The organism is Ammoniphilus soli, assembly GCF_040813775.1.
The window spans coordinates 1-57671 of sequence record NZ_JBEGDL010000001.1 but is presented as its reverse complement, the minus strand read 5'-3'; the positions used below and the strand labels follow the sequence as shown (position 1 = coordinate 57671).

55 protein-coding genes, 1 other RNA gene, 2 pseudogenes and 1 other annotated feature (1 of these 59 running past the window's edge) are annotated in these 57671 nt (G+C 45.9%); of the genes and pseudogenes, 6 read left to right on the top strand and 52 right to left on the bottom strand.

Features of this window, described 5'->3' with window-relative positions; all coding sequences use genetic code 11:
- The 7 genes from ttdB to ABLT31_RS00260 all read right to left on the bottom strand — a co-directional run.
- Positions 1 to 136 carry the start of a L(+)-tartrate dehydratase subunit beta gene (ttdB, locus tag ABLT31_RS00290; RefSeq protein WP_367747368.1) on the bottom strand. It extends 476 nt beyond the left edge of the window, so the window shows 136 of its 612 coding nt (coding positions 1-136); its start codon is at positions 134 to 136; its stop codon lies off the left edge, out of view.
- The gene (locus ABLT31_RS00285) at positions 133 to 483 is read right to left on the bottom strand and encodes a fumarate hydratase (protein ID WP_367747365.1); all 351 of its coding nucleotides are present in this window, start codon (positions 481 to 483) and stop codon (positions 133 to 135) included. The genes ttdB and ABLT31_RS00285 overlap by 4 nt, the downstream gene beginning before the upstream one ends.
- Entirely contained in the window at positions 380 to 1219 is an 840-nt protein-coding gene (locus ABLT31_RS00280) for an AraC family transcriptional regulator (protein WP_367747363.1), read from the bottom strand. The genes ABLT31_RS00285 and ABLT31_RS00280 overlap by 104 nt, the downstream gene beginning before the upstream one ends.
- Entirely contained in the window at positions 1210 to 1518 is a 309-nt protein-coding gene (locus ABLT31_RS00275) for a maltose acetyltransferase domain-containing protein (RefSeq protein WP_367747360.1), read from the bottom strand. Before ABLT31_RS00275 ends, ABLT31_RS00280 begins: the two co-directional genes overlap by 10 nt.
- Before the next feature lie 264 nt (positions 1519 to 1782).
- Positions 1783 to 3471, bottom strand: coding sequence for a glycoside hydrolase family 13 protein (locus ABLT31_RS00270; protein ID WP_367747357.1), 1689 nt, complete (start codon positions 3469 to 3471; stop codon positions 1783 to 1785).
- Between the two features lie 138 nt (positions 3472 to 3609).
- Entirely contained in the window at positions 3610 to 5196 is a 1587-nt protein-coding gene (locus ABLT31_RS00265) for a response regulator (RefSeq protein WP_367747354.1), read from the bottom strand.
- A complete protein-coding gene (locus ABLT31_RS00260) occupies positions 5174 to 7012 on the bottom strand; it encodes a cache domain-containing sensor histidine kinase (protein WP_367747351.1) in 1839 nt (612 codons plus the stop codon). Before ABLT31_RS00260 ends, ABLT31_RS00265 begins: the two co-directional genes overlap by 23 nt.
- A gap of 239 nt (positions 7013 to 7251) precedes the next feature.
- Between ABLT31_RS00260 and ABLT31_RS00255 the strand changes: the two genes are divergently transcribed.
- The 3 genes from ABLT31_RS00255 (at position 7252) to ABLT31_RS00245 (ending at position 10425) form a co-directional block, all read left to right on the top strand.
- Positions 7252 to 8205, top strand: a complete 954-nt coding sequence (locus tag ABLT31_RS00255) for a carbohydrate ABC transporter permease (RefSeq protein ID WP_367747348.1) — start codon at positions 7252 to 7254, stop codon at positions 8203 to 8205.
- Positions 8205 to 9032 carry a carbohydrate ABC transporter permease gene (locus ABLT31_RS00250; protein ID WP_367747345.1) on the top strand — a complete coding sequence of 276 codons (828 nt, stop codon included), beginning with the start codon at positions 8205 to 8207 and terminating at the stop codon, positions 9030 to 9032. The genes ABLT31_RS00255 and ABLT31_RS00250 overlap by 1 nt, the downstream gene beginning before the upstream one ends.
- Positions 9033 to 9129: 97 nt before the next feature.
- Positions 9130 to 10425, top strand: a complete 1296-nt coding sequence (locus ABLT31_RS00245) for an ABC transporter substrate-binding protein (protein WP_367747342.1) — start codon at positions 9130 to 9132, stop codon at positions 10423 to 10425.
- Between the two features lie 143 nt (positions 10426 to 10568).
- On the opposite strand, the gene sigK is transcribed toward ABLT31_RS00245, so the two are convergent.
- The 26 genes from sigK to ABLT31_RS00115 all read right to left on the bottom strand — a co-directional run bounded on the left by sigK (position 10569) and on the right by ABLT31_RS00115 (position 35761).
- The gene (gene sigK / locus ABLT31_RS00240) at positions 10569 to 11279 is read right to left on the bottom strand and encodes an RNA polymerase sporulation sigma factor SigK (RefSeq protein ID WP_367747339.1); all 711 of its coding nucleotides are present in this window, start codon (positions 11277 to 11279) and stop codon (positions 10569 to 10571) included.
- 162 nt (positions 11280 to 11441) lie between these two features.
- The gene (locus tag ABLT31_RS00235; protein ID WP_367747336.1) at positions 11442 to 11771 is read right to left on the bottom strand and encodes an LSm family protein; all 330 of its coding nucleotides are present in this window, start codon (positions 11769 to 11771) and stop codon (positions 11442 to 11444) included.
- A gap of 242 nt (positions 11772 to 12013) precedes the next feature.
- Positions 12014 to 13810, bottom strand: coding sequence for a peptidoglycan D,D-transpeptidase FtsI family protein (locus ABLT31_RS00230; RefSeq protein ID WP_367747333.1), 1797 nt, complete (start codon positions 13808 to 13810; stop codon positions 12014 to 12016).
- Positions 13811 to 13869: 59 nt separating this feature from the next.
- The gene (locus tag ABLT31_RS00225; protein WP_367747330.1) at positions 13870 to 15135 is read right to left on the bottom strand and encodes a peptidase U32 family protein; all 1266 of its coding nucleotides are present in this window, start codon (positions 15133 to 15135) and stop codon (positions 13870 to 13872) included.
- A gap of 15 nt (positions 15136 to 15150) precedes the next feature.
- A complete protein-coding gene (locus ABLT31_RS00220) occupies positions 15151 to 16089 on the bottom strand; it encodes a peptidase U32 family protein (RefSeq protein WP_367747327.1) in 939 nt (312 codons plus the stop codon).
- A 3-nt stretch (positions 16090 to 16092) separates the two neighbouring features.
- Entirely contained in the window at positions 16093 to 16731 is a 639-nt protein-coding gene (locus tag ABLT31_RS00215) for an O-methyltransferase (protein ID WP_367747324.1), read from the bottom strand.
- Between the two features lie 66 nt (positions 16732 to 16797).
- Entirely contained in the window at positions 16798 to 17832 is a 1035-nt protein-coding gene (mltG, locus tag ABLT31_RS00210) for an endolytic transglycosylase MltG (protein ID WP_367747321.1), read from the bottom strand.
- A gap of 156 nt (positions 17833 to 17988) precedes the next feature.
- Positions 17989 to 18258 (bottom strand): DUF1292 domain-containing protein, encoded by a 270-nt coding sequence (locus ABLT31_RS00205; RefSeq protein WP_367747318.1) that lies wholly within the window; start codon positions 18256 to 18258, stop codon positions 17989 to 17991.
- Between the two features lie 22 nt (positions 18259 to 18280).
- Complete coding sequence (ruvX, locus tag ABLT31_RS00200; protein ID WP_367747316.1) at positions 18281 to 18691, bottom strand: Holliday junction resolvase RuvX; 411 nt, start codon at positions 18689 to 18691, stop codon at positions 18281 to 18283.
- Between the two features lie 20 nt (positions 18692 to 18711).
- Positions 18712 to 18975 (bottom strand): IreB family regulatory phosphoprotein, encoded by a 264-nt coding sequence (locus tag ABLT31_RS00195; RefSeq protein WP_129196420.1) that lies wholly within the window; start codon positions 18973 to 18975, stop codon positions 18712 to 18714.
- Between the two features lie 91 nt (positions 18976 to 19066).
- Positions 19067 to 21700: an alanine--tRNA ligase gene (gene alaS / locus ABLT31_RS00190; protein WP_367747312.1), complete on the bottom strand. Its 2634-nt coding sequence runs from the start codon at positions 21698 to 21700 to the stop codon at positions 19067 to 19069.
- 317 nt (positions 21701 to 22017) lie between these two features.
- Positions 22018 to 23076 carry an AI-2E family transporter gene (locus ABLT31_RS00185; protein ID WP_367747310.1) on the bottom strand — a complete coding sequence of 353 codons (1059 nt, stop codon included), beginning with the start codon at positions 23074 to 23076 and terminating at the stop codon, positions 22018 to 22020.
- Positions 23077 to 23194: 118 nt separating this feature from the next.
- Positions 23195 to 23395, bottom strand: a complete 201-nt coding sequence (locus ABLT31_RS00180; protein WP_367747308.1) for a hypothetical protein — start codon at positions 23393 to 23395, stop codon at positions 23195 to 23197.
- A 3-nt stretch (positions 23396 to 23398) separates the two neighbouring features.
- The gene (locus ABLT31_RS00175) at positions 23399 to 23917 is read right to left on the bottom strand and encodes a PRC-barrel domain-containing protein (protein ID WP_367747305.1); all 519 of its coding nucleotides are present in this window, start codon (positions 23915 to 23917) and stop codon (positions 23399 to 23401) included.
- A 55-nt stretch (positions 23918 to 23972) separates the two neighbouring features.
- Complete coding sequence (locus tag ABLT31_RS00170; protein WP_367747301.1) at positions 23973 to 24641, bottom strand: tetratricopeptide repeat protein; 669 nt, start codon at positions 24639 to 24641, stop codon at positions 23973 to 23975.
- Positions 24638 to 25747 (bottom strand): tRNA 2-thiouridine(34) synthase MnmA, encoded by a 1110-nt coding sequence (gene mnmA, locus ABLT31_RS00165; RefSeq protein ID WP_367747298.1) that lies wholly within the window; start codon positions 25745 to 25747, stop codon positions 24638 to 24640. The genes ABLT31_RS00170 and mnmA overlap by 4 nt, the downstream gene beginning before the upstream one ends.
- Positions 25748 to 25768: 21 nt before the next feature.
- A complete protein-coding gene (locus ABLT31_RS00160; protein WP_367747295.1) occupies positions 25769 to 26905 on the bottom strand; it encodes a cysteine desulfurase family protein in 1137 nt (378 codons plus the stop codon).
- 11 nt (positions 26906 to 26916) lie between these two features.
- A complete protein-coding gene (cymR, locus tag ABLT31_RS00155) occupies positions 26917 to 27336 on the bottom strand; it encodes a cysteine metabolism transcriptional regulator CymR (protein ID WP_367747292.1) in 420 nt (139 codons plus the stop codon).
- The gene (locus ABLT31_RS00150) at positions 27269 to 27883 is read right to left on the bottom strand and encodes a YczE/YyaS/YitT family protein (RefSeq protein ID WP_367747289.1); all 615 of its coding nucleotides are present in this window, start codon (positions 27881 to 27883) and stop codon (positions 27269 to 27271) included. Before ABLT31_RS00150 ends, cymR begins: the two co-directional genes overlap by 68 nt.
- Before the next feature lie 83 nt (positions 27884 to 27966).
- Positions 27967 to 29322 carry a replication-associated recombination protein A gene (locus ABLT31_RS00145; protein ID WP_367747286.1) on the bottom strand — a complete coding sequence of 452 codons (1356 nt, stop codon included), beginning with the start codon at positions 29320 to 29322 and terminating at the stop codon, positions 27967 to 27969.
- An 87-nt stretch (positions 29323 to 29409) separates the two neighbouring features.
- Positions 29410 to 30186: a tRNA threonylcarbamoyladenosine dehydratase gene (locus ABLT31_RS00140; RefSeq protein WP_367747283.1), complete on the bottom strand. Its 777-nt coding sequence runs from the start codon at positions 30184 to 30186 to the stop codon at positions 29410 to 29412.
- A 207-nt stretch (positions 30187 to 30393) separates the two neighbouring features.
- Positions 30394 to 30589, bottom strand: a non-coding RNA gene (ssrS, locus tag ABLT31_RS00135) — 6S RNA.
- 51 nt (positions 30590 to 30640) lie between these two features.
- Entirely contained in the window at positions 30641 to 32422 is a 1782-nt protein-coding gene (gene aspS, locus ABLT31_RS00130; RefSeq protein WP_462976452.1) for an aspartate--tRNA ligase, read from the bottom strand.
- A 32-nt stretch (positions 32423 to 32454) separates the two neighbouring features.
- Positions 32455 to 33711, bottom strand: a complete 1257-nt coding sequence (gene hisS / locus ABLT31_RS00125) for a histidine--tRNA ligase (RefSeq protein WP_367747280.1) — start codon at positions 33709 to 33711, stop codon at positions 32455 to 32457.
- A gap of 54 nt (positions 33712 to 33765) precedes the next feature.
- Positions 33766 to 33997: a binding site (T-box leader), on the bottom strand.
- A 19-nt stretch (positions 33998 to 34016) separates the two neighbouring features.
- Positions 34017 to 35552 (bottom strand): coproporphyrinogen III oxidase, encoded by a 1536-nt coding sequence (locus tag ABLT31_RS00120; protein WP_367747277.1) that lies wholly within the window; start codon positions 35550 to 35552, stop codon positions 34017 to 34019.
- Between the two features lie 44 nt (positions 35553 to 35596).
- The gene (locus ABLT31_RS00115; protein WP_367747276.1) at positions 35597 to 35761 is read right to left on the bottom strand and encodes a hypothetical protein; all 165 of its coding nucleotides are present in this window, start codon (positions 35759 to 35761) and stop codon (positions 35597 to 35599) included.
- A 147-nt stretch (positions 35762 to 35908) separates the two neighbouring features.
- Here ABLT31_RS00115 and ABLT31_RS00110 point away from each other — a divergent pair, with 147 nt between their 5' ends.
- The gene (locus ABLT31_RS00110; RefSeq protein ID WP_367747274.1) at positions 35909 to 37444 is read left to right on the top strand and encodes an SH3 domain-containing protein; all 1536 of its coding nucleotides are present in this window, start codon (positions 35909 to 35911) and stop codon (positions 37442 to 37444) included.
- A 396-nt stretch (positions 37445 to 37840) separates the two neighbouring features.
- Here the strand turns inward: ABLT31_RS00110 and dtd are convergent, their stop codons facing one another.
- The 7 genes and pseudogenes from dtd to ABLT31_RS00075 all read right to left on the bottom strand — a co-directional run bounded on the left by dtd (position 37841) and on the right by ABLT31_RS00075 (position 46728).
- Entirely contained in the window at positions 37841 to 38284 is a 444-nt protein-coding gene (gene dtd / locus ABLT31_RS00105) for a D-aminoacyl-tRNA deacylase (protein ID WP_367747271.1), read from the bottom strand.
- A gap of 15 nt (positions 38285 to 38299) precedes the next feature.
- Positions 38300 to 40480, bottom strand: coding sequence for a RelA/SpoT family protein (locus tag ABLT31_RS00100; protein ID WP_367747269.1), 2181 nt, complete (start codon positions 40478 to 40480; stop codon positions 38300 to 38302).
- Between the two features lie 195 nt (positions 40481 to 40675).
- Positions 40676 to 41188 (bottom strand): adenine phosphoribosyltransferase, encoded by a 513-nt coding sequence (locus ABLT31_RS00095; protein WP_367747267.1) that lies wholly within the window; start codon positions 41186 to 41188, stop codon positions 40676 to 40678.
- 18 nt (positions 41189 to 41206) lie between these two features.
- Positions 41207 to 43063 carry a single-stranded-DNA-specific exonuclease C-terminal domain-containing protein gene (locus tag ABLT31_RS00090; protein WP_367747264.1) on the bottom strand — a complete coding sequence of 619 codons (1857 nt, stop codon included), beginning with the start codon at positions 43061 to 43063 and terminating at the stop codon, positions 41207 to 41209.
- An 86-nt stretch (positions 43064 to 43149) separates the two neighbouring features.
- A complete protein-coding gene (locus tag ABLT31_RS00085) occupies positions 43150 to 44079 on the bottom strand; it encodes a cation diffusion facilitator family transporter (protein WP_367747262.1) in 930 nt (309 codons plus the stop codon).
- Positions 44080 to 44151: 72 nt separating this feature from the next.
- Positions 44152 to 46300 (bottom strand): annotated as a pseudogene (secD, locus tag ABLT31_RS00080) (protein translocase subunit SecD).
- A gap of 179 nt (positions 46301 to 46479) precedes the next feature.
- The gene (locus ABLT31_RS00075) at positions 46480 to 46728 is read right to left on the bottom strand and encodes a post-transcriptional regulator (RefSeq protein WP_367747260.1); all 249 of its coding nucleotides are present in this window, start codon (positions 46726 to 46728) and stop codon (positions 46480 to 46482) included.
- Positions 46729 to 46858: 130 nt separating this feature from the next.
- Between ABLT31_RS00075 and spoVB the strand changes: the two genes are divergently transcribed.
- Positions 46859 to 48436, top strand: a complete 1578-nt coding sequence (gene spoVB / locus ABLT31_RS00070; protein WP_367747256.1) for a stage V sporulation protein B — start codon at positions 46859 to 46861, stop codon at positions 48434 to 48436.
- Here spoVB and ABLT31_RS00065 read toward each other — a convergent pair.
- Positions 48433 to 48966: a YetF domain-containing protein gene (locus ABLT31_RS00065; RefSeq protein ID WP_367747254.1), complete on the bottom strand. Its 534-nt coding sequence runs from the start codon at positions 48964 to 48966 to the stop codon at positions 48433 to 48435. The genes spoVB and ABLT31_RS00065 overlap by 4 nt on opposite strands.
- Positions 48967 to 49123: 157 nt before the next feature.
- Between ABLT31_RS00065 and ABLT31_RS00060 the strand changes: the two genes are divergently transcribed.
- Positions 49124 to 49504 (top strand): TIGR04086 family membrane protein, encoded by a 381-nt coding sequence (locus ABLT31_RS00060; RefSeq protein ID WP_367747251.1) that lies wholly within the window; start codon positions 49124 to 49126, stop codon positions 49502 to 49504.
- Positions 49505 to 49661: 157 nt separating this feature from the next.
- On the opposite strand, the gene yajC is transcribed toward ABLT31_RS00060, so the two are convergent.
- The 11 genes and pseudogenes from yajC to ABLT31_RS00005 all read right to left on the bottom strand — a co-directional run.
- Positions 49662 to 49973, bottom strand: coding sequence for a preprotein translocase subunit YajC (gene yajC, locus ABLT31_RS00055; protein WP_367747249.1), 312 nt, complete (start codon positions 49971 to 49973; stop codon positions 49662 to 49664).
- Between the two features lie 14 nt (positions 49974 to 49987).
- Positions 49988 to 51118, bottom strand: a complete 1131-nt coding sequence (tgt, locus tag ABLT31_RS00050; RefSeq protein WP_367747247.1) for a tRNA guanosine(34) transglycosylase Tgt — start codon at positions 51116 to 51118, stop codon at positions 49988 to 49990.
- A gap of 72 nt (positions 51119 to 51190) precedes the next feature.
- Positions 51191 to 52219 carry a tRNA preQ1(34) S-adenosylmethionine ribosyltransferase-isomerase QueA gene (queA, locus tag ABLT31_RS00045; RefSeq protein WP_367749322.1) on the bottom strand — a complete coding sequence of 343 codons (1029 nt, stop codon included), beginning with the start codon at positions 52217 to 52219 and terminating at the stop codon, positions 51191 to 51193.
- 84 nt (positions 52220 to 52303) lie between these two features.
- Positions 52304 to 52522, bottom strand: coding sequence for a DUF2905 domain-containing protein (locus tag ABLT31_RS00040; protein ID WP_367747244.1), 219 nt, complete (start codon positions 52520 to 52522; stop codon positions 52304 to 52306).
- A 3-nt stretch (positions 52523 to 52525) separates the two neighbouring features.
- Positions 52526 to 53524 (bottom strand): Holliday junction branch migration DNA helicase RuvB, encoded by a 999-nt coding sequence (ruvB, locus tag ABLT31_RS00035; protein ID WP_367747241.1) that lies wholly within the window; start codon positions 53522 to 53524, stop codon positions 52526 to 52528.
- 17 nt (positions 53525 to 53541) lie between these two features.
- Positions 53542 to 54168, bottom strand: coding sequence for a Holliday junction branch migration protein RuvA (ruvA, locus tag ABLT31_RS00030; protein WP_367747238.1), 627 nt, complete (start codon positions 54166 to 54168; stop codon positions 53542 to 53544).
- Entirely contained in the window at positions 54168 to 54665 is a 498-nt protein-coding gene (gene ruvC / locus ABLT31_RS00025; RefSeq protein WP_367747235.1) for a crossover junction endodeoxyribonuclease RuvC, read from the bottom strand. Before ruvC ends, ruvA begins: the two co-directional genes overlap by 1 nt.
- 116 nt (positions 54666 to 54781) lie before the next feature.
- Positions 54782 to 55402, bottom strand: a complete 621-nt coding sequence (locus ABLT31_RS00020; RefSeq protein ID WP_367747234.1) for a BofC C-terminal domain-containing protein — start codon at positions 55400 to 55402, stop codon at positions 54782 to 54784.
- 76 nt (positions 55403 to 55478) lie between these two features.
- Positions 55479 to 56219, bottom strand: coding sequence for an NAD(+) synthase (gene nadE, locus ABLT31_RS00015; RefSeq protein ID WP_367749321.1), 741 nt, complete (start codon positions 56217 to 56219; stop codon positions 55479 to 55481).
- Positions 56220 to 56266: 47 nt separating this feature from the next.
- The gene (locus ABLT31_RS00010) at positions 56267 to 57292 is read right to left on the bottom strand and encodes a phosphotransferase (protein ID WP_367747231.1); all 1026 of its coding nucleotides are present in this window, start codon (positions 57290 to 57292) and stop codon (positions 56267 to 56269) included.
- 83 nt (positions 57293 to 57375) lie between these two features.
- Positions 57376 to 57671 (bottom strand): annotated as a pseudogene (locus tag ABLT31_RS00005) (hypothetical protein); the annotation flags it as partial.

Genomic DNA, 57671 nt, shown 5'->3' with positions numbered 1-57671 from the left:
TCTTTTCTTCAATGAGTCTTCGGTGGGCAACATCCCTGCAAGTAACCAATGTTCCGGTTAGGTAAATGATGTCTCCCACTCGTATATCCTTAAGATCTTCATCTTTTATAGGTGTTGTTAATACCTTTTTACTCATAGTGTTACCCCCTCGTGAGTGTTAATTTCGTAGTTTAGATTTCTATCAAACGTGATCTTTCCTCTTCTATGGGACCAGCACCCTGTATTCACGGCCACTCCGATGGTAGAAGGATGTCTTGCTGTATTGACAACATTTACACCCATAACGGATTTCGATCCCTTAAGCCCCTGAGGTCCAAGGCCAATCGCATTGATCCCATCCTCAAGAAGCCTTTCCATCTTCGCCGCATTTTCATTTTCATTATGACTTCCAACAGGTCTCATAAGAGCTAGTTTTGAGTTTAACGCTGCTGTTTCTACCGAAGTACCGATGCCAACACCTACGAGAAGGGGAGGACAATGCAATATCGGAGATTTTCTCTTCTAGGTCCGCAAGGGCATATGTTGCTTCTCTCAGTCTGACTCTTGTAAGGTATTCATAGTAGTTGATACCGAGCTGCTGCTTCACAATCTGTGAAATATAGCTTTTATGATACCCAGATACCTTTGAGAGCTCTTCAAGACTAATTTTATTTTTGTAGTGATGGTCAATATAGTGAATAATTTTATTCACAGCATCCGATTTCTTCTTATTGCTTGCCATTTCCATAGATGAAATCTCTTTTGGAGGGAAATGCTTTACCAAAGTTGCCATAAGCTGATGGAGAAGGCTCTCAAAGTAGATCCTTTCTGCTGTTGTGTTCCCTTCTATATTTTGAATCATTTCTATTGAAAGTTTCCTTATTTCTTTAAAGGGTTGATCATTTCTTGTCTTCATATTCGATATACAATTGAACTCAAGTAAATGGTAATCGCTGTAATAGCTGCTAAAGTATATAGGATTGAGATGAATAACCATGGCTATGGAATTTGACTTTCTGGCAAGGGTAGCATGTCCTACATTAGAATTGATGAGCATCATGTCATCCTCTTCTAGAATATAATTCCTGCCATTCATGCTGACTTCGATTTCTCCCTTTAGAACCATGATAAGCTCCAGGTCATCATGCCAGTTGTAATGATAAGAACTTATATAATATACATACTGTTTTACATCGATATCTCTATTGTTATTTTTCCAGGTATAACGCATTAGTCCCATTCGCAACACCATCTCGCTATATTTACTTCTGCCATATCTAAAATAGTGCAGTTATACCCTGCATAGAAATTCTTCCCTACATGGATGTTATAGCCTAAATCACAATGAAAATTATGTTCAATGCTAACATTTTCGCCAACACTTCCAAACAACTCTTTAATAATTGCTTCTTTCTTTTCAAATTCCTCAACGTCGCATCTGTTAAACTTTTGGACGAGTTTATGAGCACGAATGCTTTTCTGTTTTAATTCTTCTGTTCCTCTTTTATAAAAAATCTTTTCTTTATTGGCATCACTCATGGTTAATCTCCTTGTAATCCAGTTCATATCACACATCATAGTGTACCATATTATTCCGCAATGCCCGTTTGTTGGTTAAAAAAGAGACCGTCAAAGCCCCCCTTCAAATTCGCTCTCGATCCCCGTCAATAAGATTTTTTTCTGCAAAAAAGCTTCTTCATTGTAAACATATACACAACGAAGAAGCTTAATATTTTGTACTCAAAGTACATCTCTGATATTACTCAGTGATAACCCTTGCTATTGCATTCATTTTCCTTACGCTTACTTTAAATTATACACGCGGGCCTCATAGGGACGGAGGGTTATGTTTTGAATATCCTCCTCCCCATTCACATCGTAGTTGCTGATCAGCAGGTCTTTACTTGAATAGCTTATCGCTTCCGAAAGCTCAAAAACGGGTTTGTGCCCGGAGAAGTTGCAGACGACCAGCAATTTCTGACTGCCCATAGTTCGTGTAAAGGCATAGATTTGCTCATCCTCTTCCATCAGAATGTCATAGCTTCCGTAGACGATGATTTCATGCTCTTTGCGCAGCTGAATCAATTTCTTGTAGTAATGGAAGATCGAATTCGGCTCACTCACCACTCGTTCCGCATTAATTTCGGGATAATTCGGATTGACAGAGATCCAGGGGGTACCACTGCTGAAACCTCCATTTGGATCGGCGGACCACTGAACAGGGGTTCTGGCATTATCCCGGCTGCGCTGGTGGATGGCTTCCATCATTTCTTCCTTGCTGAGTTTCCCCTCTTCTGCCAGGTCGCGATAGGCATTAAGCGTTTCAATATCGCAATAATCGGAAATGCTGTCGAACCGGACATTGGTCATCCCGATTTCTTCTCCTTGATAGATGTAAGGGGTTCCCTGGTGCATATGAAGGCAAGTCGCCAGCATTTTTGCCGATACCTCGCGATAATCCCGCTGATCATTTCCAAAGCGGGATACGGCACGGGGCTGGTCATGGTTGCTCCAGTACAGGCTGTTCCACCCATCTTCCTTTAATCCGTACTGCCAGCGGCTGAAGATTTTTTTAAGCTCTGTCAGCTTCCATTCCCCGGGGCTCCACTTTCCAAACTTTCCGTCCCCTAAGGAAACATGTTCAAAATGGAATACCATGTTTAATTCATTCCGATTCATGCCGGTATATGACTTGGCTTGCTCCGCGTTGACACCCGGCATTTCGCCGACTGTTATGATATCAAACTTGGACAGTACCTCCCGATTCATCTCCTGCAAGTAATCGTGGATTTTGGGGCCATTGAGGTAATAAGGACTGCCATCCCCGAACGTATGCCCACCCTTATTCTCTCCATCCGGAAGTCCGTCCACTTTGGAAATGAAGTTGATGACATCCATCCGGAATCCGTCCACCCCTTTTTCCAGCCAGAAGGTCATCAGATCGTATACCTCCCGGCGAAGCCTTGGGTTTTCCCAGTTTAAATCCGGCTGCTTCCCGGAAAACAGGTGAAGGTAATATTCGTCGGTCGTTTCGTCATATTCCCAAACGGAGCCTCCAAAGCATGCGCCCCAATTATTGGGGAGACTTCCATCCTCCTTAGCCGGACGCCAAATGTAGTAGTCGCGGCAGGGATTGTCTTTGGACTTTCTGGCTTCCATAAACCAGGGGTGCTCATCGGAAGAATGGTTCACGACTAAATCCATCATGATTTTGATTCCGCGATTGTGCGCTTCTGCAAGCATCTCATCAAAATCCTGCATCGTGCCAAACTCATCCATTATGCCCCTATAATCGGAAATATCGTAACCGTTATCATCGTTTGGCGACTTGTATACGGGTGATAGCCAGATGACATCGATCCCGAGCTCTTTCAGATAATCCAGTTTTGAGGTAATCCCTCTGATATCGCCAATTCCATCCCCGTTGCTGTCCATAAAAGAACGGGGATAAATCTGATAAACCACTGCTTCTTTCCACCATGTCTTATTCAAATCGATCGGCCCCTTACTTCAAAATATGTTTCTTTACTATTTATTTTAGGGGATGAAAAAAGGATTGAAATGGCTTACATTGACACATAGGGTGTAAAATATTGAACACAAAAAAATGGCAGCAACGGGCGAGTCCCATCACTGACCATGAGTTTGAGTCCGATATTCATTCGGGGTAATCCCCACTACTTTTTTGAATACCTTGCGAAAATATTTGTCATCCTGATAGCCAATCATGCCGGCAATATCGTAGATCTTTAACTGGCTGTTTTTCAATAAGAATTTGGCTTTATCCATTCGGATCTTCAGGACATAATCGGATATGCTCACATTAAATTCCTGTTTGAATTTCCGGGAGATATATTCCCTGCTTATATAGAAATGATCGGATAGCTCTTGCAGCTTGACATCCCGGTCAATGTTGGCCTGCAGATACTTTTCGATGTCATAAATGATGCTGCTGTTTTTCCGAAGCGCTTTTCTTTTTACTTTTTTGAGAAAAAGAGCAATCTCGCGCCTTTTTCTCTCTTTGTATTCGTCCAGCTTGAAGGTGCCGTATTCATCGAAAAAGCAATCGACCCGGTTCTCGCTGTCTTCCTGTCCTTCAAAAGGAAGGTCATAATGCTTGAACCACCGATGGCTGATGACCTGATATTCATTTTCAAGATGGAGCAGCTGTTTCAATGAAAAATAATGGTTTTCCGTGAAGTCCTTTGCGATTTGTTGAATCAATTCTTCAAATGCGCCCCTTTCACCGGCCTGCATAGCCAGCTCGATAGCGGAAGAGTACGCCATCAGGCTCCTTAAAGCAGGATCAGGTGGAAATTCCTGCACATATACCCTGCTTTCCCGTTTATCCAATATATTGCTGTTTAATAGAATCTGTTTGGCATGATGATAAGAATCCATCAATTTGCAGCTTTGATGAACAAGGGTTCCTATCGCCATCGGACAAGAGATATCCATCGCCGTCTTTAGCGTCTGATAGATTCGGACCAAAAGCTGTTCGATTTGCTCTAACTGGTTCCAGAAGATGATCACTATTTCGCCCTTTTTGGATACATAGCGAAAAGCAATTCCACATTGATTTTCCGCCAATATTTCATTCATGACGTTCAGGACCGTAAAGTACGCTAAATCCCGGTTACCCTGAAAGGCATCGATCGTCTTTCCGTTCATCCGGACAAGGGCTGCCGCATAATTCTGGGACAAAGGAAATCCGAATTCTTCATAAACATGCTCCTTCATGTCACCGCCGTTCATCAGCTGGGTAAGCTTTCGGTCGCGATAAACAGGCTTCATCTCATTGATTAATTGATAGATGCTTCCTTCTTTCTTCCTCTCCGCTTCTTCTTTCTTCCATTCCTTTACGGCATGTACCAGCGTATGATTCAAGATTTCCGGATCAATAGGCTTTAACAGATAATCTATGCTGCCGAAATGAATCGCTTTTCGCATATAGTGATAATCATCGTATCCGGTCAAAACCACGGTCTTTGCGCTGGGCTGATTTTCTTTCAACCACTCCAGGAGCTGTGTGCCATCCATTTTCGGCATTTTCATATCGGTGAAAATAATTTCAGGCCTATGTGTTTGGATAAGCTGAATGGCTTCTTCCCCGTTTTCCGCCTCATAAATTTCCCCAATTCCATGCTGTTCCCATGTCCCAAGCAGCTTAATTCCTTCCCGAACGTGTTTTTCATCATCGACGATTAATACTCTCATGCATGCCCTCCCCTTTCGGCATCACCTTCGGAATCTCGATGGTCACTGCAAATCCGCTTCCTTCCCTGCCGGCCACAGACATTTGGGCCTGATTGCTGTAATAAATCTGCAAGCGGTCATAAATATTTTTTAAGCCAATCGCTTCTCTTTGTCTCTCCTCTTGAGCTATCCCTTGGAACAATTCCAGCCGGATATTCTGAAGCTTCTCTTCCGTTACTCCCGCTCCATTATCTGTCACACGAATGCAAACGATTTCCTCCTTTGGCAGATACGCCTCTATGCAAATCAATGCTTTATCTGCCTGCTGATCAAAACCATGCTTGAAACAATTTTCCACGATGGGCTGCAAAATCATTTTCGGCACGAGAATCTCTTCCGCATCTTTTTGGATATTCAGCCGAAATTCAAATCGCTCATCAAATCGCTGCTTTTGCAATAATAAGTAGGATCGGACATGCTTCAGCTCGTAGGTAAACGGCACAATATCATCCTTCATATTCAAACTGTATCTCATGATCGTAGATAAAGAGGTCAGCAAGGAATATACAGGAACCGCGTTGGATTTTAGCGCCAGCGTGCCAATGGACTGAAGGGCATTATATAAAAAATGAGGATTGATTTGAGACTGCAATACGCGAAGCTGGGATGCCTTATTTTCGATGTCCAATTTATATTGCCGCTCGATCAATTCATTGATTTTGGCAATCATCGATTTGAAGTGTCTGCCCAGCATGCCGATTTCATCGTTCCCCAAGGAATCAAACTCAACCTTTAATTCTCCTTTTTCTACTCTCTTCATATTGGCAATCAATACATGAATCGGAGCGGTTAATTTAAAGGAAACAGCCATCGTGGCAAACAAAACAATGACAAGCGAGATCATGCCAATCAAAATATTCATGAGGGCCGTTTCTCTTGCACTTTCATAGAGCACATCATAAGGGATTTTTTTTACCATATACCAGTCCTTAAACGGCTCGGAAAACGCTTCATAAACGATCACACCCGAGAAGTGCTTATCCCTCCATTCCAGGCTTTTATTCTCTGAAGACTTTTTCTTGACTTGTTGAAACCACTTTTCTTTATTTTCTGTTCCTATTTCTTTTTCATTGGAAGCGTAAATAATGATGCCATGTTCGTTTATAATGTAAAAGTCTTCTACATCTTTCATAAATAATCTGCCGGAAATCGCACTGATTTTGGAAAGATTAATATCGATAGATAAAAAGCCTAAAAACCGATCGGATGGAACATCTCTAATAATGTTATGAAAGCTTAATACCGCTTTCTTCTGGGACTCCGGAATGAGCGATTGATTGTTGTAACTATAGATTTTGTGGGGCGGTTCAACGATGGAATAACCGGCATGTGTCATTAATTGAGCATAATAGGGATGGGAAAGGACATTCTCATACCTCGCCCTGCCGCTTATGGCTGAGTGATAGTTGGTATAAGAATCTTTCCTTTTATCAATGTAAAGATGCATTTGTTCTATTTCCGGCCGTGAATTGAATAAATAAGCCAGTGCCATGCGCACCTGTTCCTGATTATTATTTATATCTGGGGATATCCCGCCTTCCATTACCTTCATAAAGGGAGTATACCGGTAAAGAACCGTTGACATTTGGGCAACATCCTGCAAATAAGTGGAAAGCTCTTCTTTCCCTTTCACAATCAGGTCATGATTTGTTGAAACAAAGCGATTGTTAAGAGACTTCGTCGTTTGTAAGTAAGTAATGGTGATGGCGGTTCCAAAAGGAAGAACCGTTGCTGCCATTAGGAAGATGATAAGCTTTTTGCGAATGCCCCATCCCATAACCTTTTGTTTAGTGAATATGGATAATGCTTATCCGGCCACTAAACGAACCCGCCCCCCTTTCTTATCATTTTTTCTCTCCATATTAACATAATTTTGATCGGACATTATATAGCAGATTTTTGATAAACCGATTACACTCCATTAGCGACTGTTCAATTTTTTCCACCCTACCGGTCAATGTAAGCCATTTCATAATTTTCATTATTCACTAAAATGAAGATATGGGAGGTGCAAGAATGAATAGTGAGATTTTAAAAGGTGAAGCATTAAATCAGCGGAAAAACACGAAAGTTTCCAAGTCAGTTTCTATTAATCAGAAGAAGCTGAAGAGTGCAGGGCTATTCGCCCTTTTTGTCGGGCCAGCCTTGTTAGCGTTTTCGGTTATTGTCCTGATCCCCTTCGTTATTGGTATTTATTATGCGTTTACAGACTGGAACGGGGTTACGGGAGATATCCATTGGGTTGGATTGGACAACTTTAAATACTTATTTACGGAAGACACGCAGTTTCACCAGTCTTTCTGGCTTACCGTCAAATATACAGCTGTCGCCATCATTCTAACGAATTTAGTCGGGTTTGGACTGGCGCTGCTCGTCACACAGATGCTAAAAACAAGAAATATTTTGCGTACTGTATTCTTCATGCCAAACTTAATCGGAGGTCTATTGCTGGGATTTGTTTGGCAATTCATTTTCATTAAAGGCTTTGCATCCATTGGGCAATTAACCGGTCTTTCTTTCTTTCAATTACCTTGGCTAGGGGATGCTCAAACGGGTTTCTGGGGGATCGTGATCGTCAGTGTATGGCAAGGGGCAGGCTACATTATGGTCATCTATACTGCCGCCTTACAGAACGTACCGCAAGAAGTACTGGAAGCGGCCAAGATTGACGGAGCGAACAAATGGCAGATTCTCCGCCACATTACGTTGCCGATGGTAGCTCCAGCGGTCACCATCTGCTTATTCCTGACGATCTCATCTTCATTCAAAATCTTTGATGTAAACTTGTCTCTAACCAACGGAGGTCCGTTTAAATCGACAGAAATGTTAGCCTTTAACATTTATACAGAAGCATTTGTTAACAATCGCTACGGTCTCGGTGAAGCAAAAGCCTTAATCTTCTTCCTGGTAGTAGCAGCCATCACGACCATTCAAGTGATGTACACGAAGAAGAAGGAGGTTGAGTCATAATGGAAAACAGGTATGCGGGGAAAACCTTTATTCTTGAAATCTTGGCGATCCTGCTTGGTCTTGTATTTTTAGTGCCATTCTATTATGTCATATCCAATTCTCTCAAGTCATTTGCCGAGATCTTGACCAATACCTCGGCTTTGCCGTCGACGCTGCAAATTCAAAACTATATACATGCATTCGAGAAAATGAATTACTTAAAGGGATTTGCCAACTCACTGATCATTACGGCAGCCAGTAACCTGGTGTTGGTCGTGTTCTGTTCCATGGCCGCCTACATGCTGGTCAGAACAAAAAAGAAAATCAGTAATATCATTTTCATGATTTTTGTAGCTGCCATGGTGATTCCGTTTCAATCGCTCATGATTCCCCTCATCAAAGTGGCGGGAAACCTCGGACTTTTAAACAGCATCTGGGGTCTTGTCATCATGTATCTCGGATTTGGGTCAGGAATGACGATCTTCTTGTATCACGGGTTTATCAAGGGGATTCCGCTTGAGCTGGAAGAGGCTGCGATTCTCGACGGATGCTCACGGTTCGGCGTATTCTGGAGAATTGTATTCCCGCTGTTAAAACCGATTACCGTGACCATCGTCATCTTAAACAGCTTATGGATTTGGAATGACTTCTTATTGCCATCCCTTGTGCTTCAAAATCCGGATTTGAGAACGATTCCGTTGGCAACGTTCTTCTTCTTTGGACAGTACACCAAGCAGTGGGATTTAGCACTGGCAGCATTAGTCCTTAGTATTATCCCATTATTAATCTTCTTCTTTGCCATGCAAAAACACATTATTAAAGGGATTACAGGAGGATCCATTAAATAATTGCATCAAGGAATCGTCTCTACACCAACAATCTAAAAAATGGATCTGGACGGTAGAGATATTTATAAGCAACATATAACCATAAGGGGGAAAAAGAATGTCTTTAAAAATCAAAAAAGCTCTATTCACGGCTAGTGCATTAACCGCTTCCTTAATTTTTGCGACTGCTTGTTCCAATGAAGATGCATCGGTTGGCAAAAATGGCGGCAGCGACAAAGGCGATACGGTAGTCATTGACTTGTTTCAGGGGAAAGTAGAAATTGCGGATCAGCTAAAAGCTTTGACAGATCAATATACGAAACAACATCCCAATGTTAAATTCAATATTGAAACCGTAGGCGGCGGCGCAGATGGGGCTGCAGCCCTAAAAGCGAAGTTCGCTTCTAACAATGCCCCGGATATCTTTATGAACGGCGGTTATCAAGAGGCTCAAACATGGAAAGACAAATTAGAAGATCTGTCAGATCAGCCATGGGTAAAAGATGCCTATGATTATGCATTGGAGCCCATGACAATGGAGGGGAAAATTTACGGACAGCCTGTTAATCTTGAAGGTTATGGTTTTACCTACAATAAGGATTTATTTAAGAAAGCCGGCATTACCGAGCTGCCAAAAACATTATCTCAGTTAGAGGAAGCGTGCCAAAAGCTTCAAGCCGCAGGTATTACGCCATTCTCCATAGGATATTCCGAATGGTGGATATTAGGAATCCATGCTCTCAATATTCCATTTGCCCATCAGAATGATCCGGATGAATTTATCAAGGCGTTAAATTCAGGTACTGCTAAAATAGAAGGAAATGAGAAATTTAACCAATTTATCAAGCTATTGGACTTGACCGTTAAATATGGCAACAAAAATCCATTAACAACAGACTACAATACTCAAGTTACACAATTTGCCAGCGGTCAAACGGCCATGATACAGCAAGGAAACTGGATACAGCCGATGCTGGATAAAATCACTCCAAACATGAATGTGGGGATTCTTCCCATGCCTCTTAGTGACGATGCAGTTGAAGCGGATAAGTTAGCAATTGGCGTTCCTACTAACTGGGTCATTCATAACAAAGCACCTGAAGCAGACAAAAAAGCGGCAAAGGATTTCCTTAACTGGATGGTTACATCCCAAGAAGGCAAAAAGGCCTTGGTTGAAGAGTTCAAATATATCCCGGCCTTTAAATCCATAGAAGCAAAAGGCATTGGACCATTAGGCGAGGAACTTGTTAACTATTCCAAAGAAGGAAAAACCCTTACCTGGGAATGGACAAAATTCCCGGATGGCGTTGTGCAAGAATTTGGCGCAACCCTCCAAGCTTACGTTGGCGGCCAAAAATCGAAAGAAGAAGCGATGAAAGCTCTTGATGCAACATGGGCTAAATTGAAAAAATAACATAATTTAAGCTAAAGGCTCTTTTCACTGTGAGAAGAGCCTTTAGCTTAGCTTTATTTATTAACAGCCCCAATGTGAATAATATTTCCGATGAAGGACAAAATAAAATTTCAAAAAAAGTCCGCATGACATGCGGACAGCTCTTATCTTGCTTTTGTTGTCGACTTTCGATAGAACTCATTGAACAGCTTCATCAACGCCCGTTTCTCAATACGCGACACATAAGATCTTGAAATGCCCAGCTCTTTGGCAATTTCCCGTTGGGTCTTCTCTTCTTGGGTTTCGAGTCCGAACCGTCCGATGATGACTTCCTTCTCCCGGTCATCCAGAACATGGATGTGCTTGTAGATCTTGCTCTTCTCGATCTGCAGCTGGACCTTATCCACCACTTCATTCATATCCGTTCCCAATACATCAATCAGCGATATTTCGTTCCCCTCTTTATCGGTCCCGATCGGATCGTGCAGCGAAACATCCTTCCTGGTTTTCTTCAGCGAGCGCAAATGCATCAAAATTTCATTTTCAATGCAACGGGCCGCATAGGTTGCGAGCTTCGTTCCTTTATTCGTCTGGTAGCTTTCAATTGCCTTGATTAACCCGATCGTTCCGATCGAAATCAAGTCCTCGCTATCCTCACCGGTGTTTTCGAATTTCTTCACGATATGGGCAACCAATCGCAAATTGTGTTCAATCAGCATATTGCGAGCATGCTCGCTGCCCTTCTCCATCATCTTCAGATATTTCAATTCTTCCTCTTCTGAAAGGGGCTGAGGGAAAGCGTTATTTTTAATGTATGAGATAAAAAGGACCATCTCTTTAATGAGCAAAGAGATGGCAGTAAACAAACCTGGCACAGGCTGTCACCTCCAGATGTAATTTGAGACTGTTATAAGCTTATGTAAAAGCGGAGTCGTCCGTGCCTGTACCAAATATTTTTCTTTTTGAACCGCATGACAAAGCGGAGTGAAGAACTGGCTCCACTCCTTGTGCTTGAATAATGAAAAATGTACAGCTAATTAATAATAAGGCAGAAGCGTTAATCCAGCCAATAGAGCCAGCGGCAACGCCAGCCTTCGGAAGCGGCCATATCCAAAGCCGTAACCCGGATACCCATAGCCATACCAGGGATACCCGAAACCGCCATAACCATACCAAGGAAAACCAAACCCAAATTGGCGTCCTTCATTGGAAATTCGTTGGGATCCTCCTCGAGGTACGGCGAGGTAGACGTTCTGGTCATCTACACTTTCTACGATTCCGTCGTAGGTCTTTCCATCCTTCATTTGTATCTCAACATAACGGTTTATGTGTTTCTTACAAATAGACTGAGCTTGCTGGATATCCATAACCCTTATAAGTCTCCTTTCGGTTAAGTACACGATATCCTATTCAACACTCAGCCTGCTTGCCTATGAAAATCGCGAATTGCGAAAGAATTGGGCGAAAGTCCTAGATATTGTTGAGCGAATAACAGGAGAAAATCCGCCCATTTCATTTTTTCCAGCCACTTCAAGTGAAATAGCCGGAGAAACTCCGCTTTTTTCACTCTTTTTTGCCGAAAATTCCGGAATAACCGGAAAAACTCCCTCTATTGCCGGCCCGGCTCTTCATCCTTCGCCAGCTCATTCATAATTTTCTTAAACACAGGCATTACTTTGTTTCTTCCTGACTTTGGCTCTTGTTCGGCAACCACAGCCACAACATATTTCGGCTGCTCCACCGGCCCATAGCCTATAAACCATTGGTTGTTATTTTCGTTGCTGGTTTGGGCTGTTCCTGTCTTTCCTGCTAGTTTCCAAGTTGCATCCTGGAGATATTTCCCAGTCCCATCATTGACAACGGATTCCATCATCTGGCGAAGCTGATAAGCCGTATATGGATCAATTTGTTCTCCCGGGATACTGTGGGAATCAAAGCTGTGAAACAGGGAGCCGGTCTTATAGCGAATTTCCTTTACCACACGCACCTCTTCTTTTTTTCCTCCATCAAGAATGCTTGCCACCATATTGGCTGCCTGCAGAGGGGTGATTTGGACATCCCGCTGCCCAATCGCCGTTTGAATAATTACACCTTCATCTTGTTTTGGGGTGTTGGCTGCAAAAACCTGTCCACGCTCCTCCCCATTGAACTGCCGGAAAGAGTTCATCTTGAAGAAAGGAGACTGCTTCCAGCCTACTTGCTCGGTCAACCCCAATTTTGCAGCATATTTTTCCAAATCCCCGGGACTTAAGCGGAGTGCTGCCTGCGCAAAGGCAATATTGCAGGATTGCGCATAAGCCTCAGCAAAAGTGATTTCCCCATGCCCTCCTTCCAGCCAGCAGGAAAATCCGTATTTCCCATAGTGGCCATCGCAAACAAACTTCTCATCGGGTTTTACAAGTTCCTCCTCCAAAACCGCCGATGCAACAACGGTTTTAAACACGGAACCCGGAAACGTCTGCTTAATGGCCCGGTTCACCCAATTCCCGCTATCCATCTGGATCTGATTAGGGCGAAATTCGGGTCGGCTGGCCATGGCCAGTACTTCTCTGGAATCGGCATCCAAAACAACGATCGATCCCCTTTCTATTCCTTCTTCGTTCATCCATGCTTCTATTTTTTCTTGCAAGGCTCTATCCAAGGTAGTTCTTAAGGAGAGCGGATAAAAATGGTTTTCCTGCTCTATGAGCCTGGCTTGCAAGCCGTTTAAAGGATTTCCATGCCCATCCACGAAATAAGAGACAGAGGTCGGACCGACCCCTTGCAGAAATCGCTCAAAGCTTCGCTCAAGTCCAGAGGCGCCAATCAGTGTTTTCCTTGTAATTTCGCCCTTGCGCAGCTCTTCGGCATATTCCTTTTGGATCAGTTCCGGATTTTGGCTGATATAGCCGATCAGCTGGGTTGCGACCGCATCCGGCTGATAACGCTCGGTTACCGGCAAGGCAAGGATCCCCGGCAGGTCGAGCTGGCCCACCTTTGCTTCTTCCTCTTCACTTAAAGAAATGATTTTTCCCTTGCTGTCCCGAATGAAGGCAGGGGCCTTCACATTTTCAATGAGATCCTGAAGCTCGTCCTTCCTCATATGGAGCAGCTGAGCCAGCTCCGACACCTTCCCCTCGTCCAGGCGGCCTCTGGCCAGGGGAAATACGGCAACTCCCGATATCTCGCTTCCGGTTAGGGGACGGCCTTCCCGATCCTGAATATCTCCCCTTCCCGTATGGAGAGTAACTCCCTGCTTGCGCTGAGAAACGGCCTCCGCGACAAGGTTCACATTGTGCTTGGAAAACTGGTGGACATCAATGGCCTGTATCCACAGCAGCCTGCCTATTAAAGTAAACCAGCAAATAACCAGAACGGAAGAAATGAAAAATATTCTTCTTTTGTTTCGGTTCATGTCCTGCGACATAAGAAAACACCCCCAGTCATCACCATTGTTGCCTGATCAGGGGGTGTTTCATTCTGCTCTTATTTATGTTTTCGCATAATATCCCAAGCGCTCACAGGCTGGTCCACCCTTAACCGGACAGTCATGAGCGGGTGAGGGGCCTTTTCGATTTCCTTTCCTTCCTCATCCCACATCTCTTTTACGGTCTGGCGGAAAAAACGCCCTCCCGGTCCGAAGAACTCAACCTCCTGACCTAGCCTGAAGTGGGTCCGCTGCTGGATCGTAGCAATCCGGTTATCGGCATCGTAGTCGAGGGCCAATCCGGCAAAATCATATTCCGCTAATGACTCGGCTTCCCCGTACAAATGATCTTCCACACCAGGGGTTTCGTAGAAAAATCCTGTGGTTGTGGATCGGTGGGCAGCCTTATGAATTTCTTCTACCCACTGCGGATCCAGTTTATAGTTATCTGGGTCCGCGCAATAAGCATCGATGGCCTGTCGGTAGGCGTTTACTACCGTAGCCACATAATGGACACTCTTCATTCTGCCCTCAATCTTCAAGGAATCAATTCCCGATTCAACGATCTCCGGGATGTGTTCAATCATACTTAAATCTTTCGCACTGAAGCTAAAAGCACTATCGTCTTCATTCGAAATCTGCATTTCCTGATTTGCTTCATCCGGGTGCTCAAACATATCGTAGCTCCAGCGGCAGGAGTGGCAGCAGCCCCCGCGGTTGGAATCCCTCGCTGTCATGTGATTGGAAAGGACACACCTTCCCGAATAGGCGGGACACATCGCTCCATGGATGAACTGTTCGATTTCCACATCCACATGCTCCTTGATCTCCCTGATTTCCTCAAAGGAGACCTCCCGGGCCAGGACAACCCGGGCTATTCCCTCGTCCTTCCAGTATTGCACGGACTGCCAGTTCGTTGTGGACGCCTGCGTGCTCAAGTGGATTTCCAGACCCGGCGCCCCTTTCTTGCAGGCTTCGATGAGCGCAGGGTCCGCTACAATCACCGCATCAATGCCCACCTCGTACAGCTTCGCGAAATATTCCTCGACCCCCTGCATGTCCTCATTGTGGGCGATGATGTTTGCGGCGACATAAATCTTGGCCCCGTGGGCATGTGCAAAGTCGGCTCCTTCTTTCATCTCCTCAAATGTGAAATTATCCGCATTCGCCCTTAAGCTGAATTGCTGCCCGCCGATGTAGATGGCATCTGCGCCATAATGGATCGCGATCTTAAGCTTTTCCAAATTACCCGCTGGGGCAAGCACTTCCGGCTTCTTCAGGATAGGGCCGCGCTTGGTTGGGGATTTTTCTAGTGTACCCGGCATAGTTCTTTCACCTCGCTAAAATACCAATTCTTTAAAGTAAAACCCTGTGGAAAGGGGCCGCTTAGGGTCTTGGACCGCTTCGATTTCCGCCTTCCACGCATCCAGCTGGCCAAAGAACGCATCCGGATCTTCCAGATATAGGTCAATGGCCTTTCGGTACGCTTTAACCACTGTGACATTATAATCAACAGGCTTCAGTAAAGTCTCTATCCGGAAGCTGTCAATTCCTTGGTCGATCATCTCATCCAAATTCTCAAGAATGCAGATATCCTCGGCGCTCATGATATGGGTGCCGTTCTCATCCTCATAGATGGGGTAAAAGATATCATCGCGCTTTTCTTCCCGAAGATACAGCCCTCTTTCCTTCCCCTTGCCTTCGATGACCGCATCTTTTCCCAAATGATGAAAATAGCTCGACACCAAAGGCCTCTTGGAATGAAAGATGCACGACATGCCATGAACCTGAGCTTCAATTTCCAGGTTCAGGTCCAGCTCCTCTTTCATCTCCAGGACTTCTTCCATGTTCAGCTCACGCGACAAAACAGCTCTCTTGATCCCCTTTGAGGCCCAATAGCGCAGCGTATTTATACTCGTTGCTATAATCTCGGCGTTCCAATGCAAGGGCATGTCCGGAATGGCCTTTTTTGCAGTCATCAAAACGGCCGGATCGGCATACTCCACGGCATCGACCCCGATCTCCTGCAATTGGCGCAAATAATCCTCCAGGCCTTTGAGTTTATCATTGTGCAGCAGTGCGTTCACCGCAGCATAGATCTTCCGATTCTTCGCGTGAGCTATGCTCACAGCTTCTTTCATTCCCTCTGCCTTTAGCGATCCGGGAAGACGCAAGCCATAATCGCTATTCCCGACACTGACTGCATCTGCTCCCGCCTCAAGATATTGCTGAACCTCACTTACGCTCCCTGCTGGTATGAGCAGCTCAGGTTTTTTCATTCTTCATTCACCTTTCTTTACCGAAAACGTTAATCCGTCTCCAATCGGAATCAGAGAAGTATCCAATTCAGGATGTGACATAATGTATGCATTGAAATCTCGGAGCTTCTTTACCATAGGCGCCAAGCGCTTATTCTCCACCGTTTCTTCAACCACTAGGGCCTTAAACAGCACATTATCGCAAATAACGATGCCTCCGGGCTCAAGCGTAGGCAAATATAAATCCAAATAATGCTTGTATTGTCCCTTCGCCGCATCAAGAAAAAGGCAGTCGAACCGGTAATGCTCCGGCAGCCCATCCCCCGCATCCCCTTCAATAATCTCCACCCGTTCCCGTATTTCGGCTTGTTCGAAATTAACAACCGCACGGGAAATCCTATCCCGATCAATCTCTAGCGTCGTGATGCGAGCCAATGGGGCAGCTCTGGCCAGCCAAATGGTAGAGTAGCCTATGGCGGTTCCCACTTCAAGTATTCTTTTCGGCTGATAAGCCAACAGCGCTGTCCGGATAAATTGAATGCTTGGCAGCTGAATGATAGGGATTCGCTCTTCCTTCGCTTCCTGTTCCAGGCGAGAGAGCAGCTCGTCCCTTGAAGGTATCAGTTCCTCTATATACTCGTTGACACGATCATTCGTAATCATCACTACAACTCCTATGCCTGCTTCTCACTTTAACTTGATTATATTACCATAAGTCGCTCCTCGTTGCTATTTTTGCGATCTTTTGCTTAGAGCGATGTTTTTGAGATGCTGATTATAGGTCTCAGAGAAAAAATGTTCGCCTGATCCATCCTTTTTGGTTACATAGAAAAGATACTTGTGACTTTCAGGCTCAACTACAGACTGAAGCGACTGCTTTCCGGGCGCAGCGATGGGACCCGGCGGCAAGCCTTTTACTTTATACGTATTGTAGGGATGGTCCAGCTCCAAGTCTTTGTAGGTCACGATGTCCTTTTGTTTTCCCATCGCATACTGCACTGTTGCATCCGCTTGAAGCAATATATCCTGGCCCAATCGATTATAATAGACGCCAGCCACTCTCGGGCGTTCAGCCTCCACTACGACCTCCCGCTCGACGATGGAGGCCAGTGTCACCGCTTCGTGTATGGTCATCCCTCGTTTCTTTAAAGCTTCATTCCAAGACGGATCCCACTCTTTTTGAAATTGGGCCAACATGCGATCAAGGATTTCATACTCTGTCGCCCCTTCCTTCATTTCATACGTTTTGGGGAACAGATACCCTTCCAACCGGTAGGTCATGCTTTTATCTTGCGGGATATCCCCTATGAATTCATATGGAAATTCGGCTTCATTTGCCTCAGCGAGGAATTTATCCTTATTGACCCATCCCTTCTCTGCCAAGTAAGAAGCAATCTGTGCAATGGTCCAGCCTTCCGGAATGGTGAATTGAAAAGTATTGGCATATACATCGCCTTCAACCATCCGGTTCAAGATGTCTTCTACCGTCTCACCGGGGGTAAACTCATACTGACCCGCTTTCAGCTGATTGCTTTTCCCGCTTTGCTTAACATAAAACGCGAAGGATTTGCTATTGCGGATGATTTGATTTTCCTCCAGGATATTTGCTATTTTCTGCGTTGAACTGCCCGGAGGAATTTCTACAACCACGGGCGCCCCAGCTTCCGGGGGCTTAAGCGTATCCTGATAATAGAAATAGCCTGCAGCAGATCCGCCTACTGCCAATATGAGAAAAAGCATAAAAAGCTTTATTATTTTACTCATTTTTTCTTCCTCCCCTCTTAGTCTACCCAGCAAGAATCGACACCAATAATTTGACAACATCCTTCATTATACTCGATTTCCATTCTTTTTGGGGGACTGGAAGAGGAAAGAAAAAAGCTACGCCGCGGCAACGGCATAGCTTTTTCTTAGTCCATCCTATTCATTAAACTCGGCTTCCAGCGTTTCGAAGGTCGCAATTACATTCTCTTGCTCTTCCTGCGATTCGATTGGATATAGCATGCCATCCGACTCATCATAGCGAAGGAAATGAACCTCCACCTCTGTCTCATTCTCCTGGTCCTCAGGTACAAGGCAAAGGTAGGTACGCTCCTCGATATCGAAGATGTACATGATTTGAAAATCCTGTTCCTCACCTGTTTCGTCATCTGACAAGGTAACGATTTCGCCTACTTCTAATTCTTCCAATGCACTCGCCTCCTTTTGGGAACTATTTTTTAAAATCAAGGTACCCTTGCAGGATCATCACTGCGGCCATCTTATCAATAACCTGTTTGCGCTTTTTGCGGCTGACATCCGCTGCCACGAGCATCTTTTCGGCAGCCATGGTCGTCAGGCGCTCATCCCACATCCGTACAGGCAGCTTTAGACGGTTTTCCACATCCTTGGCAAATGCCTGGCACAGCTCACCTCGCGGTCCGATCGTCCCATTCATGTTCTTGGGAAGCCCGACAACCACTTCTTCCACAGAATACTGGGAAGCTAATTCCGATAACCGCTTCATGTCTGACTCGAGGCTCGAGCGCTTGATGGTCTCAATTCCCTGGGCTGTCCAGCCCAACTCATCGCTGACCGCAACCCCTATGGTTTTATCCCCGAGGTCTAATCCCATGATTCTCATTCGTTTCACCCGGCTTTATCTTATGTGCGGTGTTGAGACAAATACGACCGTACCAATTCTTCAATCAATTCATCTCTTTCCAATTTGCGAATGATGCTTCGGGCATTGTTATGCCTTGGAATATAGGCCGGGTCACCAGAAAGGAGATATCCTACAATCTGATTGATGGGATTGTAGCCCTTTTCCTCCAACGCACTGTAAACAGTGAGAAAAGCATCTTTCACCTGAACATCTGTGTCATCCAGCTTTAGATTGAACTTCATGGTTCTGTCCAATGAACTCATCTTCAACACCTCTTTACCTTTTAAGAAGTTCTTTCTACATGTTTCGCTAAGAGGGTAGCATTTTCCTCTTTATTTCCTGAAATTTATGAATTTATTGCTGTTCTACCCAAGAATAGACAAAGTTCAAGGCCTCACCTAACTCAGCAGGATTCTTTCCTCCCGCTTGGGCCATGTCCGGACGTCCGCCGCCGCCGCCGCCGCAGCGGGCAGCCACTTCCTTAATAAGCTTGCCGGCATGGTATCCTTTTTCCACCAGGTCCTTGGTTACCCCTGCGGTTAAGTTTACCTTGTCCCCCTGTATGGAACCGACTACCACGATAGCAGAACCCAGCTTATTTTTGAGATCATCCACCATGTTCCGAAGGTTCTCCATATCCATGCCATCCACTTGTGCGGACAGAACCTGGATTCCATTTACTTGCTTTGCCCGATCCGTCAAGGAGGAGGCCTCAACATGACTCAGCTTGGCTTTCAAGGACTCGTTTTCTCTTTCCAGTTCACGAATCGTTGACTTTAACCCATCTACCCTCTTCGGCACATCAGCCAACGTTGACTTTAAGTCACCAGCCATCCTGCGCAGTGTATGGTACTGCTCATTGAGATACTCATAGGCAGCCCGCCCGGTTACCGCTTCAATTCGACGAGTTCCCGCTCCAATTCCGCCTTCGCTGATAATCTTAAACAAGCCGATTTCAGCGGTATTTCCCACGTGACATCCTCCACACAGCTCTAAGCTATAATCGCCTACTTGAACCACGCGCACGATGTCGCCATATTTCTCTCCGAATAAAGCCATGGCTCCCATAGCCTTCGCTTCTTGGATTCCCTTGTTCATGATGCTTACTTCAATCTGCTCCCAGATTTTCTGGTTCACGAGTCCTTCAATGGTTTCCAATTCAGAATCGCTTAAGGAGCTGATATGAGTAAAGTCAAATCTTAAGCGATCAACCGCCACAAGCGAGCCCGCTTGATTTACATGCTCCCCGAGGACATCTTTCAGTGCCCGGTGCAGCAAATGGGTTGCTGTATGGTTCTTGATAATATTTACCCTGGAGGAGCGATCAACAACCGCTTCTACGGTATCGCCAACTTTGAGCGTTCCTTGGTGTACAGTAGCTTGGTGAACATTCTGTCCATTTGGACCCTTGACAACATACTCGACGGACAACTGCGCAGGACCGCAAATGATTAATCCCACGTCTGCGATTTGCCCCCCGCTTTCTGCGTAGAAAGGAGTTCGATCTAGAATGACCTGACAGGAAGAGCCTTCCGTCACAAAGTCCACTGATTGGTTTTCAACGACCAGCGCCACGACTTGGGCACTTGTTACCAATTCATTATACCCAACAAATTCACTCTTAACCGTAACATCGCCCAAGATCCCCCCTTGGACTTTCATGCTGTCCACATCCTGGCGGGCTGCCCGTGCGCGTGCGCGCTGCTCGTCCATCGCCTGCTCGAAGCCGACGCGATCGATGGAAAAACCGTTTTCTAAGGCAAAGTCCTCGGTTAAATCAATCGGGAAGCCATAGGTGTCATATAACCTGAACGCTTCTTCTCCCGTGAGGGCTTGGCGGCCTGATGCCTTCGCTTGCTCGATCATCTGGGAAAGAATAGCTAGCCCGTCGTTGAGTGTTTCATGGAATCTTTCCTCTTCTCCACGAACGACCTTTTCAATAAATTCGCGCTTCTCCACAACTTCAGGATAGTAATCGCCCATTACGTTTCCGACAACTGCAACTAGCTGATAGAGGAATGGCTTTTCAATGCCCAAAACCTTTCCGTATCGTACCGCTCGGCGAAGCAGTCGACGGATGACATATCCCCGCCCTTCATTCGAAGGCAAAGCTCCATCTCCAATCGCAAAGGACATCGTTCGGGCATGGTCTGCGATGACCTTCAAGGCGATATCTGTTTCCAAAGAACTTTTATACTTGACCCCAGCAATCTCACTCGTCGCCTCGATAATCGGGAAAAGCAAATCGGTCTCATAATTGTTGTCTACATCTTGAATGACGGAAGCCATGCGTTCCAGCCCCATACCCGTATCAATATTCTTCTTAGGCAGCGGGGTATATGAACCGTCTGAGTTATGATTGTACTGTGAGAATACTAAGTTCCAGATCTCTAGGTAACGCTCGTTTTCACCGCCAGGATACAGCTCCGGATCATTCGGATCATTTCCGAAGCTCTCTCCGCGGTCATAGAAAATCTCGCTGTTAGGTCCGCAAGGGCCTTCTCCAATATCCCAGAAGTTCCCTTCCAAACGAATGATCCGTTCCTCTGGTATGCCCACTTTCTTGTTCCAAATCTCAAACGCTTCATCGTCTTCAGGATGGATCGTTACAGACAGCTTTTCAGGATCAAAGGCGATCCACTCCGGACCAGTCAGGAATTCCCAAGCCCACAAAATGGATTCTTCCTTAAAGTAGTCGCCAATCGAGAAATTCCCTAACATTTCAAAGAAGGTATGGTGTCTGGCTGTTTTCCCTACATTTTCAATATCATTTGTTCTAAGGGACTTTTGGGAGTTTGCAATCTTCGGATTGTCAGGGATAACCGTTCCGTCAAAATACTTCTTAAGGGGAGCCATCCCGCAGTTGATCCACAGCAAAGAAGGATCATCATGGGGAACGAGCGGAGAACTCGGTTCAATTCGATGACCTTTTGATGCAAAAAAATCTAAGTACTTTTGCCTGATTTCACTTGAGCTAAGCTTTTTCATCAATAGATACCTCCAATAACTAATCATTTTGAAAAATACAAAAAAACCCCCATCCCAATCAGGGACGAGAGCTGTTCTCACGCGGTACCACCCTGGTTGCTTTCTTCCTCGCGGACGGAAAGCCTCCTTCAAGGCCTTAACGGGGCCATCGGCAGGACTTTGACCCTGCTCTCCGGATTAGCTTTCAACCAGGTTCTTCTAGACGCCCTCACACCCTAGGAGCATCCTCTCTGAAAGAAGAGATATCATGGTTTACTTGATCCATCATCAATCAATATCATATTCTTTTGACATTATAATTTTTGCATTTGTCCATGTCAATGTTTCACCAAGTGAATAATGACATGATGAATAATCACGCGGAGAATAGCTACAATGGGTACGGCAAAAATCAGTCCAATGAGTCCCCCTACCTCGCCTCCGAGCAGCAGGGCAAAAATAATGAGCAGGGGATGCAAGTGAAGCCGTTTCCCCATGACGAAAGGGGAGATCAGGTTTCCTTCCAGTATTTGTACGGCGAGATTGACCAGCGCTACCAACAGCGTCATTTTCCATGAGATGGTTACAGCCACAAGTATCGACGGAGCCGCTCCAATAATGGGCCCTATGTAAGGAATAATGTTGGTCACCATAATGATTAATGCCAGAATCAAGGCATACGGCATGTCAATCAGCCAATAGCCAAGGTAGGCCAGCACCCCTACAACCAGACAGATGATAAGCTGTCCCGCAATATAATTCCCTAAGGCCACGTCAATGTCATGGAATAGCTTCGAAAACTCTTTCCTTCGAGCCCTGGGGACTAGCAGGAGAATTCCTCTCTGAAGCATCATCATATCTTTTAACAAATAAAAAACAAGGAAAGGGATGACAAAAAAATGGATCATCTTCTGAATCCATCCGCCTGCACCGTCCAGGAGTTTCGCGAAGAAAGCTGAAGCCTTCTTTTCCGAATTCATCAATGCTTGCTCAATGCCTATGCGAACACTCTCAGGAAGCTGGTATTTATGAGTGTGGTATTCCGAGAGCCAGGTTTCATAGGTTGTAACTAACTCGGGGATTTGCGCTGCCAGGTCTCCAGATTGCTTAATAAAGGCAGGAATTACATTCATCAGAAACACAGTCAGGAGAAGCAAAGAGACGAAATAAATGATAATGACGGCAATCCCTCGGGGAACATTGCGGTTGTGCAGCATGTTTACAATAGGATTCAGCAGATAGGCAAAAATCAAGGATATGACGAAGGGAGTGATGACAGCCTTCATTATGATCCATATCCAAGCGATATGTGGCCAAAGATGTACAAGCAGCACGGCAGAACCGCTTATCAAGGCAAAGATAGCTGCAAACATGAGGAGTCTTAATCTCTGTTCCATCCACATTGCCTCCTTTTTCATATTGTTGCGTTTGGCGGGCCTTCCTATGCGATGGCAAGCTAGAAAATTAGAATTGAAAAAAAGGAGGCCCCTGTATCGGAACCTCCCCAAGTACCTATCATCTAGCCATGCCTTTCATTACCCTCATCACGATTCGCGTAGCCGGAGCGATCATCCCCCCGATCATTTCCGTGGAATTGCGGGTCCATCTCATCATTCTTCTAGTTGGTGTATTTCGCCTTGGGATCACCCAGCCTGCTACAGCTATTGCCACGGCGCCAGCACCTAAAAGCCAAGTCATCATTTGGTTATTTCTCATGTATTATGCCTCCCCGTTATTTAAATGGATTTCTTCTTCCGTTAACGCTGTTACTGGGAGAATTACCGCATCTTCTCCGACTGTCGTCCGATCCATGTGCTTGATTGCCTTGCGTCCTTCCATCAAATCGGATAACAAGCCATCTGAAACCTCATAGCCAATAATCGTGCCGAACTCCGTCTGAAAGTAAATATCCTCAACTTGGCCCAGCCTGTGACCATTTGCGGTAATAATGGGTTTCCCAATCATTCGAATAGGACCTGCCCTAACGCCGTTCAGATGATCTGCTCCATGTATAGGAAGAAGTGCCTCTATATCAGAGATGGTTACATAATCATCCCCAATGGAGTGGATGGAATCAGCGCGAATAAAGCGGCCTCTTCGAAACATTGCTTTAACTTCAACTAATAAGCCTTGGAATGCCAAATCCTCGTCGAACAAAACGTCGCGAACAACCCCCCGCTCCTGCCCGGCTTGCAGGTCAAGAACAGGCAAGCCAATCACATCATTCGCTTTGTACACGGGAAGACCCTCCTTCCGCTTTCTTAGTGTGTGAAAGGGAAGGAGGGTCTATGTTCTACAAATTCTTCAACTGCTGTAAAGCATTTTGGGCCAATGTGTGGTTAGGATTAATTTCCAATGCACGCTGAAGCTGTTCCTTGGATGCTGAAGGATCGCCTAAGTAGACCAAGGCAATGCCAAGATTGAAATGCGCGTCTGCATGGTCAGGCTGCAGCTGAATGGTCTGCTCAAAGGCTTCTTTGGCTTGAGCAATCTGACCTAAGCGCGCAAAGGCCAGTCCTTTGGTAAATAACGCTTCGATATCCTTCGGTTCGATGGACAGGCAGCGATTAAAATAGTCTATGGATGCTTGCAATTGTTCCGTATGAAAACAGGACATAGCAAGCATAAAGTACAAATCATGATGATCCATGCCTAAGCTTTGTGCTTTTTTATAGGACCCGATTGCTTTTTCGAAATTTTCCAAGTTAAAAAAGACATTTCCTAATCCGTAATGAAACAGCTCGCCTAGGGGTTCGAGTTCAATCGCCTTTTCAAACCAAGGCCTTGCTTCTTCATTTCTGCCAGTGCTTGCAAGGATATTCCCGATATTGGCATATGGATCAGGAAGAGTAGGCTGCTGGTCAATCGCCTGCTGAAAAAATGCAACTGCCTTATCGAGTTCCCCTTTGGTTAATTCCTGTAATCCCAATTGGTTCAGCTCTTCCGCTGTCTGAATATTCATGGTCTCTCCGTTCCCTTAATCGCTTGATCAATGATTCCTCCGCCCAGACACTGTTCTCCACGGTAAAAGACCACAGCCTGTCCAGGAGTAATGGCTTTTTGCGGTTGATCAAATACGACATGACATCGCTGATCAGACATCATATGCACCGTTACGCCTTGGTCTGGCTGGCGATAGCGAAATTTTGCAGTACAGGTGAAGGAGCCCTCAGGAGCCGTGTCACTTACCCAATGCAAATCCGTAGCAAGCAAACTGTCGGAGTATAGGGCCGGATGGTTTGAGCCTTGCCCTACGTATAATATGTTGTTTTCCAGATCCTTGGAAACCACAAACCAGGGCTCACCCGTTCCAGCGCCGCCAATCCCCAACCCTTGCCTTTGACCTAGCGTGTAGTACATCAACCCATCATGCCGGCCCTTAACTTCACCTTCCATTGTACGGATGTCGCCTGGTCTGGCAGGAAGATAAGAACTAAGGAACTCTTTGAAGTTTCTTTCACCTATAAAGCAAATCCCCGTACTGTCCTTTTTATTGGCTGTCGCGAGTCCCGCTTCCTTGGCCAGTTCCCTCACGCGTGACTTCGGCATATGGCCGATTGGGAACATGGCTTTGGAGAGCTGCTCCTGCCCTAATGTATTCAGGAAGTACGTTTGATCCTTGCCCGGATCCGCCCCGCGAAGCAATTGGTATTCACCCTCATGGAATTTGACCTGAGCATAGTGGCCTGTTGCCAGATAGTCTGCACCGAGCTGGAGGGCACGTTCCAGGAAGGCCTTGAATTTAATTTCTTTGTTGCACATGACATCGGGGTTCGGCGTCCTCCCTTTTTTATATTCATCCAAGAAGTAAGTAAACACCTTATCCCAATATTCTTTTTCAAAGTTAACCGTGTAGTACGGGATGCCAATTTGGTCACATACACGCCGGACGTCCTCATAGTCTTCTTCTGCCGTGCAGTGGCCGAATTCATCGGTATCATCCCAATTCTTCATAAAGATGCCGATCACATCGTATCCTTGCCGCTTTAATTCCCATGCGGCGACGGAAGAATCCACTCCGCCGGACATCCCAATGACCACGCGCGTATCCTGGTTAGCTTTCGTCATGATATCCACCACTACCCTTATCTACGTTAATCTCTTTACAATTTCACAGACTTTTTCCGCAGCGTATCGGCCTTGCTGCTCCGTATTCTCCCATCCAAAGCTGAAACGGATCGCAGAACGCAAGCAGGGCTCGGAAAGGGCCATCGCCTTTAATACGTGGGAAACCTCAAGAGAGCCGGAGGCGCAGGCTGAACCGCTGGAACAGGATATGCCGGCCATATCCAAATTCATAAGCATCACTTCGGTATCGACTCCGGGAATACTCACATTCAGGATGTGGGGAAGGAAAGCCGTAGGGTGACCATTCACTTCATAACGGATTCCTTCTCGTTCCCAAACCGAAATCATAGCCTCCCGGATTCTAAGGTATTGATCGCGCCGGTCTGGCAGGGTGCGAAGAGCAATTTCGGCTGCCTTGGAGAATCCAACAATAGCCGGTACATTCTCTGTCCCTGCCCGGCGCTTTTTCTCTTGGGCTCCTCCAAATAGCAGAGGGGCTAATTTAACCTGCGGGGCCACATAAAGCGCCCCCACTCCCTTTGGACCGTTAATCTTATGGGCAGATATGGATAACAGATCCACTCCAGCTGTTTTGACATCCAATGGAACGATACCGAAGGCCTGGACGGCATCGGTATGGAAATACACTTTAGCTTCCTGTGCCATCCGGCCAATTTCTTCAATAGGCTGGATTGATCCGACTTCATTATTGCCATACATAATGCTGATTAGAACCGTTGTCTCTTTTATTGCCGAACGCACATCTTCTGTACGTACCTGGCCTTTATCATCCACAGGCAAATATGTAATCTCAAAGCCGAGTTTTTCCAATTGCTCGCATGTATGGAGAACCGCATGATGTTCTACACTCGAAGTGATGATATGATTCCCTTTCTCCCGATTGGCCATAGCTACGCCAAGTAAAGCCATGTTGTCCGCTTCCGTTCCGCCGCTGGTAAAAACCAATTGCCCCGGTTCAGCATTAAGGCAGGAGGCCAAACTGGACCTTGCGCGATCCAAAGCCGCTTTTACCTTTCTCCCGAACTGATGCGTACTTGATGGATTCCCGTAGGCCTGCTGGAAATAAGGCAACATAGCTTCTACCACTTCGGGGTGGACCGGGGTAGCTGCTGCATGATCCAAATAAATCGATTCCATTTAAACAACCCCTAAATATAAAACATATATGAGTTTCTCTGCCCATCATCCTGGTACGAAATCAGATCCTGCAACGTAGTAGAATCAAGTACTTCCGATATGGCATCGCGGATTTTCAACCAAAGGTTTCTCTTGGCCGGATCCTCCTCCTCTTCAAACTCAACCGGGCTGATCGGCCCTTCCAGTACGCGGATAACATCACCTGCCGTAATCTCTTCCGGCTTCTTTGTAATGATGTAGCCGCCGTAAGCCCCCCGTACACTTTTTACGAGTTCCGCATTGCGCAGCGGAGCCACCAGTTGCTCGAGATAATGCTCCGATAAATCATGCCTTTGGGCAATGCTCTTGAGCGAGATCGGTCCTTCACCGAAGTGTTGGGCCAATTCCATCATGATTGTTAATCCGTAACGTCCTTTGGTTGAAATCTTCATATTCTGCATCTCTCCCTGTCGCCTTGTCTAATATTCTCTTCCATAATCCGATAAAATATTGACAGATGGGGCCAATGGTAAGACAAAAGATGAGGGTACCAATGAATACGGGACCTCCAAGAACCCATCCAATTGCCAAAACTGCTGCTTCCGTGATTGTTCGAATCCTTCCGAATGGCCACTTCAAGCGGGTAACCAAAGCAAGCATAAAGCCATCTCGCGGACCGGCTCCCCATCCTACCGCGATGTACATTCCCGTTCCAAGTCCGCTTATGACCAGACCTATCCCAAATAGGAGTATAGACTCCCAGAGGGAAGATGTAGGGTCAATCCAGCCCCCTGCCATAATCAAATCAACAAAATAACCGATGAAAAACATATTTAGAAATGCACCGAATCCAGGTATCTTCTTCGTAAATAGAATGGTTAACAGTAAAAGCAAAATGCCTACCAGCTGGGACCATAAACCTACAGTCCCCCCCACAGTTTGAACTAGGCCAAGGCTTAACACATCCCAAGGCGCCACTCCAATGTGGGCCTGAATCATTCACACAATACCTAGAGACATGATGTACAAGCCACCCATGAACACTACACCCGAAGTAACATGCCTCCATTTATATCGCACAATTATACCTTCTCCCTATTTTCTCCGCGCTTCGATTCCAAGTAATCCTTTAAGCGCTTTTCCTCTCCATTTTTCGTGGGAAAATAGAATCTCTCCTGGACTTCGTCCGGAAGATAACGTTGTGCCACATAACCTCCAGGATAATTATGAGGATATAAGTAGCCGCTGCCATGACCGAGCTTTGAAGCTCCCTTATATGAGGCATCCCGCAAATGGGCAGGGACTTGGCCATGTCCTTTTTGTCTCACCCAGTCTAACGCTTTATTAATTCCATTGTACGATGCATTGCTTTTTGGGGCGGAAGCGCAATAAGTTACGGCTTGTGCCAGTGGAATTCTGGCTTCGGGCATTCCCAAAAATTGAACCGCCTGGAAGGCCGAGACCGCCAGCTGCAACGCCTGCGGGTCTGCATTGCCAACATCTTCTGAAGCTGCGATCACGATCCTTCGGGCAATAAACAAAGGCTCTTCCCCTGCATCCAGCATTTGCGCCAGCCAATAAAGCGCAGCATCCGGGTCAGATCCCCGAATCGATTTAATAAAAGCGGAAATCGTATCATAGTGGCGATCTCCTGTTTTATCGTAGCGAACAGCACGGCGCTGTATTGACTCAACTGCCGCTCCTAAGTCTATGTGCAAAATGTTCCGCTCATTGGGTATCGTAGTGGAAACCGCCAGCTCCAATGCATTTAACAGCCTCCGCGCATCTCCCTCGGCATACTGAATCAAGTGTTCCTGAGCTTCCGGCGTTAACTTGACGTTCAGTTCCCCATAACCGATCTGCTCATCTCCCAGGGCTCTTTGGAGGATCTGCTCCATATGCTCCGCTGTCAGTGGATACAGCTGAAAAATCTGAGAACGGGAAAGCAAGGCAGAATTCACTTCGAAAAACGGATTTTCTGTCGTAGCCCCTATAAGAATTATCGTTCCTTCTTCCACGTAAGGAAGCAGGGCATCTTGCTGCGCCTTATTGAAACGATGAATCTCATCTACAAATAGAGTCGTTCTTCTTCGATAGACAAGAGCACGTTCCTTAGCCTCTTCTACTACTTTCCGAATATCTGCAACCCCTGCGGTTACGGCATTTAATTCCGTAAATGCAGCTTTGGTTACTCCTGCAATCACTTTTGCTAGCGTCGTTTTCCCCGTGCCCGGCGGACCATAAAAGATAAGCGAAGATATCTGATCCGCTTCAATGGCGCGGCGCAATAGCTTGCCTTTGCCGACAATATGCTCCTGCCCGATAAACTCGTCTATGTTGCGAGGTCTCATTCTGGCTGCCAGCGGTTGACGTTCCTGCTGGGTATTTGAGGTAGTAGAGGTCTTCGATTCTTCAAACCCAAATGAAAAAAGATCCATATTTCCCCTCTTCACTAATGAAAGCAATTTTTAAGTCATTATACTGAATCATTCCCTTTAGTGTAAAGGGAATCGGGCTTTTCCCTGTTATTGACTGACGCGAAGAATCTCGACATTCGCTTGGGCTAACAAATCATTGATGACAACACTGGCCATTATGAGCCCTGCTACAGACGGGACAAAGGCATTGCTGGACGGTGGCTGCTTTGCCTTGCGGATGGGAGAATTCGGATTCTGCACCACCTGCTCCAGCACCTCTTCTCTTTGCTTTACCGGTATTTCTGTGGAATAAACCACTTTTACGCCCTTCTTTATCCCATCCTTGCGAAGCTCTCGCCTCATGACCTTAGCGATGGGATCATAGGAAGTCTGGAAAAGGTCGGCTACCTTGAATCGGGTAGGATCCGTTTTGTTGGCCGCTCCCATGCTGCAGATAATAGGGATATTTCTCTTTCGGCATTCTTTTACCAGGTGTATTTTGCTTGAGACCGTATCCATTGCATCAACCACGTAATCTATCTTTTCCACTTCAGAAAAAAACTGCTCATAGGTTTCTTCATTATAGAACATATTTAATACGCGCACGTCACATTGCGGGTTAATTCTCGCGACTCTCTCTTTCATCAGCTCGGTTTTTTCCTGACCGATGGTGTCCAATAAAGCATGGATCTGGCGATTTACATTTGTGATGTCCACGACATCCTTATCCAATAGGATCAATCGTCCGACCCCCGTCCGTGCCAATGCCTCCACGGTGAAGGAACCGACTCCCCCAACCCCGAGTACAGCCACTGCACTTCCTTTTAGGGCTTCTAAACCTTCCTTTCCGATTGCCAACTCTGTCCGCGAGAACTGATGAAGCATATGTAAAATACCCCTTTCGAAAATAAAGCATAGTTATTCTATATGTTTTCCATATTAACTAAAAAGTAAATATAGCATAGTTCAGGCCAAATAGAAAGGGAAGGCCGCTCCCCCTTGAATGGAGCCGACCTTCCCTATTACTTACCCTGTACTTCTATACTAAAAAGAGGTTCTCGTTAGCTGAGAACCTCTCTGCATTCCAATGGGAAGAGTCCCATACATGCCGTAAGCAACCTTAGTTTTGAACCTGCTCAAAACTAATCCCAATCATTAGGGTGCATCCTATTTCCTGGCTCACATCCAAGACATGCGCTTGGCTCCATTCCCCAAGAAAACTCCGGAATCCCGTTTCAAAATCTGTTGGGCTCAAAACATGTGGGTTTTACGTACATCGTAGGACTCTGTTAGGTTTATTTTAACCTATGTTGAAAACGATTGCAATACCCGTACAAGCCTATATTTTCACTTCTTCAGGCAATCTGAGCTGGATGTGCAGTTCGTTCAGCTGTTTTTGTTCTACAGCGGCTGGAGCATCTGTCATCGGATCGCTTGCACTGGCTGTCTTAGGGAAGGCAATGACTTCTCTGAGGTTGTTTCGGCCTGCAAGAAGCATAACCAGGCGATCTAGACCGAAAGCCACTCCACCATGCGGAGGTGTGCCGTATTCAAAGGCATCCAATAGGAAGCCAAACTGTTCATAGGCTTCTTCCTTGCTGAACCCAAGCGCTTGAAACATCTTTTCTTGGATGTCTCGCTTGTAGATTCTCATGCTGCCTCCGCCGATTTCGAACCCGTTGAGTACCAAATCATAAGCTTGGGCACGGATTTGACTTGGATCGGTATCAAACAAGTGGAGATCCTCCACACGCGGCATGGTAAACGGATGGTGCAAGGCCACATAACGCTTCGCTTCCCCATCATATTCCACTAATGGGAAGTCTACTACCCAAGCAAATTTGAATACCCCATTATCAATCAATCCGAGATCCTTTCCGAATTTCGAGCGCAGAGCACCTAAAGCATCAGCAACCACCTTGGCTGAGTCCGCTACAAATAATAGCAAGTCGCCTTCTTCCACTCCAAAGCGCGCTTTAAATTGTGCCACTTCTTCATCCTTGAAGAACTTCGCAATCGGACCTTTTACCTCTCCATCCTTAAACGCCATCCAAGCCAAGCCTTTAGCCTTGAATTGTCCTGCGAACTTAGCTAGATCGTCAATATCTTTTCGGGAGAAGTGTCCGCAGCCCTTGACGTTAATTCCCTTGACTTGTCCTCCATTCTCGATTGCACTGCTGAATACTTTAAATCCGCAATCAGCAACCAAATCCGAGATATCGGTCAGTTCCATACCGAAGCGCAAGTCCGGCTTGTCTGAGCCGTAGCGTCCCATAGCTTCCTGGTAGGTTAATCGCTGGAACGGAGTTTCTACCTTTAGTCCAATCGCCTTTTCGCAAACTTCAGCCATCAATTTTTCCATCGTAGACAATAGCTGCTCCATAGATAGGAACGAAGTCTCAATATCCACTTGGGTAAACTCAGGCTGGCGGTCGGCTCTCAAATCCTCATCGCGGAAGCAGCGTACAATTTGGAAATACTTTTCATACCCTGACACCATCAACAACTGCTTGAACAGCTGCGGCGACTGAGGCAAGGCAAAAAATTCTCCTGGATGAACACGGCTGGGCACCAAATAATCCCTAGCCCCTTCCGGTGTACTCTTAGTTAACATCGGTGTTTCAATTTCCAAGAATCCTTCATTGTCCAAGAAGTCGCGGAAGGTCTTAGCCACACGGTGGCGAAGGATGAGCGATTGTTGCATAACTGAACGGCGAAGATCTAGATAGCGATACTTTAATCGAAGATTCTCATCCACGTCGACCTGATCCTCGATAAGGAACGGCGGGGTCTTCGCTTCATTTAAGATGTCAACCTCTGACACATGGATTTCGATTTCTCCGGTTTTCATCTTCGGGTTAACCGTCTCAGGGCTTCTTTCCACTACCGTCCCCTTCACAGTCAACACGTACTCACTGCGAATGCGATCTCCTCTTTCATGCGCAACAGCGTTGTATTCCGGATTGAGAACAATCTGCACCAAGCCGCTGCGATCGCGCAAATCGATGAAAATAACTCCGCCCAAGTCTCTTCTTTTCTGAACCCACCCGCTAAGCGTAACTTCTTGTCCTACCTGATCTTTCCCAATTTGTCCACAATGATGAGTACGGTATGTCTCCACTTTTATTCCTCCTTAATAGATATCCTGAAAATTTAAGATTGCAGAAAGGCCACCATATCCTGCCAAGCGACTTCTTGCTGATCACCGGTCTGCATATTCTTTATGATAATGGCCTGTTTCGCCAGTTCATCCTCGCCAAGGATCAGAACAAAACGGGCTGCATAGCGGTCGGCCGCCTTTAGCTGAGCTTTCATTTTACGGCCTTGATAGTCTTTATCTGCCGCAAAGCCATGGCTTCGCAACTGGTCCAGCAGCCTTACTGCTTCTTTTTCCGCAGCATCGCCTAATGCGATCAGAAAGCAATCCAAGTCCGTACGGACAGGAAGTTCAATATTCTGAGACTTAAGGGTCAAAAGCACTCGCTCGATGCTCATAGCAAACCCAATCCCCGGCATATCATTCCCGCCGATTTGTTCCACTAATCCGTTATAGCGCCCCCCGCCGCAAATCGTGGTGATAGCGCCAAATCCCTCAGCCATGATTTCAAAGGCCGTCTGGGTATAGTAATCCAAACCGCGAACCATTCGCGGATTTACCTCATAAGCAATGCCTAACCGATCCAAATGCTGCTTGACCGCTTCAAAATGCGGAGAACATTCTTCACAGAGGTGCTCAGTTATGTTTGGAGCTTCCTTCGTGAGCTCTTTGCACTTTTCATTTTTGCAGTCCAAAATTCGCAAGGGATTTCGTTCTAGCCGAGATTGGCAATCCCCGCACAATTCGTCCCGGCGTTCAGCTAAATGGGCTATGAGATGTTCACGATGAACAGGTCTGCAAGTGGTACATCCCACACTATTCAATTCCAGTTTCAGGCCTTTAATTCCAAGCTCTTCATACAACCGCATGGCAAGAGCAATTGTTTCTGCATCAATAGATGGATCGTGAGCTCCTATCGCTTCTACGCCAAACTGCGTAAATTGCCTCATTCTTCCCGCTTGAGGACGCTCATAACGGAACATCTGGCCAATATAGTACAGCTTGGTTGGCTGATTAGGGTCTCCATAGAGCTTGTTCTCTACATATGACCGAACAACAGCAGCCGTCCCTTCCGGCCGCAGGGTAATGCTGCGTCCCCCTTTATCGTTAAAGGTGTACATTTCCTTTTCTACGATATCGGTCGTTTCCCCGACTCCTCGATGAAACAGCTCGGTATGTTCAAAAATGGGGGTTCTCACTTCCCGGTAGTTATATCGTTTGCAAATTTCCCTTGCTTTTTGTTCAATGTATTGCCATAACTCCACTTCACCGGGAAGTACATCAGCGGTACCCCGCGGAATGTGAATCGCCATTGTTTTTTCCTCCTTGTTACCATTTCAAATAAAAAACTCCCGCCCCCGACTTATGTCAGGGACGAGAGTTAATAAATCACCCGTGGTACCACCCTATTCAAGAACCCTCATAGGTTCTCACTCAATGCATAACGTTGCGCACGCCAACAGGCTACTAGCTAGACCGTTCACCTGTGGTCCTCTGGGATGTCCTTCACCAACTTGGCATTGTGAAGTGCTTGCAGCCGAGGCACTTCCTCTCTGAACTATCCATTAGTTTGGTTACTCTTCCCTTCGATGGATCAAATATTCAACTGTTTTATATATTACTGAGAAGAATTAGCCATGTCAAGTAATTGCCCAAGACCAAATAGTTGATTTAAGGCATCAATTTTCGCTTGGGTGTATTTTTGGTAGCCTTCATTGTATGCTTTAGGTTCTTTGGGATTTGCAAAACGAGAGATCTTTCCAGTTGCCGGATGCACCCATTTGCTTGAGGCCCCGCATCCCAACCCAATAATGGATTGGGCTTCTTCCATAATCATGATATTGTAAATGCTCTCCTTCCCGGGGAGGGTGTATCCAATATTTTCCAGGTTCCCCAGAATGTTCTTCTGCCGATAGAGATAGTAGGGAACATACCCATTCTGTCCTGTCCACTCCGTCGCCTTTTTCATCATTTCGGTAATTTCATGGCGATCGGCTACTTTATACTTCTCTTTATTTTGGGTCATTTCCGAAGCCCGCTTAAAAGATAAAGTATGGACAGTCAAGGACTCCGGTTTGAGTTTTCCTGTTTCTCTCAAGGTATGCATGAACTCGCTTAGTCCCTCGCCTGGCAAACCAATGATCAGATCCATATTAATATTATTCATTCCCATCTCTCGGGCAAGTTTGAATTTATCAATCGTTTCTTCCACCGTATGGTGCCGGCCGATGGCCTTTAGGGTTTCCTGGATATAAGATTGCGGATTGATGCTGATTCGATCGATCCCCCATTTATTTAAAACCTCGAGCTTCTCAGGAGTGATCGTATCCGGGCGTCCTGCTTCAACCGTGACTTCCCGGACTTTTTCCATCGACGGAAAGGATTCATACATCTCCTCATAAAGCATATCCATTTCTTCAGCCGTAATGCTTGTAGGGGTTCCTCCTCCAAAATAAACGGTTGTAATGGCAATCTGATGCTTTTTAAGCCAAGCACCTATTTGTTTCATTTCATAATGCAGCCCGCCTAAAAAAGAGTCCACTGAACCTTGCCTTCCGTTTATCGCATAAGCCGGAAAGGTGCAATAGGCACATTTCGTAGGACAGAAGGGAATGCCAATATATATGCTTACTTCATCCTTCAATTGATAAAGATCAGGCACAGCCACCAACTGCCGCTGCACGATCTGTTCCATGAGTTCTATCTTTTCTGCATGAACCTGATAGTCCTCCCGCAGCTCCCGATCAATCCGTTCAATCGGTTCGCCTTGCTGAAGCTTTCGGTGCATCAGTTTGGTTGGGCGAACGCCAGTCAAGATACCCCACGGCTGTTCCATGCCCGTATACTCCTGCAAAACGGAAAGAAGCGTGTGGCTGATTCCACGCTTAACCTTTTTTCGCGTATCCGGATCCGCGGTGCGATCGCCCATAGCCTCCAAGCTGTGTGATTTCTCAATCGTTTGACCGCTATGGTTATCATGCAGCTTCACCTTGGTTAGCATAGCTTCCCCTGATTTTACCGCCACTTCTATGTTCAAGTCCGGTTTTCCGTCCATTTCCTTGTAAGAAACAGTAACATCCTCATAAAACAGCTCTATTAGATGTGTAACGGAAAGCTCCCATGATTCTTCAATACCCGAAACACGAATCTTCATTAGTCTTTCTCCTTTTGAACCCCAATAACTTCCCGTTTACTGTATCATCTGCCTATCCTCCTGGCAAGCTCTCTGCCTTCACCAAAACCCATTAGGCCGCCCGGTGCCTTTTCCCATATCTCTAGAGGCTCTGTACTGTCTTTCAAATCAGCACTTCCTCCTGTCGCCATCGTTTGGGCTATTTGCATTTCCTTGATCCCTTGTCTCATGGCATACTCCTCCTTTCTGAATGCTTTTCTTTCTATTGTTCCCATCTATGCGAATTTTTCTCGTTTACAAAGAGGATATCCCCTTTTCATAGCGAAAATAAAAGTCATGCGAAAAACCTCTCAGAAAGGATTATCACATTGTCGCACATGGTACGAATAAGGAATTTCCTTATCCTATTCATTGTTCTTTCCTGTTTAGTCTTGCCGCCTATGCACGTTCAATCCAACACCCAGGGTTCCGGCTCAGTCACAATAACCGTCAGCACGCTTAATGTGAGGGATGGGGCTGGTTTGGGCCATAGCATTATTGCTCAAGCAAAGCAAAATCAAACCTTCCCCCTCCTGCAGGTTAAGGACAACTGGGTTCAGATTCTCCTAAACGATAACCAGAAAGGGTGGGTTGCTTCCTGGCACGTGGAGATGACTCAAGCGGAGACCTCTTCCTCCACTTTAGTTACTCCTACCATCGAAGTTCTTAACGTTCGTTCGGGTCCCAGCACATCTTTTCAAGTCATCGAGCAGATTGCGAACACTCAAAGCTTTGTGAGGCTGGATGTCCAAGGCGACTGGGTAAAGATTAAGCTGAAAAACGGGGCCGAGGGGTGGACCGCTGGCTGGCTTACCAAGGAAGTGTCCGGTAACGGTTCTGGCAGTCCAGCTAAATCTTCGCCTGCCCCGTCTCTGCCAAAGGCAACGGTCAATGGCTCCAACGTGAATGTCCGTACCGGACCGGATACAGCGAATCCCGTCGCCGGACAAGTACAATCAGGAGATACCCTTATCGTCCTGGAGGAAAAGGGAGATTGGCTTCGGATCAAAAAAGAGGGACTGGAAGGCTGGGTGGCCAATTGGCTAGTTAATCGAGAAACTCCCGGTTCAAGTGACCCACCTCCATCTGCGGCTTCAAACAAGCCTACTGTAAAAATCCTGAATCCAGGCACTAATTTGCGTTCAGGTCCTGCTACCTCCAATGGCGTCGTGAAAATCGCCAACGAAGGGGAAAGTTATCAAGTCCTCGGAGTAGAGGGGGATTGGTTCCGGATCCGAATCTCCTCTGATCAGGTCGGCTATGTTGCCGGATGGATTGTTTCCGCTCAAGGTATTGCCAATGTCGAGCGCAAAGGCATCGAATCCGTACTCAAAGGGAAAACCATACTAGTTGATCCCGGCCATGGAGGAAACGATAGTGGTGCCATAGGCCCCCACCTTGGGACCTTGGAGAAACAGATCAATCTGAAGGTAAGCGAGCTTTTGGGGAGTAAGCTTCGGGCTGCCGGAGCTAAGGTTGTCTTTTCGAGGGAAAATGATCGAAAAATTTCTCTTCAAGAAAGAGTGAACGTGTCGATCAATAAGCAGGTGGATGCGTTCATTAGCGTCCATCATAACACCAGTGAAAACTACCGCATCAACGGAGTCATTACTTATTTTTACAGTAATGGGGAAGATCGTTCGCTGGCTAACGCCATCCAGAAAGAAGTAGTAAAGCGAACAGGGTTAACTGATTTGAAGGCGCGATATGGAGACTATTTTGTCTTAAGGGAAAATCCCCAACTTGCCGTATTATGCGAGCTTGGCTTCCTGACCAATTACCAGGAGGAAGTCATCCTAAATACAAACAATTTCCAGGATCAAGCCGCTGAGGGAATCTTTCAAGGGATATTGAAATACTTTGAGAAGAAATAGAAAAAAGCCTCTTATTCCGTAAAAAAACCAGCCCTTCTGTAAACAGGGCTGGTCTTCTTTTGCGCATCATTATCAGGTCCGTTTAAGCGATAGTGGGAGAACCTAGTTCTTTTGAGATGAATATTGTAGAAGGCAGGTTTCAGATAACAGGAGAAAGTCCGACTATTTTTAAAGATAGGGACTTTTTTACTAAAATAAGCGGAGAAATTTCGGTTATTTCTCTAGAACACGGAAGAAAATCATGATTTTTGAGGTTTAGCCGGAAAAACTCCGCTTATTTTTCACTTTTTCAGTCTAAACGGACGAATAGTCGGAAAAACTCCCGTTATCATCCAGACCCTTTAAATTCAACCTACAGGTTAATCGACAGTCTTATATCTCCCTTTATCCCTACAATCACGACTTACTATCTATAATCAATGTGACTGGTCCATCATTGACGAGGCTCACCTGCATCATGGCCCCGAAAACGCCGGTTTCCACCGGGACGTCCATTTGCCTCAACTGTTCATTGAACAGCTCGTAAAGCCTTTCCGCATGATCAGGTCGGGCAGCTGCCATGAAGTTGGGACGTCTGCCCTTCCTGCAGTCTCCATAAAGCGTAAATTGGGAAACGGATAAGATGCTTCCGCGAATATCCAGCAAAGAATGATTCATCTTCCCGGAGTCATCTTCGAAAATCCGCAGGTTTGCCACTTTTTCCGCCAGGAAACGAACATCCTCTTCCGTATCTTCATGTGTAATTCCGACCAGGACAACCAGACCGCATTCAATGCTTCCTGCCAGACGCCCCTCAACGGTCACTTGAGCTTCTTTGGATCGCTGTACGACTACTCTCATCTGAAGGAACCCTTTCTATGTGTTCAACACTCTTCTTACGGTATAAACGTCCTTAATCCTTTTCAGACGCTCCACCACACGCTGAAGATGGCTGACATTGTGGATGGCTATGGTCATATTGATTTTTGCCACCTTGTTTTTATCGGCTTTCCCTGTAACGGCAATGATGTTTGTTTTGCTATCCGCGACAGAGTTCAGCACCTCGTTTAATAAACCGCTGCGGTCATGTCCCGTGATTTCGATATCGACGTTATATTCCTGGACACGGTCGCCTTCCCAATCAATATGAATGACTCGATCCTTCTCCTCTTCATTCTTAATGTTCGGGCAGCTGGTTCGATGAACGGAGATGCCTCTCCCGCGGGTAATGAACCCTACAATTTCGTCCCCTGGAATAGGGGTGCAGCATCGGGAAAAACGCACAAGAAGATTATCTATGCCCTTGACGGAAATGCCCTGATCCGGGGTTTTGCGCTTAGCGAAGTCTTGCTTGAATTCTGGTATCGACTTTTCTTCTCGCACTTTTCTGATTTTCTCAGTGAGTCTTGTCACCAGCTGCGCAGGCGTAAGTCCTCCGTATCCAATGGCTGCATACATATCCTCTTCATTATTGAAGTTGAACTTATGAAAAGCTTCCGCTATATTTTCGGCAGTCAGGGCTTCTTTGAGCTCGAATCCTTGCTTTTTTAGCTCGCTCTCCACCATTTCCCTGCCCTTTAATACATTTTCCTCGCGCTTCTCTTTCTTAAACCAAGCTTTAATCTTGCTTCTTGCCTGGGAGGATTTGGCGACCTTGAGCCAATCCCAACTTGGACCGTAGCTATGCTTCGACGTTAGAACCTCGACAATATCCCCGGTTTTTAGCGGATGGTCCAAAGGAACGATTTTGTTGTTCACCTTTGCCCCAATGCAGCGATTTCCCACTTCACTATGGATCCGATAGGCGAAATCCAAAGGAACGGATCCATTAGGCAGTTCGATGACATCTCCTTTGGGCGTAAATACGAAGACCACATCCGAAAAAAGGTCCATCTTGAGAGATTCCATGAACTCCTGTGCATCCTTGGCGTTATCCTGCCATTCCAGAATCTCGCGGAACCAAGTAAGCTTATGTTCTAGAGTCTCTTCATCTGTAGGAGTTTTTCCTTCCTTGTATGCCCAGTGTGCAGCGATCCCGTACTCCGCCGTCCGATGCATTTCGCCTGTACGGATCTGAACCTCAAGCGGCTCCCCATTCGGTCCAATGACCGTGGTATGCAGGGATTGGTACATGTTGGCCTTAGGCATGGCGATATAATCCTTGAATCTTCCCGGCATGGGTTTCCATAAGGTATGAATGATCCCCAAAGAAGCATAGCAGTCACGAATATCCTCTACGATTACACGAACAGCCAAGAGATCATAAATCTCATTGAATTCCTTGTTTTGCCTCATCATTTTGTTGTAAATGCTGTACAAATGCTTCGGCCTTCCGGATATATCTGCTGAGATTTGAAGCTCCTGGAGCTTGTCGCGGATTTCCTCGATCACTTGCTCGATATACTTCTCCCGCTCCGTACGCTTCTTCTGCATTAAATTGACAATCCGGTAATACTGTTGCGGATTAATGTAGCGAAGCGCGACATCCTCCAGCTCCCACTTGATTGAGGCAATCCCCAAACGATGAGCTAAAGGAGCAAAGATTTCTAAAGTTTCGTTGGCGATTCTTCGTTGCTTCTCCTCTGGCAAGTGCTTTAATGTCCGCATATTATGAAGCCTATCGGCTAATTTGATTAAAATTACTCGAACATCTTGCGCCATAGCTAGAAACATCTTCCGATGGTTTTCGGCTTGCTGTTCTTCCTTGGATTTATACTTGATTCGTCCTAATTTGGTTACCCCGTCCACCAGGTTCGCAGTATCTTCACCAAATTCTTTCTTAATCTCATCCAAGCTGACCGGAGTATCTTCCACTACATCATGCAAAAATCCTGCAGCCACGGTCACAGCGTCCATCTGCATCGTCAGTAGAATTTCAGCCACCGCAATAGGGTGGATGATATAAGGCGCTCCCGATTTTCGAATTTGCCCATCATGAGCACTCCGGGCAAATTCGCATGCGCGGATCAGCATATTCACATCTTGATCAGGCAGATACATCCGAGCCTTGGCAATGGCATTATCAGCGGCATGTTCAATGGCAGTATCGACGCTCATTCATTTCACCCTTCATTTATTGATGTACCTTCTAGTCATAAAGATACATCCCTTCGTTCAAATATTTTCTCTCCATTATCTTTTATATTGATACGATTGTAAAGCTCATAGACGCAAAAAAGCAATATTCTCACCTGTTTTGCCGTTATTTGAAAGAAAACTGCAATTAAGGAGACTATTGCTTTTTAGGTGCTATTAATACTTTACGAGTGAGAAAACGTCAATGTCCTTGATCTTGTCTCTTCCATTCAAGTAGGTTAACTCAATTAAAAAGGCCGCGCCGACAATTTCTCCGCCTAATTGCCTAACCAGATTAACCGTTGTGGAAATCGTTCCCCCCGTAGCCAACAAATCATCCGCAATCAAGACCCGTTGCCCAGGCTGAATGGCATCCTTATGCATAGCCAGCTGATCTTTTCCGTATTCCAGATCATACTCAGCCGAAATCACTTCTCCCGGAAGCTTTCCTGATTTCCGTACAGGGGCAAAACCCGCATCTAAAACGTAGGCCAAAGGAGCCCCCACGACGAACCCTCGAGCTTCCGGTCCGGCAATCACATCCACTTTCAGATCTTTCGCGTATTGAGCAATTTCATCAATGGCTTTCTTATAAGCCACTCCATCTTTTAGTAACGTGGTGATATCTTTAAAGCGAATCCCTTCCTTAGGAAAATCTGGAATAACCCGAATATATTGTTTAAAGTCCATGAAAACGTCCTCCTATATTCAACTATGTATTATTTTACCCTGATTTATAACCTCGCATAAGACCTCAAAGCTTGAATAAAGAATCTCCGTCTCCAACTCCAACTCGTTTTGTTTGGATCGATAGGCTTTAGACATCGTCAGCTCTTTTTTTTCTGGTGTAGGCACCAACTCAAAAAGCGCGCGTTCGTACTTAAGGAAACCGAGCTCCAAAAACACTTGAAACATAAACTGCAGGGCATTCTCACTTATCCCCCTAGACTTCGCAAGAGCAGGAATGGCTTCCGCCCGCAGGGACTGTCTATTCTTCATCCACCCATATAACCATTTGAATTGGTCTCTTGAAGGAATGCTCGCCAGCCGATTGCGATGCTCTGAACCAAATAGGCAATACAAACGACCATATTCGGGCAAAAGACGAAAAACCCTTTTCAATTCCTCCAACGAGTTAGGCATATCATACCAAAAAACGGATGGAATGAAGCCCTTGAACTGAAGTTGTTCTTCTTTTTCCACCTGGATGACCTTCGGATGTTCTGCACCGACCAATCCAGCCAGTTCAGCAAGACTTTCATTGCGAAAACATAACACGATAGAGTCTGGCTCAGAGAAGAAACGAATCTTTTGCAATTTATCCTTCGTTCCCCTATAATCGAAAACCTGACAATGAGAAATCCTTAAATCCAAAATCAAGAACTGCGGTTTTCGGACTCCATTCCATTCATGAATGACTGGCTCCCCAACAGCATCAGCTACCGCATTTTTGGAGATGAAGGATGCACTGCTTCCAAGCCCATCGCTCCCTACAGCCTCAATTGCTTGGTCCTCTTTTATGATCGTACACTTCAGATCCTGCTGGCTTAATCCAATGGAACGCACATTGTCCAATTCCACTTGATTGAGAAGAAAAATTGGAGGCTCATTACCGCAGCCAAAAGGAGCCAGCAACTGCAGCTCCTCAATATTGGCCACAGTCCAATCGCCGATGTGACTTGTTGCATCAATATGGGCAACTCCGGATGACAAGGGGGATATTTCCCTTGGCAAAAGGTCATCTTCTGTCCATTCGGATGATAATGCTTCACAAGCCTTGAGCAGTTCTTCCCGCTGATCTGAGGTTAACAGAAAGACAGCCTCCTTATCCTTGGGTATCCTCCTCAGAATAGTGGCTGCAAGGGCTTGGGAGGATACCCGCGCAGACAGCCGAGCTGTTTGGATTAATAGCTTGATGCCTAGGTTTTTACTCCGTGGCAGCATATCTAAGCCTGTCTTGACAATAACTCGATTCTCCCCTACTAAGGGCAGGCCCGAAGCAATGGTTCCTAGGGCTGCAAGATCTAACAACGCGTAAGCGGATTCACCCAGCAACGCCTGGGCAACCTTAAAGGCCAAGCCTGAACATGAAAGCTGGGGGAATGGATAGCCATCCTTTAAGGATTCCGGATGAAGGGAGATGACATGACTATCACTCGGGCTATCCACTACCAGTCGAATGCTCCCGAGCAGCTGATCTTCCATTTCTGTATCAGTAAATTGGATCCATTCCCGCAGCCCCCCTCCAGCCTCTATCATCTTCATCAGCAAGCTAGCAGAGATATAGGCATCCAGGCTACGGGAACATCGTACAGATATCCGCCATTGCTCCTGAATCGCCCTTAGGATTTTACTCACAACCCCTTCCATACCTCTAATTGACAAGGGATTATGCAGGTGGGCTACAGATGGATGAAGAAAATCTTTTGCTTGGGCCGGTTCCCCCAGCTGCCTGCTGACAAGAAGCTTAGCTAAAACGGAGGAGATACCTAACTCTTTTTGTAAGGACTCAGCCTGTTGTTCGTCAATCTCTGGTATAATCCAATTCGTTCGCGATGGCAGCATAATGACCCCACCCTTTCCAAGTCTACATTATACTGAACCCGAAAGATGTGGACAATCCTGCAAACCAATTTCCCAAAGCATATTTTTTAATGAATGACGTCAGATTGATCGTTGCGAAATTCACCGTTGTAAGGATTGATATGAACCATTACATCCTGAACATGATCGAAATCGTTCATTAGAGTATGCTTCACCTGTTTCCCAATGGCATGCCCTTTTTCCACCGATATATCCGGGTTAACGCCGATCTTTACATCCACGATCACATAGTGCCCATGCTCTCTCGCAAATAATTGATCCACGCTAATGACCCCTTCAACCTTTTCCACCGCGTCGACTAATTCTTTTGCCTCTTCCTTATGTATAACATGGTCTAAAGTGTTGTGTATCGATTCTTTAAGGATATTGTAAGCCATTTTCAGGACAAGGATAGATACCACAATTCCTGCGACCGGATCCAGATAAAGCAGGGATGGTATGCCTAGCTTCCCTCCTAGTACAGCTCCTCCGATCCCAACTAAAGCAGCCAGGGAAGAGTAAACATCGGAACGATGATCCCAAGCATTCGCAATAAGCGCTTGGCTGTTCAATTTTTTCCCTAGTCTGAACTTGTATTGGAACATGCCTTCCTTCACTACCATAGAGATCACTGCTGCATACACCGCTATTACACCCGGTGCGACAAGGGGCTCCCTCATCGTCTCAAAGGAGGCTGATGCCACTTCCAACCCAACAACAAACATAATAATGCTGACAACGATCGCGGCGATGGACTCTGCCTTACCGTGGCCATACGGGTGATCCTCATCAGGAGGCTTTCTTGCTGCCCTTAAGCCAATAAGCACTGCCAAGGAACCTACGACGTCGGAAGCCGAGTGCACAGCATCTGCTATCAATGCTTTACTATTCGCTATATAACCGATAAAACCTTTTACGATCGCTAAGACAATATTACCGACGATCCCGATCCAAGCGGCAAACTCTGCTTTTTTAAATCTTTCGTCCTTTGTCTTCATACCTTCACCTCAACATCCTCATATGAAAACCGCGGGGGATGCCCGCGGTCAGCTTTTTGTTTATTTTACTCTTTAGGAGGCTTCATTATTTGCTGAGGAGAAGCGATTTTTTGCCAAGTCTCTACCCTTCCACTCTAGCCAAATCTGGCTGGCAATAAAGATCGAGGAATACATACCAAAGATCAAACCAACCAATAAGGCGAGTGAGAAATTCTGGATAGCAGGACCTCCAAAAATATAGAGAGCTGCTGCTGCAAAGACGACGGTAATGACCGTATTAATGGAACGGACAATCGTCTCCTGGATACTCACATTGACGACTTTTTCTAGGTCTTCCATCTTTTTGACCTTGTATAGGCGAAGATTTTCCCTAATGCGATCAAATGTCACAATTGTATCGTTGATGGAGTATCCAACGATAGTTAAAATCGCGGCTATAAACGGCAAATCCACTTCAATTCGGAAAATCGAGAAGAAAGCAATAACTGCAAACGCATCATGTAGCAGGGCCACAATTCCAGCAATGGCAAAACGATACTCGAATCGGATCGTCACATAAATGATAATCCCTATGGAAGAAATAGCCACAGCGTACATCGCATTTTTCGCCAGCTCGCGGCTAACGATAGGATCTACGGTGCTTTCCTGAATGTCTACTTGCTCTCCATACTTTTTCACGAATGTAGCCTTAACACTTGCAATTTGCTCTTTGCTTAATGGCTCACCAAACTGAACCACAGCTCTTTCCCGATTATCCCCTGCCGTTTCCACGGTGCCTGGCTCAAGCTCCAAAGCTTTTAGCTCGGCTCGCACTTCATCCTCTGTAAAAGGCTTGGCAATCATAATATCCATCCGGGTTCCGCTTTTAAAGTCTACCCCCAGGTTTAAACCGAGCACTAATAATGCAATAAGTCCCAGGACTTGAATAGCTATTGACAAACCAAAAAATAATTTTCTTTTCTTTACATAATCGTAAGTCGTTGGATTAAAGTTCACGGATGTCACTCTCCTTTACCCCATAATACCAAGGCTTGCGTAAGGCATTGGAGCGAACCCAGATGGCCAACAACAAACGGGTTCCGAACACGGCAGTGAGGATGGTTATAACGATACCGATCATTAAGGTTACAGCAAAGCCCTGAACAGCACTTGTTCCAAAATAGAACATCACTGCGCCAGCAATCATCGTTGTAATATTGGCATCTAAAATAGTAGCCAGAGAACGTCTTTGTCCTGCGCGAACGGCAGAAAGAAGCGTTTTACCTGAACGCAATTCCTCCTTTATCCGCTCATAGGTAATGATGTTGGCATCCACGGCCATACCAACGGTTAAAATAAACGCCGCAATACCCGGCAGGGTTAAGGTCGCATGCATGAGATTCTGAACAAGCAATAATAGGTACATATAAGCAACTAAGGTAATAATAGCGATGACACCCGGCCAGCGATAATAGAAAAACATAAAAGCAAAGATTAAGGCAACACCGATGGCACTCGCATAGATACCCTTTTCCAAGGATTCCTGGCCTAACTTCGCTCCTACGCTGTTAGAATACAATTCCTTCATTTTTACCGGTAAAGCGCCAGCATTCAAGATGGCTGCCAATTCAGTGGCTTCTTGTACCGTATAGTCTCCAGTAATGGAAGCTTGTCCGCCAGAGATCACGCTTTGTACGACTGGGCTCGTTAAGATATCCTCGTCTAATGCAATACTGATTGGCTGTCCTAGATGCTCTTCCGTAATTTTCCGAAATTTTTCTGCATCCTTCAGCTTTAACGCAATATAAGGACGCTTTACTTCATCATACTCTACTGAGGCACCGCCTTCGGCAAGATCATTCCCAGTCATGAGCTCTTCGCCCGTTGCACTCAAAAAGGCTAATTTTGCGGGGGTACCCAATAATCTCCTGGCTTCTTCTTGATTCGTTACGCCAGCAAGTTTGACGCGAATTCGATTATTTCCTTCAATCGACACTTCCGGTTCAGACACTCCAATGATATTAATCCGTTTCATAATGGCAGAAACTGTGTCTGTTAATGTTTCTTTGTTTAACTCCTGTCCTTCCTGGATCGGCTCTACTTCATAGAGAATCTCGAAGCCCCCGCGCAAGTCCAGTCCCAAAGTAATTCCTTTGACGACTCCGGTCGCGGTTGCCCCGATAATGCCGAAGGTCAACCCTACTACTAAAAGAAAGGCTATAATCCGGCTCCATTTTATCATGGGCGTTGTGTTCCTCCTTTAACTATTGCCCGCACTCGCATGGTGCTACGTTCTACAGTCAAAAATGCAGGCTGCTCCCTGAAGGAGCTATTTCTCTCCAATAGTGCTATTATACGCATCCGTTCAAATGCATGTCAATTCAGGTCATTATCTCTCAAAACAGGGAGAAATAAGTAGGTTTACTCAAATTCTCCCCGATATACCTTCATCGTCATCCAGTTCATAAACTTGGTCACCTTTAATGACAAAATATCGTTTACAGCCCGATGAACAGGAGGAATCTCTTTTTTATAGGCACTCGCCACGCATTCCCAAATTTCCTCTGATGTTACGTTCTCATAGCCAAGCAGGTGGAATTCTTCCGCCTTGCTCTTGCAGACTTGCTTCATTTGGTTTTTTAGATCTTCTAATGATAATAAGTCCTCCATAACATACCTCTCCCTATGTTCGTTCTATTTTTGAAACATTAGGTCATGTCCCATAAGTACATGCATATCTATTTTATGTAAGAAGAAAATGAGTGCATTTTAGCTGAAGAAAGGAACTAGGGGCATTGCCATGAAAAAGCAAACCTTTTTGCAAGGTACCCTCATACTTGTTGCGGCCGGGCTATTAACTAAATTACTGGGATTCGTTAACCGTATTTTTTTATCTCGAATCATTGGAGCTGAGGGAATGGGCCTATATCAAATGGCCGTTCCGACTCTTTATCTGGTGATCACCTTGACGCAGTTCGGCTTGCCTATTGCCATCTCCAAGCTGGTCGCAGAAGCCACTGCCCAGAACGACGACAAAAAGGTCAAAGCTATCCTCAAAATATCCTTGCTGCTCGTCTCCATTCTTAGCGTTATTTTTACTACAGCGATGATAGTAGGAGCACCTATGATTTCCAGGCATCTGTTAACCGACAGCAGAGCCTACTATTCTCTTGTTGGAATTGCTCCTATTGTTCCTATTGTGGCCATTTCTTCAATTATCAGGGGGTACTTCCAAGGTAAGCAAAACATGACCCCAACGGCTAGCTCTCAAATCATCGAACAAGTGGTGAGAATTTTCACGGTTCTCCTCTTGGCTTCCTACTTCCTTCCGATGGGCGTGGAATATGCTGCTTCTGCAGCCATGGTTGGGGTCGTCATTGGAGAATTGGCAGGAATGATGGCATTAGTTATGCATTTTCGAGGTGCAAGGATGAGACATATTTGGGCAGGTTCAAGATTGCATCAAGCGATCAAACGCCATGCTCACACATGGAAAGGGTTGCTTCGCATTGCTCTCCCTGTTACTTCTGGCCGGTTAATCGGTTCTCTTACCTTTTGGATCGAACCCATTATTGTAGCCCAAAGCTTGGCTATTGCAGGCTTAGCTACAACGGCAGCAACGGCTTATTACGGGCAGCTGCAAGGGATGGCTATTCCCCTGCTTACCTTTCCAACTTTCTTTACTTATTCTCTTGCAGTATCCCTTGTTCCTGCTGTCGCCGAAGCGCATGCCCAAAAAAATTGGGGTCTTGTCCATCGACGAATCCATCAATCCTTAAGGCTCGCTCTTGTTATCGGCGCTCCGTTTACAGTTCTTCTCTACATTTTTTCGGAACCATTGGGAGAAGCCATCTACGGTTCTGCAGAAGTTGGGCGGATTATGAAATTAATGGTGCCATTTGGCCTCTTCCTGTATTTCCAAGGGCCATTGGCCGCAACCCTGCAAGGATTGGATTACGCCCAAGTGGCTATGAAAAATTCCATTTACGGGGCTATTCTTAAAACATTTGCAATCTATATCCTTGCAACGAATCCAAGCATCGGTACAAACGGGATTACCATAGCCATCAGCATCGGGATCGTGATCGTCACCCTACTTCATTATTTTAGTGTGGTTAAACTCACAGGACTGACCATCCAAATCGGGGATTACCTAAAGGTAGGTTTATCCATGCTGGGTATGGGGTGGACAGGATTATTATTGTTTCAGTTGATGCTTGGCTTCGCTCCGCTTTCCGCTTCCCTGCTTTTCGCCTCATTGGGAGCTCTTGGGGTCTATATTATTTTTCTTCTTTTGTTCAAAGTTCTAGGTAAACAGGATATACAGAGAATCCCTTTCATCGGGAAGTTCATCTCCCCTTTATTTCCCTTACGCTAGGACTTCTTTTTGTCAAGGAACATATGACCGTAGCGGTCCATGCTGCAATAAGCCACTTCCTTAAAGCGCCGGACCCCATATCTTTGCACTTCGTTTTTAAGCCAGAAACGGGTCTTCCCTAACTTCTCCAGATTAGGGTCAAGTACCTTTCCATCTAAAATAAGCGGTAAAGGAAGCGGTCCTGATGGCCCTGATAGAGGCAACCCATCGTTCAGTAAACCCATTTCCACATCTGCGGTTTGCGGTTTCAAGGGTACGCGTTGAATTTTCTTAACGTCGTCTTCACGAGGTGAACGAGAAAACATCGGCTTGAACAATAAATGGAGCACAAGGAGGAATAAGGTTGGAAGCAGGAGAGCCAGCAAGGGCTTCCCAGGTTTATCTATAGCCAGTACGACAAATTGAGTCATCATGAAAGCTACCAGTAAATCGGCAAGCGATGTTTTTTTTCGCCGAAACAATAGCTGTGCAGCTAGCATGAGAAAAAAATACAGCACTAAGGTTCGGATCAGCAGGATTGCCAGGTCCATTGGAATCCTCCTTTTAGATTGCCTTTGAAGTTACTTCCTAGTCTGGACTGACAGAAGCCTCCCTATGTAAGGCACCTTATTCCAGCTGATCTGTCATATTCTGCCGCCCGTCCTCATACATTGTACAAGACTAAGGATAACAGCGGGAGGTCAAGGAATGAAAACAATCGCAACGTCTTCATCCCCTATTATTATCGGTATGTTAACTACAGTTGGATTGGTGTTGGTGGGTTCCCTGATTACTTCTCTGATGCTTCAATTCAGCAATCTAAGCGAATTTAGCCTTTCTTATTTCACCTATACCGTCAATGGCCTAAGCTTACTGATCGGAGGCTTGATCGCTGGAAAGAAAGGCGGTCATAAGGGGTGGTATTTCGGGGGGCTAACCGGGCTGGCTTACTTTGTTTTCATTGTATTGGTTGGATTTTTAGCCCTGGATGTAACGCCTCAGCTGAGTGCCTTATTTTATTTGGCCTTTGCGTTTTTAGTTGGCGCTGTCGGTGGCATATTTGGAGTGAATTTAGGAAATAAAGCCTAAAAAAATAGCCTTGCTACACAGGCTTTTTTCATAAGGCCAGGTAGCAAGACTATTCTTTGTTATACTGTCAGAATTATTACTTCGTTACATTATTTGGACAGCACGAGGAAAACTTGCAGCTTGGCGCTTGCCAAGTTTTCTTGTTACGGCTTCTCTTTTATTCAGCAGTACCGCTTGAAATGACTTGATTGATGGCACCCTTTTCAAAGGTTAGCTTTGTAGCTTCAGATACCTTAACAATGATGGTGTCTTCCTTCATCTCCACGATTGTCCCATGCAAGCCGCCAATGGTTACCACCCTATCTCCCTTTTTCAACGCCTCCAGCATCGCATTGCGCTGCTTTTGCTTTTTCTGCTGAGGACGAATTAATAAGAAGTAAAAGATGGCAAACATGAGCACCAAAGGTAAGACGGAACCCAAGATTCCTCCTCCCGCAGCACCTGCATCTGCTAGTTCAACCCATTGCATATGACCCCTCCTATTTAAAATGATCTTTCTTCATTAAGCCCATATTGAGTAAAGAATTCATTACGAAAATCCATAAGACGGTCCTCCATAATCGCTTCCCTAACCTTTTCCATGAGATGCAAGAGAAAATGGAGATTATGATAGGAAGTAAGGCGAAGACCGAATATTTCATCCGCATTGAACAAGTGGCGAATGTAAGCCCTTGTATAATTGCGGCAAGTATAACAATCACATTCCGGATCCAGCGGTGTAAAGTCTTCCTTAAACTTGGCATTCCGGATCACTAAACGACCTTGGCTTGTCATGCAAGTACCATTCCGGGCAATTCTGGTCGGCAAGACGCAATCAAACATATCAATTCCTCTGATTGCTCCATCAATGAGAGCGTCAGGTGATCCAACCCCCATCAGATAACGCGGCTTATTCTCAGGAAGAAGGGGAACGGTATATTCCAGCACTTCATCCATGATCGCTTTTGGCTCACCTACGCTAAGCCCGCCAATCGCGTAGCCAGGCAAATCAAAGGCCACAATCTCCTTGGCGCTCTGTTCGCGCAAATCCTGATACATGCCGCCTTGGACTATACCAAACAAGGCTTGGTCATGGGGACGCTTATGAGCGTTCATACAGCGCTCCAGCCAACGAGTTGTGCGCTCCAAGGAACGCTTTACATATTCATGCTCTGCAGGATACGGCGCGCATTCGTCGAAGGCCATTATAATATCGGCTCCTAGGGCATTCTGAATCTCCATCGCAACTTCAGGTCCAATAAATAGCTTTGCCCCGCTTAGATGGGAACGGAAATGAACGCCTTCTTCTTCGATCTTGCGCAAGTTGCTCAGGCTGAATACTTGAAATCCTCCACTATCCGTTAAGATAGGCCTGTCCCAATTCATGAATGAATGCAACCCTCCGGCTTTCTTCACGATTTCATGACCGGGGCGCAGGAACAAATGATATGTATTGCTTAAGATGATTTGAGCATCCATTTCCTTAAGTTCTTCGGGACTCATGGCCTTCACCGTAGCCAGCGTTCCAACTGGCATAAAGATCGGGGTTTCAATCGTACCATGAGGAGTATGTAAACGACCTCTGCGGGCACCCGTTTGCTTGCAGACTTTCAGCAATTCATATTTTACCGCCAAAGTAAATTTCCTCCACTCTAAAACATTATACACTAATCCTTTTCATAGGAAAACAAGATGTTTAGTCAAATTTCATATAATCAACATAGCATCTCCGAAGCTAAAAAACCGGTATCTCTGCTCCACTGCTTCACGGTAAGCGTTAAGTATGGATTCTCTGCCTGCTAAAGAGCTAACAAGCATAACTAGAGTGGATTTAGGGAGATGGAAATTCGTCAGCATGCCATCCACTACGGAGAAGTTGTATCCGGGGAAAATAAAGATATCTGTCCATCCGGATTCAGCTTCCAGCTGGCCGCCGTACTTTCCTCCCACTGTTTCCAGGGTTCGGGTCACCGTTGTGCCTACCGCGACAACTCGGTTCCCGCGCTCTTTCGCTGCATTAATAATATCAGCGTTCTCCTGCGAAATCTGATAATATTCAGCATGCATTTTATGTTCCAATACATTCTCCACTTGTACCGGCCGGAAGGTGCCCAAGCCTACGTGCAAGGTGATATAAGCAATATGTACTCCCTTTTGTCGAACTTGATGGAGATAGTCCTCCGTAAAATGAAGACCGGCCGTGGGGGCTGCCGCTGAGCCAGGATTCTTGGCAAAAACCGTTTGGTATCGCTCGGCATCCTCCAATTGTTCCTTGATGTAGGGAGGAAGAGGCATCTGGCCAAGCTCGTCAAGGATTTCATTAAAAATCCCGCTGTATTGGAAGCGTATGATTCTTCCTCCTACCTCGGTGCTTTCTTCACAAATCCCCTTTAACCTGCCGTCCCCGAAAGTAATGATCGCTCCTGGCTTGACCTTCTTGCCAGGCTTGACCAGTGTTTCCCAACGATCTCCCTCTAGCGGCTTAAGCAGCAAGACCTCTACTTTCGCCCCCGTATCTTCTTTAGCGCCAAAAAGCCTCGCTGGAATGACCCTCGTATCATTAAGAACCAGCGCATCGCCAGGCTCCAAATAATCGATGAGATTCTTGAAGCCCCGATGGGCGAGCTCACCCGTTGCCTTGTTTAAAACCAACAGTCTTGAAGCACTGCGCTCTTTCAAGGGACTTTGGGCTATTAATTCTTCTGGCAAATCAAAATCAAATTGGTTTACGTCCACTTTTATATCATCCTCGAATATAATCGTTTTTTCTAGTGTTACAATAACTGCTTTCTGGCATACCCATTTCCCCACGCTTCCTCATCATTTAAAAAAGCGGAACAAATAAAACAAGAGAGATAAAACAACACTCACGATAATGCTAGTCATCAAAGGAAAGTAAAATCGAAAATTTTCTTTCTCTACCACTATATCTCCAGGCAGACGCCCCAACTGTAAAAACCGTCCCCCCACTTGCCATATCAATCCGGCTATAATTAAAACTAGGCCGGCTATTACAAGCATTTTTGCGATCGGATTCATCTTTTACGTTGGCACCTCCCGATTAAAATGCTGATAAGCCATGGGCGTTACGATCCGTCCCCGCGGGGTGCGCTGCAAAAATCCGATTTGCAGCAGGTAAGGCTCATATACATCTTCAATCGTATGCGATTCCTCCCCGATCGTAGCTGCTATCGTATCCACTCCGACGGGACCGCCTCGGAACTTATCAATGATGCCTAAAATCAACTTGTGATCTACATGATCCAGACCCAATCTATCGACTTGAATTCTTGTGAGCGCCTCACTAGCCAATTCTTGAGTGATTAGGCCATTCCCCTTCACTTGGGCAAAATCCCTCAGTCTTTTCAGCAAGCGGTTCGCAATGCGCGGGGTTCCTCTTGAACGCATGGCGATTTCCTTTGCTGCTTCCTTTTCGATTCCTACACCAAGAATTTCAGCGGCACGCGTTACAATGTAAGTCAGCTCGCCCTCGTTATAATATTCCAAACGGCTCACGACACCAAATCGATCTCGAAGGGGCGCAGACAATAAGCCTGCCCTTGTTGTCGCACCGATCAGAGTAAACGGTGGAAGATCCAGGCGCACAGAACGGGCACTCGGTCCCTTGCCAATAATGATGTCCAGTGCAAAATCTTCCATTGCGGGATATAGCACCTCTTCCACACTGCGATTCAACCGATGAATCTCATCGATGAACAAGACATCTCCATGCTGCAAGTTGGTTAAGATGGCTGCTAAATCCCCTGGCCTCTCAATTGCCGGACCGGAGGTTGTTCGCAAATTAACCCCCAGCTCATTGGCAATGATGGTAGAAAGCGTCGTTTTCCCTAGTCCTGGTGGTCCATAAAGGAGCACGTGGTCCAGCGGCTCTTTGCGCAGCTTTGCCGCTTCGATGTAAATTTTCAAGTTTTCTTTGACCTGGGATTGCCCAATGTACTCGTCAAGATAGCGCGGCCGAAGGCTAAACTCCATCCCAATATCTTCTTCTCTCATCTGAGAAGAAATGATCCGGTCTTCCATCTCCGCCTCTCCCCCTTCTATTTTGAAATAAAGAGCTGAAGTGCTTTCTTGATCAACTGTTCTGTCGTAAGAATTTCATTTTTTAGCTTGGACATGACCTTCTGCACTTCCGAATCGCTATATCCAAGGGCTCGGAGGGCTTCTGCTGCCTCTTCATGGGCACCCATTCCTTGTTCTGTTCCTATAGAGAACAAATCGTCATCCATTAGGCTGCCAGGCAGCTCATCAATGGTAGCAAGGGCGGCAAAATCCTTCAATTTATCCTTAAGGTCCAGCACCATGCGACCGGCTGTCTTTTTGCCAATCCCCGGAAATTTCGTTAAGAAGGCCACATCTTCCCGTTGAATGGCAGCGGCGATTTTCGCCGGAGCAGCAGAAGCGATAATGGCAAGTGCTCCCTTTGGTCCAATTCCGGATACATCGAGGAGCTTTCGGAACAAATTTCGCTGTTCCCTCGTTGAAAAACCATATAAATGTGTCGCATCTTCTCGAACATAATAATGCGTAAAAATGCGCTTTTCTTCCTTGACCTTGTGCTCATACGGGTTGGGGCAAAAAAGACGATACCCCACTCCTTGATTCGTACCTATAATGACGGAATCTGATTCAATATATTCTACGCGTCCTTCAATGTAATCTATCATTATTTACCACCATTTATCAAATTATGAATATGTGCCGAATGGGCATGCGTAATGGCTACACCCAGGGCATCCGCTACGTCATCAGGCTTAGGCACTGCAGGAAGGGAAAGCAGGACCCTCACCATTTCTTGCATCTGCTTTTTCTCCGCTTGCCCGTAACCTACTACGGATTGCTTTACCTGTAACGGGGTGTATTCATAAAGGGGCAGCCCCGCTTCTTCCCCAGCCAAGACGATGACCCCCCGGGCTTGCCCCACTGAAAAGGCCGTAGTTACGTTTCGATTAAAATAAAGCTTTTCTACTGCTAAAGCTTCAGGCTTATACTTCTCCAGTAACGTGGTCATCGCATTATAAATTTGCTTTAATCTCAGCGCTTCTCTCGTATGGGCCTCCGTCTTGATGCAGCCATACTGAATAGGGATCAGCTTATTCCCCTGTTTTTCTATGATTCCAAAGCCAACTATGGCAATGCCGGGATCTATGCCGATAATTCTCATGTTTGCCCCTCCCCGTACAAATTCGTTCATCCCACTATTGTACTATAACCCAAGGCAACGCAACACCTAAGAAAAACAAAAACAGCCTGCCGCGAAGCAAGCTGTTTTTCATCCTATCATTCTATATCCGTATCGGTCAAACGGTGAAAGGGAGAACTATCCGAGTATTCCCCGTAGGTAGATAAAATACTATTATATTCTGCCAAGTCATGAATCCGAATCCCTTCCCTCAGCAGAGCGAGGTCGTTCTGAAGACTGGACTCCAACTTTTCCGTGTCGATGTGGAAAAACGTCTGAATTACTTTTTGTTCCTTTGGAGGACCTTCGAAAAGCGTTAGGGTACCATCCTCCGATAATCCGAAATATCCATTTTCCTGACAAAGCGGACCTAGATCCTGTACGAATTTTTTGAACACAAATTCATTGCCATCGTTCGAAACGAGCTCCCAATCCGCAAAGTCGATAAATAATTGGTCGATGGACGGAACCATTCGGGTTATTTTTTCTTCTGTTTCGGTTCCGCAAACATAGGTCTTTTTCAGCACCAGCTTAACCTCTTCACGCGCTAGGACCTGCACCGCCTCTGGATCTTTGCTGGATTCCGCATTCAAAACCCGTTTCTGCTGCTCTATTGTGTTTATGGATAACCATGCTCCCCCACTGACTAAAGCTAGAAGAACGGCACAAAAAAATCCGTAAAAGAACCATTGGGACCTATTTATCCTTCTATTCCACATAAAGACCCCTCTTTTGTTTTATTATTCATTCCTTTCCAACAAAAGAGAGGTCTATACCTAATTTATGCAAATTATACTAAAATTTCGGAGGAGCTGGAGGCATATTTCTCTTATGCTCCGAAATCCGATGCAATCTTTCGATAATTTGCTTATCCTTTTCGGGGATCTCTTTTCCATCCAAATGAGCGTCAATCATATTATAGGTTGTTCCCATTTCCGCCTCATCGGTTTGATTTTCCCATAAGCCTGCACTCGGCGGGCGATCAAGAACTTCTTGAGGAACACCTAAGTAAGAAGCCCATTCATATACCTCAGATTTCTTCAAATGGGTAATGGGAAGCAAATCCACGCCGCCATCCCCGTATTTAGTGAAGTATCCGGTATAGACTTCGGCCGCATTATCGGTTCCGACCACTAAGTAACGGTAATGTCCTGCAATGGCGTACAAGGTGCTCATTCTAAGCCTAGCACGAAGGTTTCCGTCATTCAGCTTGCTTGCTTCTTCACGAAAAGCTCCCTTTGCTCTCAACTGTTCATTGATGGAACTGAGGAGGGTTCCATGAGGCTCAGTTAAATCAATCTCAATGAAATCCAATCCAAAGGCCTTCACAACCCGTAGAGCATCTTCACGGTCTTTTGGATTGGAGCTGCAAGGCATGATGGCGCCTAGGGATTGCTCAGAAAAGGCCCTTTTGATAAGCCCGGCTACCACAGCACTGTCAATCCCTCCACTCACGCCAACGATCAATCCTGAAACATTGGCCTTCTCTACTTGTTCCCGCAACCATTGGACCGTTAGTTCGACTTTTTCTGCGATCGTTCTCATATCTTCCCTCCACTGCCAAATCTTAATTTATATATTCATCATACCACAAATCGTGACGGGCTATGAAACTCCTCTTCATAAAAAAAGTGACGAGCCCCCTGAAAAAACTTAGATCTTTCTGGCCAGTTCCGAATAATCATTGTCAAATAACTCTCAATTTTTTTGGGGATGAAATGAAGGCTCCCTTCGTAAAGGCCAACGACCTCGCGCATGAAATTATCCGGATAACGCAGCAGCAAAAAGCTCAAAGCCGTTTGAGCTTCCGTCATCGGCGCCATTTTCTGATACTCTTCAATCATGTCGGCAAACACTTCAAAATCCCATGCCTGTTCATCAAGAGTCCGGTTAAGCATTTGAATTATATCTACCAGTTGAGTATCATACATCGCCGTATCATAGTCAATCAGATAAGCAGCCTGTTGATCCATTATAAAGTTATGGCTAGCCAAATCTCTATGCGAAACACATCTTGCCTGGACCGCCTGCTGATATTCCGCGCTTAGAGGAGACCTTCTCGCTAAATCTAATGCGGTCTCTGCCTCACTTAAGATTACAGGAGCATAGCGAACAATCTTTTTTTCCAACCCACCTAGGTAGTGGCCTTTTTTTAGGTGAGCAATAATTCTAAAGAATCGATTGTATCGGTCCTCCCACTTGGCAATCAGAGGCGCTGAAGCGGTACGCAGAAGCGGTCCACCGGAAATGTGTCTGGCATGTTGATGAAATTGGCCAAGACACCGGATGGCAGCCATGATGTCGCTTCGGCAGCTATAGCGCGCGTCTCTTCCCTTGATCGCCTTCGTGGCGACATAGTATCTGCCCAAGTAAGGAAGAAAGGGAAGACCGCGAGTCGTATAGATATATTGTAGTGTTTGCGAAAAGCCTTTTTCTATCAGCTGCTCGGATAAAGATATGACCCACTTCACCTTTTCAATAGAACTGTAGCTCTTTACAAAGAGAGGACCTCTATTCGTATCCAAGAGGAAAGCCTTTCTCTTTCCCCTAACAGACCTTACCTGGCACTTCCACTCTTTCTGGATTAACTGAATCCACTCAAAATCCATCATCCCAGCTCCTTGGCAGCTGCCTGGTTCCTTCGCGGAGGAATACAGAGAAGGGCTACCACATTGGGCAGCCCTCATTTATATTAATCTTCTTTAGGCAAGTCGTTTTGCTCTTCCTCTTGCCATCCCCCTCGCATATCTGGCGCTGCTGGCATTTGCATATACATGTTAGGCATTTGCATATGTGGCGGGTAAGTCGGAGGCGCCATATACGGCGATACGGCTTGCGGCATCATATTGGGGTATGCGTAAGGCGACACCGCCTGCGGCATCATGTTGGGGTGAGCATACGGCGATACGGCTTCCGGCATCATGTTCGGCTGGGCATACGGCGATACGGCTTCCGGCATCATGTTCGGCTGGGCATACGGCGATACGG

Excerpts from the sequence above, each read along its gene's own strand:
- ABLT31_RS00280 (WP_367747363.1), bottom strand. The coding sequence starts at position 1,219 with ATGGGACTAATGCGTTATACCTGGAAAAATAACAATAGAGATATCGAT.
- ABLT31_RS00275 (WP_367747360.1), bottom strand. The coding sequence starts at position 1,518 with ATGAGTGATGCCAATAAAGAAAAGATTTTTTATAAAAGAGGAACAGAA.
- ABLT31_RS00265 (WP_367747354.1), bottom strand. The coding sequence starts at position 5,196 with ATGAGAGTATTAATCGTCGATGATGAAAAACACGTTCGGGAAGGAATT.
- ABLT31_RS00260 (WP_367747351.1), bottom strand. The coding sequence starts at position 7,012 with ATGGGATGGGGCATTCGCAAAAAGCTTATCATCTTCCTAATGGCAGCA.
- ABLT31_RS00255 (WP_367747348.1), top strand. The coding sequence starts at position 7,252 with ATGAATAGTGAGATTTTAAAAGGTGAAGCATTAAATCAGCGGAAAAAC.
- ABLT31_RS00250 (WP_367747345.1), top strand. The coding sequence starts at position 8,205 with ATGGAAAACAGGTATGCGGGGAAAACCTTTATTCTTGAAATCTTGGCG.
- ABLT31_RS00245 (WP_367747342.1), top strand. The coding sequence starts at position 9,130 with ATGTCTTTAAAAATCAAAAAAGCTCTATTCACGGCTAGTGCATTAACC.
- ABLT31_RS00235 (WP_367747336.1), bottom strand. The coding sequence starts at position 11,771 with ATGGATATCCAGCAAGCTCAGTCTATTTGTAAGAAACACATAAACCGT.
- ABLT31_RS00230 (WP_367747333.1), bottom strand. The coding sequence starts at position 13,810 with ATGTCGCAGGACATGAACCGAAACAAAAGAAGAATATTTTTCATTTCT.
- ABLT31_RS00225 (WP_367747330.1), bottom strand. The coding sequence starts at position 15,135 with ATGCCGGGTACACTAGAAAAATCCCCAACCAAGCGCGGCCCTATCCTG.
- ABLT31_RS00220 (WP_367747327.1), bottom strand. The coding sequence starts at position 16,089 with ATGAAAAAACCTGAGCTGCTCATACCAGCAGGGAGCGTAAGTGAGGTT.
- ABLT31_RS00215 (WP_367747324.1), bottom strand. The coding sequence starts at position 16,731 with ATGATTACGAATGATCGTGTCAACGAGTATATAGAGGAACTGATACCT.
- mltG (WP_367747321.1), bottom strand. The coding sequence starts at position 17,832 with ATGAGTAAAATAATAAAGCTTTTTATGCTTTTTCTCATATTGGCAGTA.
- ruvX (WP_367747316.1), bottom strand. The coding sequence starts at position 18,691 with ATGAGAATCATGGGATTAGACCTCGGGGATAAAACCATAGGGGTTGCG.
- ABLT31_RS00195 (WP_129196420.1), bottom strand. The coding sequence starts at position 18,975 with ATGAGTTCATTGGACAGAACCATGAAGTTCAATCTAAAGCTGGATGAC.
- alaS (WP_367747312.1), bottom strand. The coding sequence starts at position 21,700 with ATGAAAAAGCTTAGCTCAAGTGAAATCAGGCAAAAGTACTTAGATTTT.
- ABLT31_RS00185 (WP_367747310.1), bottom strand. The coding sequence starts at position 23,076 with ATGGAACAGAGATTAAGACTCCTCATGTTTGCAGCTATCTTTGCCTTG.
- ABLT31_RS00180 (WP_367747308.1), bottom strand. The coding sequence starts at position 23,395 with ATGAGAAATAACCAAATGATGACTTGGCTTTTAGGTGCTGGCGCCGTG.
- ABLT31_RS00170 (WP_367747301.1), bottom strand. The coding sequence starts at position 24,641 with ATGAATATTCAGACAGCGGAAGAGCTGAACCAATTGGGATTACAGGAA.
- mnmA (WP_367747298.1), bottom strand. The coding sequence starts at position 25,747 with ATGACGAAAGCTAACCAGGATACGCGCGTGGTCATTGGGATGTCCGGC.
- ABLT31_RS00160 (WP_367747295.1), bottom strand. The coding sequence starts at position 26,905 with ATGGAATCGATTTATTTGGATCATGCAGCAGCTACCCCGGTCCACCCC.
- cymR (WP_367747292.1), bottom strand. The coding sequence starts at position 27,336 with ATGAAGATTTCAACCAAAGGACGTTACGGATTAACAATCATGATGGAA.
- ABLT31_RS00150 (WP_367747289.1), bottom strand. The coding sequence starts at position 27,883 with ATGATTCAGGCCCACATTGGAGTGGCGCCTTGGGATGTGTTAAGCCTT.
- ABLT31_RS00145 (WP_367747286.1), bottom strand. The coding sequence starts at position 29,322 with ATGGATCTTTTTTCATTTGGGTTTGAAGAATCGAAGACCTCTACTACC.
- ABLT31_RS00140 (WP_367747283.1), bottom strand. The coding sequence starts at position 30,186 with ATGCTTCATCAGTTCTCGCGGACAGAGTTGGCAATCGGAAAGGAAGGT.
- hisS (WP_367747280.1), bottom strand. The coding sequence starts at position 33,711 with ATGGCGATTCACATTCCGCGGGGTACCGCTGATGTACTTCCCGGTGAA.
- ABLT31_RS00120 (WP_367747277.1), bottom strand. The coding sequence starts at position 35,552 with ATGAAGATTCGTGTTTCGGGTATTGAAGAATCATGGGAGCTTTCCGTT.
- ABLT31_RS00115 (WP_367747276.1), bottom strand. The coding sequence starts at position 35,761 with ATGAGACAAGGGATCAAGGAAATGCAAATAGCCCAAACGATGGCGACA.
- ABLT31_RS00110 (WP_367747274.1), top strand. The coding sequence starts at position 35,909 with ATGGTACGAATAAGGAATTTCCTTATCCTATTCATTGTTCTTTCCTGT.
- dtd (WP_367747271.1), bottom strand. The coding sequence starts at position 38,284 with ATGAGAGTAGTCGTACAGCGATCCAAAGAAGCTCAAGTGACCGTTGAG.
- ABLT31_RS00100 (WP_367747269.1), bottom strand. The coding sequence starts at position 40,480 with ATGAGCGTCGATACTGCCATTGAACATGCCGCTGATAATGCCATTGCC.
- ABLT31_RS00095 (WP_367747267.1), bottom strand. The coding sequence starts at position 41,188 with ATGGACTTTAAACAATATATTCGGGTTATTCCAGATTTTCCTAAGGAA.
- ABLT31_RS00090 (WP_367747264.1), bottom strand. The coding sequence starts at position 43,063 with ATGCTGCCATCGCGAACGAATTGGATTATACCAGAGATTGACGAACAA.
- ABLT31_RS00085 (WP_367747262.1), bottom strand. The coding sequence starts at position 44,079 with ATGAAGACAAAGGACGAAAGATTTAAAAAAGCAGAGTTTGCCGCTTGG.
- ABLT31_RS00075 (WP_367747260.1), bottom strand. The coding sequence starts at position 46,728 with ATGGAGGACTTATTATCATTAGAAGATCTAAAAAACCAAATGAAGCAA.
- spoVB (WP_367747256.1), top strand. The coding sequence starts at position 46,859 with ATGAAAAAGCAAACCTTTTTGCAAGGTACCCTCATACTTGTTGCGGCC.
- ABLT31_RS00065 (WP_367747254.1), bottom strand. The coding sequence starts at position 48,966 with ATGGACCTGGCAATCCTGCTGATCCGAACCTTAGTGCTGTATTTTTTT.
- ABLT31_RS00060 (WP_367747251.1), top strand. The coding sequence starts at position 49,124 with ATGAAAACAATCGCAACGTCTTCATCCCCTATTATTATCGGTATGTTA.
- yajC (WP_367747249.1), bottom strand. The coding sequence starts at position 49,973 with ATGCAATGGGTTGAACTAGCAGATGCAGGTGCTGCGGGAGGAGGAATC.
- ABLT31_RS00040 (WP_367747244.1), bottom strand. The coding sequence starts at position 52,522 with ATGAATCCGATCGCAAAAATGCTTGTAATAGCCGGCCTAGTTTTAATT.
- ruvB (WP_367747241.1), bottom strand. The coding sequence starts at position 53,524 with ATGGAAGACCGGATCATTTCTTCTCAGATGAGAGAAGAAGATATTGGG.
- ruvA (WP_367747238.1), bottom strand. The coding sequence starts at position 54,168 with ATGATAGATTACATTGAAGGACGCGTAGAATATATTGAATCAGATTCC.
- ruvC (WP_367747235.1), bottom strand. The coding sequence starts at position 54,665 with ATGAGAATTATCGGCATAGATCCCGGCATTGCCATAGTTGGCTTTGGA.
- ABLT31_RS00020 (WP_367747234.1), bottom strand. The coding sequence starts at position 55,402 with ATGTGGAATAGAAGGATAAATAGGTCCCAATGGTTCTTTTACGGATTT.
- ABLT31_RS00010 (WP_367747231.1), bottom strand. The coding sequence starts at position 57,292 with ATGGATTTTGAGTGGATTCAGTTAATCCAGAAAGAGTGGAAGTGCCAG.